The 50,960-nt window shown below is 63.8% G+C and carries 52 protein-coding genes and 1 pseudogene; 28 read left to right on the top strand and 25 right to left on the bottom strand.

Annotated features, from left to right (window positions below; genetic code table 11):
* From ACTS1Z_RS08795 to ACTS1Z_RS08785, 3 genes are all read right to left on the bottom strand, one after another.
* On the bottom strand, positions 1–381 hold a 381-nt coding region (locus ACTS1Z_RS08795; RefSeq protein WP_442624077.1), incomplete at its 3' end, for an AAA family ATPase.
* 48 nt (positions 382–429) lie between these two features.
* Complete coding sequence (locus tag ACTS1Z_RS08790; protein WP_442624076.1) at positions 430–1,170, bottom strand: thioredoxin domain-containing protein; 741 nt, start codon at positions 1,168–1,170, stop codon at positions 430–432.
* Positions 1,170–1,787 carry a DUF721 domain-containing protein gene (locus ACTS1Z_RS08785; RefSeq protein ID WP_442624075.1) on the bottom strand — a complete coding sequence of 206 codons (618 nt, stop codon included), beginning with the start codon at positions 1,785–1,787 and terminating at the stop codon, positions 1,170–1,172. Before ACTS1Z_RS08785 ends, ACTS1Z_RS08790 begins: the two co-directional genes overlap by 1 nt.
* Positions 1,788–1,876: 89 nt before the next feature.
* Here ACTS1Z_RS08785 and mutY point away from each other — a divergent pair, with 89 nt between their 5' ends.
* From mutY to ACTS1Z_RS08770, 3 genes are all read left to right on the top strand, one after another.
* A complete protein-coding gene (mutY, locus tag ACTS1Z_RS08780; protein ID WP_442624074.1) occupies positions 1,877–2,947 on the top strand; it encodes an A/G-specific adenine glycosylase in 1,071 nt (356 codons plus the stop codon).
* Positions 2,944–3,825, top strand: a complete 882-nt coding sequence (gene nudC, locus ACTS1Z_RS08775) for an NAD(+) diphosphatase (RefSeq protein ID WP_442624073.1) — start codon at positions 2,944–2,946, stop codon at positions 3,823–3,825. The genes mutY and nudC overlap by 4 nt, the downstream gene beginning before the upstream one ends.
* Before the next feature lie 75 nt (positions 3,826–3,900).
* Positions 3,901–4,542: a c-type cytochrome gene (locus ACTS1Z_RS08770; RefSeq protein WP_442624072.1), complete on the top strand. Its 642-nt coding sequence runs from the start codon at positions 3,901–3,903 to the stop codon at positions 4,540–4,542.
* Between the two features lie 3 nt (positions 4,543–4,545).
* Here the strand turns inward: ACTS1Z_RS08770 and ACTS1Z_RS08765 are convergent, their stop codons facing one another.
* Together ACTS1Z_RS08765 and ACTS1Z_RS08760 are read right to left on the bottom strand one after the other, a co-directional pair.
* Positions 4,546–5,445 carry a TIGR00730 family Rossman fold protein gene (locus tag ACTS1Z_RS08765; protein ID WP_442624071.1) on the bottom strand — a complete coding sequence of 300 codons (900 nt, stop codon included), beginning with the start codon at positions 5,443–5,445 and terminating at the stop codon, positions 4,546–4,548.
* Between the two features lie 275 nt (positions 5,446–5,720).
* Positions 5,721–6,371, bottom strand: coding sequence for an extensin-like domain-containing protein (locus ACTS1Z_RS08760; protein WP_442624070.1), 651 nt, complete (start codon positions 6,369–6,371; stop codon positions 5,721–5,723).
* A 372-nt stretch (positions 6,372–6,743) separates the two neighbouring features.
* Between ACTS1Z_RS08760 and ACTS1Z_RS08755 the strand changes: the two genes are divergently transcribed.
* From ACTS1Z_RS08755 to ACTS1Z_RS08730, 6 genes are all read left to right on the top strand, one after another.
* A complete protein-coding gene (locus ACTS1Z_RS08755; protein WP_442624069.1) occupies positions 6,744–7,103 on the top strand; it encodes a hypothetical protein in 360 nt (119 codons plus the stop codon).
* Positions 7,104–7,200: 97 nt separating this feature from the next.
* Positions 7,201–8,364: a phosphoserine transaminase gene (locus tag ACTS1Z_RS08750; RefSeq protein ID WP_442624068.1), complete on the top strand. Its 1,164-nt coding sequence runs from the start codon at positions 7,201–7,203 to the stop codon at positions 8,362–8,364.
* 99 nt (positions 8,365–8,463) lie between these two features.
* The gene (serA, locus tag ACTS1Z_RS08745) at positions 8,464–10,041 is read left to right on the top strand and encodes a phosphoglycerate dehydrogenase (protein WP_442624067.1); all 1,578 of its coding nucleotides are present in this window, start codon (positions 8,464–8,466) and stop codon (positions 10,039–10,041) included.
* Positions 10,042–10,090: 49 nt separating this feature from the next.
* Positions 10,091–10,486 carry an endonuclease domain-containing protein gene (locus tag ACTS1Z_RS08740; protein ID WP_442624066.1) on the top strand — a complete coding sequence of 132 codons (396 nt, stop codon included), beginning with the start codon at positions 10,091–10,093 and terminating at the stop codon, positions 10,484–10,486.
* Complete coding sequence (locus tag ACTS1Z_RS08735) at positions 10,483–11,601, top strand: ATP phosphoribosyltransferase regulatory subunit (RefSeq protein WP_442624080.1); 1,119 nt, start codon at positions 10,483–10,485, stop codon at positions 11,599–11,601. The genes ACTS1Z_RS08740 and ACTS1Z_RS08735 overlap by 4 nt, the downstream gene beginning before the upstream one ends.
* Before the next feature lie 102 nt (positions 11,602–11,703).
* Entirely contained in the window at positions 11,704–12,993 is a 1,290-nt protein-coding gene (locus ACTS1Z_RS08730; protein ID WP_442624065.1) for an adenylosuccinate synthase, read from the top strand.
* Positions 12,994–13,111: 118 nt separating this feature from the next.
* On the opposite strand, the gene ACTS1Z_RS08725 is transcribed toward ACTS1Z_RS08730, so the two are convergent.
* Positions 13,112–13,594, bottom strand: coding sequence for an energy transducer TonB (locus ACTS1Z_RS08725; RefSeq protein ID WP_442624064.1), 483 nt, complete (start codon positions 13,592–13,594; stop codon positions 13,112–13,114).
* A gap of 222 nt (positions 13,595–13,816) precedes the next feature.
* On the opposite strand from ACTS1Z_RS08725, the gene ACTS1Z_RS08720 reads away from it, so the two are divergent.
* The 3 genes from ACTS1Z_RS08720 to ACTS1Z_RS08710 are packed head-to-tail and all read left to right on the top strand — an operon-like array spanning position 13,817 to position 16,783.
* Positions 13,817–15,004 (top strand): parallel beta-helix domain-containing protein, encoded by a 1,188-nt coding sequence (locus tag ACTS1Z_RS08720; protein WP_442624063.1) that lies wholly within the window; start codon positions 13,817–13,819, stop codon positions 15,002–15,004.
* A complete protein-coding gene (locus tag ACTS1Z_RS08715; RefSeq protein ID WP_442624062.1) occupies positions 15,001–16,032 on the top strand; it encodes an SO2930 family diheme c-type cytochrome in 1,032 nt (343 codons plus the stop codon). Before ACTS1Z_RS08720 ends, ACTS1Z_RS08715 begins: the two co-directional genes overlap by 4 nt.
* A gap of 4 nt (positions 16,033–16,036) precedes the next feature.
* Positions 16,037–16,783, top strand: a complete 747-nt coding sequence (locus ACTS1Z_RS08710; protein ID WP_442624061.1) for a hypothetical protein — start codon at positions 16,037–16,039, stop codon at positions 16,781–16,783.
* 9 nt (positions 16,784–16,792) lie between these two features.
* Here the strand turns inward: ACTS1Z_RS08710 and ACTS1Z_RS08705 are convergent, their stop codons facing one another.
* The 7 genes from ACTS1Z_RS08705 to ACTS1Z_RS08675 form a co-directional block, all read right to left on the bottom strand.
* Positions 16,793–18,076 (bottom strand): dicarboxylate/amino acid:cation symporter, encoded by a 1,284-nt coding sequence (locus tag ACTS1Z_RS08705; RefSeq protein ID WP_442624060.1) that lies wholly within the window; start codon positions 18,074–18,076, stop codon positions 16,793–16,795.
* A gap of 62 nt (positions 18,077–18,138) precedes the next feature.
* Positions 18,139–19,926, bottom strand: coding sequence for an SLC13 family permease (locus ACTS1Z_RS08700; RefSeq protein ID WP_442624059.1), 1,788 nt, complete (start codon positions 19,924–19,926; stop codon positions 18,139–18,141).
* A gap of 25 nt (positions 19,927–19,951) precedes the next feature.
* Positions 19,952–21,022, bottom strand: coding sequence for a chorismate synthase (aroC, locus tag ACTS1Z_RS08695; RefSeq protein ID WP_442624058.1), 1,071 nt, complete (start codon positions 21,020–21,022; stop codon positions 19,952–19,954).
* The gene (fabI, locus tag ACTS1Z_RS08690; protein ID WP_442624057.1) at positions 21,019–21,825 is read right to left on the bottom strand and encodes an enoyl-ACP reductase FabI; all 807 of its coding nucleotides are present in this window, start codon (positions 21,823–21,825) and stop codon (positions 21,019–21,021) included. The genes aroC and fabI overlap by 4 nt, the downstream gene beginning before the upstream one ends.
* A complete protein-coding gene (locus ACTS1Z_RS08685) occupies positions 21,825–22,796 on the bottom strand; it encodes a YihY/virulence factor BrkB family protein (RefSeq protein WP_442624056.1) in 972 nt (323 codons plus the stop codon). Before ACTS1Z_RS08685 ends, fabI begins: the two co-directional genes overlap by 1 nt.
* Before the next feature lie 24 nt (positions 22,797–22,820).
* Positions 22,821–23,780 carry a DnaJ C-terminal domain-containing protein gene (locus ACTS1Z_RS08680; protein WP_442624055.1) on the bottom strand — a complete coding sequence of 320 codons (960 nt, stop codon included), beginning with the start codon at positions 23,778–23,780 and terminating at the stop codon, positions 22,821–22,823.
* A 61-nt stretch (positions 23,781–23,841) separates the two neighbouring features.
* Entirely contained in the window at positions 23,842–24,282 is a 441-nt protein-coding gene (locus ACTS1Z_RS08675) for an ABA4-like family protein (RefSeq protein ID WP_442624054.1), read from the bottom strand.
* Between the two features lie 83 nt (positions 24,283–24,365).
* On the opposite strand from ACTS1Z_RS08675, the gene pdxH reads away from it, so the two are divergent.
* Together pdxH and ACTS1Z_RS08665 are read left to right on the top strand one after the other, a co-directional pair.
* Complete coding sequence (gene pdxH / locus ACTS1Z_RS08670) at positions 24,366–24,944, top strand: pyridoxamine 5'-phosphate oxidase (RefSeq protein WP_442624053.1); 579 nt, start codon at positions 24,366–24,368, stop codon at positions 24,942–24,944.
* 65 nt (positions 24,945–25,009) lie between these two features.
* Positions 25,010–25,819 carry a PhzF family phenazine biosynthesis protein gene (locus ACTS1Z_RS08665; protein WP_442624052.1) on the top strand — a complete coding sequence of 270 codons (810 nt, stop codon included), beginning with the start codon at positions 25,010–25,012 and terminating at the stop codon, positions 25,817–25,819.
* A gap of 87 nt (positions 25,820–25,906) precedes the next feature.
* On the opposite strand, the gene ACTS1Z_RS08660 is transcribed toward ACTS1Z_RS08665, so the two are convergent.
* Together ACTS1Z_RS08660 and ACTS1Z_RS08655 are read right to left on the bottom strand one after the other, a co-directional pair.
* The gene (locus ACTS1Z_RS08660) at positions 25,907–27,853 is read right to left on the bottom strand and encodes a caspase family protein (protein WP_442624051.1); all 1,947 of its coding nucleotides are present in this window, start codon (positions 27,851–27,853) and stop codon (positions 25,907–25,909) included.
* Positions 27,854–28,007: 154 nt separating this feature from the next.
* Positions 28,008–29,138: a serine hydrolase domain-containing protein gene (locus tag ACTS1Z_RS08655; protein WP_442624050.1), complete on the bottom strand. Its 1,131-nt coding sequence runs from the start codon at positions 29,136–29,138 to the stop codon at positions 28,008–28,010.
* A gap of 24 nt (positions 29,139–29,162) precedes the next feature.
* Between ACTS1Z_RS08655 and ACTS1Z_RS08650 the strand changes: the two genes are divergently transcribed.
* Entirely contained in the window at positions 29,163–29,492 is a 330-nt protein-coding gene (locus ACTS1Z_RS08650) for a hypothetical protein (RefSeq protein WP_442624049.1), read from the top strand.
* 4 nt (positions 29,493–29,496) lie between these two features.
* On the opposite strand, the gene ACTS1Z_RS08645 is transcribed toward ACTS1Z_RS08650, so the two are convergent.
* Positions 29,497–29,877: a hypothetical protein gene (locus tag ACTS1Z_RS08645; RefSeq protein WP_442624048.1), complete on the bottom strand. Its 381-nt coding sequence runs from the start codon at positions 29,875–29,877 to the stop codon at positions 29,497–29,499.
* Positions 29,877–30,989 (bottom strand): tRNA 2-thiouridine(34) synthase MnmA, encoded by a 1,113-nt coding sequence (gene mnmA, locus ACTS1Z_RS08640; protein WP_442624047.1) that lies wholly within the window; start codon positions 30,987–30,989, stop codon positions 29,877–29,879. Before mnmA ends, ACTS1Z_RS08645 begins: the two co-directional genes overlap by 1 nt.
* A gap of 161 nt (positions 30,990–31,150) precedes the next feature.
* On the opposite strand from mnmA, the gene ACTS1Z_RS08635 reads away from it, so the two are divergent.
* The 3 genes from ACTS1Z_RS08635 (at position 31,151) to ACTS1Z_RS08625 (ending at position 32,374) form a co-directional block, all read left to right on the top strand.
* Positions 31,151–31,336, top strand: coding sequence for a hypothetical protein (locus ACTS1Z_RS08635; protein ID WP_442624046.1), 186 nt, complete (start codon positions 31,151–31,153; stop codon positions 31,334–31,336).
* Positions 31,337–31,578: 242 nt separating this feature from the next.
* Complete coding sequence (sciP, locus tag ACTS1Z_RS08630; RefSeq protein ID WP_299324554.1) at positions 31,579–31,878, top strand: CtrA inhibitor SciP; 300 nt, start codon at positions 31,579–31,581, stop codon at positions 31,876–31,878.
* Between the two features lie 220 nt (positions 31,879–32,098).
* Positions 32,099–32,374 (top strand): GlsB/YeaQ/YmgE family stress response membrane protein, encoded by a 276-nt coding sequence (locus tag ACTS1Z_RS08625; RefSeq protein ID WP_442624079.1) that lies wholly within the window; start codon positions 32,099–32,101, stop codon positions 32,372–32,374.
* 74 nt (positions 32,375–32,448) lie between these two features.
* Here ACTS1Z_RS08625 and ACTS1Z_RS08620 read toward each other — a convergent pair whose 3' ends face one another.
* A complete protein-coding gene (locus ACTS1Z_RS08620) occupies positions 32,449–33,177 on the bottom strand; it encodes an SIMPL domain-containing protein (protein WP_442624045.1) in 729 nt (242 codons plus the stop codon).
* 229 nt (positions 33,178–33,406) lie between these two features.
* Between ACTS1Z_RS08620 and ACTS1Z_RS08615 the strand changes: the two genes are divergently transcribed.
* The 3 genes from ACTS1Z_RS08615 to ACTS1Z_RS08605 are packed head-to-tail and all read left to right on the top strand — an operon-like array spanning position 33,407 to position 38,970.
* The gene (locus tag ACTS1Z_RS08615) at positions 33,407–34,612 is read left to right on the top strand and encodes an efflux RND transporter periplasmic adaptor subunit (RefSeq protein WP_442624078.1); all 1,206 of its coding nucleotides are present in this window, start codon (positions 33,407–33,409) and stop codon (positions 34,610–34,612) included.
* A gap of 9 nt (positions 34,613–34,621) precedes the next feature.
* Positions 34,622–37,702 carry an efflux RND transporter permease subunit gene (locus tag ACTS1Z_RS08610; RefSeq protein WP_442624044.1) on the top strand — a complete coding sequence of 1,027 codons (3,081 nt, stop codon included), beginning with the start codon at positions 34,622–34,624 and terminating at the stop codon, positions 37,700–37,702.
* A complete protein-coding gene (locus tag ACTS1Z_RS08605; RefSeq protein ID WP_442624043.1) occupies positions 37,699–38,970 on the top strand; it encodes a DUF445 domain-containing protein in 1,272 nt (423 codons plus the stop codon). The genes ACTS1Z_RS08610 and ACTS1Z_RS08605 overlap by 4 nt, the downstream gene beginning before the upstream one ends.
* 1 nt (position 38,971) lies before the next feature.
* On the opposite strand, the gene murA is transcribed toward ACTS1Z_RS08605, so the two are convergent.
* The 5 genes from murA to ACTS1Z_RS08580 form a co-directional block, all read right to left on the bottom strand.
* Positions 38,972–40,255: a UDP-N-acetylglucosamine 1-carboxyvinyltransferase gene (murA, locus tag ACTS1Z_RS08600; RefSeq protein ID WP_442624042.1), complete on the bottom strand. Its 1,284-nt coding sequence runs from the start codon at positions 40,253–40,255 to the stop codon at positions 38,972–38,974.
* 61 nt (positions 40,256–40,316) lie between these two features.
* Positions 40,317–40,673, bottom strand: a complete 357-nt coding sequence (clpS, locus tag ACTS1Z_RS08595) for an ATP-dependent Clp protease adapter ClpS (RefSeq protein WP_442624041.1) — start codon at positions 40,671–40,673, stop codon at positions 40,317–40,319.
* Between the two features lie 122 nt (positions 40,674–40,795).
* Positions 40,796–41,353 (bottom strand): phasin family protein, encoded by a 558-nt coding sequence (locus tag ACTS1Z_RS08590; protein WP_442624040.1) that lies wholly within the window; start codon positions 41,351–41,353, stop codon positions 40,796–40,798.
* Positions 41,354–41,567: 214 nt separating this feature from the next.
* Complete coding sequence (locus ACTS1Z_RS08585; RefSeq protein WP_442624039.1) at positions 41,568–43,373, bottom strand: PHA/PHB synthase family protein; 1,806 nt, start codon at positions 43,371–43,373, stop codon at positions 41,568–41,570.
* A 64-nt stretch (positions 43,374–43,437) separates the two neighbouring features.
* On the bottom strand, positions 43,438–43,800 hold the full coding sequence (locus tag ACTS1Z_RS08580; RefSeq protein WP_442624038.1) for a VOC family protein: 363 nt from the start codon (positions 43,798–43,800) through the stop codon (positions 43,438–43,440).
* Between the two features lie 63 nt (positions 43,801–43,863).
* Here ACTS1Z_RS08580 and ACTS1Z_RS08575 point away from each other — a divergent pair, with 63 nt between their 5' ends.
* The 6 genes from ACTS1Z_RS08575 (at position 43,864) to ACTS1Z_RS08550 (ending at position 48,765) form a co-directional block, all read left to right on the top strand.
* Entirely contained in the window at positions 43,864–45,072 is a 1,209-nt protein-coding gene (locus tag ACTS1Z_RS08575) for an LL-diaminopimelate aminotransferase (RefSeq protein WP_442624037.1), read from the top strand.
* Positions 45,073–45,204: 132 nt separating this feature from the next.
* A complete protein-coding gene (locus ACTS1Z_RS08570) occupies positions 45,205–45,615 on the top strand; it encodes an acyl-CoA thioesterase (protein ID WP_442624036.1) in 411 nt (136 codons plus the stop codon).
* 180 nt (positions 45,616–45,795) lie between these two features.
* Positions 45,796–46,491: a glutathione S-transferase C-terminal domain-containing protein gene (locus ACTS1Z_RS08565; protein WP_442624035.1), complete on the top strand. Its 696-nt coding sequence runs from the start codon at positions 45,796–45,798 to the stop codon at positions 46,489–46,491.
* 1 nt (position 46,492) lies between these two features.
* Positions 46,493–47,107 carry a 2-hydroxychromene-2-carboxylate isomerase gene (locus ACTS1Z_RS08560; protein WP_442624034.1) on the top strand — a complete coding sequence of 205 codons (615 nt, stop codon included), beginning with the start codon at positions 46,493–46,495 and terminating at the stop codon, positions 47,105–47,107.
* 86 nt (positions 47,108–47,193) lie between these two features.
* Positions 47,194–47,658, top strand: a complete 465-nt coding sequence (locus ACTS1Z_RS08555) for a hypothetical protein (protein ID WP_442624033.1) — start codon at positions 47,194–47,196, stop codon at positions 47,656–47,658.
* A gap of 51 nt (positions 47,659–47,709) precedes the next feature.
* The gene (locus tag ACTS1Z_RS08550) at positions 47,710–48,765 is read left to right on the top strand and encodes an alkane 1-monooxygenase (RefSeq protein ID WP_442624032.1); all 1,056 of its coding nucleotides are present in this window, start codon (positions 47,710–47,712) and stop codon (positions 48,763–48,765) included.
* A 130-nt stretch (positions 48,766–48,895) separates the two neighbouring features.
* On the opposite strand, the gene ACTS1Z_RS08545 is transcribed toward ACTS1Z_RS08550, so the two are convergent.
* Both ACTS1Z_RS08545 and ACTS1Z_RS08540 read right to left on the bottom strand, forming a co-directional pair.
* A complete protein-coding gene (locus ACTS1Z_RS08545) occupies positions 48,896–49,687 on the bottom strand; it encodes a nucleotidyltransferase family protein (protein ID WP_442624031.1) in 792 nt (263 codons plus the stop codon).
* A 2-nt stretch (positions 49,688–49,689) separates the two neighbouring features.
* Positions 49,690–50,481, bottom strand: a complete 792-nt coding sequence (locus ACTS1Z_RS08540; protein WP_442624030.1) for a nucleotidyltransferase family protein — start codon at positions 50,479–50,481, stop codon at positions 49,690–49,692.
* Positions 50,482–50,566: 85 nt separating this feature from the next.
* Here ACTS1Z_RS08540 and ACTS1Z_RS08535 point away from each other — a divergent pair.
* Positions 50,567–50,960: pseudogene (locus ACTS1Z_RS08535) on the top strand (homoserine dehydrogenase); the annotation flags it as partial.

Here is a 50,960-nt window from a genome sequence, read left to right as displayed (position 1 = left end):
CTTCGCGCGCACGTCGCGGCCGTTCACGCGATAGGCCGACCCCGCGCCGCGCTCGATCCGTCGGACGACCTCCACCTCGCTTTCGAGCGCGATCGTATCGTTATCGGGCCGGTCGCTTTCGTCGCGTTCGGCCAGGATGGATACTTCGGCGAAATCGCGGGCCGGCCGGGCATCCGTGCCCGCGAAGATCACATCCTCCATACCGCCGCCGCGCATCGACTTGGGCGAGCTTTCGCCCATCGTCCAGCGCAGCGCCTCGAGCAGGTTGGACTTGCCGCACCCGTTGGGCCCGACGACCCCGGTCAGCCCCGGTTCGATGCGCAGCTCGGTCGGATCGACAAAGCTTTTGAAGCCCGCAAGTTTCAGGCGCTTTATCCGCATCGGCGCTGCGCCTCTGTTTCGGTTTGCGGTGTCCCCAAGACCTTCAACCTACTGGACCATCTCCTGGAGCCGCGCGTCGAGCTGTGCCCAGCTCGAAACGCCGCTGACCAATTCGCCGTTGATGAGGAAGGAGGGCGTGCCCGTGATGTTGAGCTGGTTGAGCGCGCGGTTGCGCATCTCCTCAAGCTCCTCGATGGCCGCCGAATCGGTGAGGCACTGGCGCGCCTGCTGATCGGAAATGCCCATGCCGCCGACCAGTTCGATGAGGCCCGAAGCTTCGGCAAAGCCGATAAAGGTCTGGCCGCTCTGCAGGGCTTCCTGCGTGGTGAGCGCCTGGAGCTGCGCCTGGTCGGCTGTCTGGATCGTCTCGAACATATTGTTCTGGTTCATGAACAGCCGCTCGTTAAGCTGGAAGAACGGCCCTTCACCGTTGCAACGCGCGAGCAGCGCGGCGCTGAGGTCCAGCGGATCGCGCACGAAGTTGCGGATCTCGAAGCTCACAAGTCCCTGAGAAATATAATTTTCCGTCAGCGGCTCGTAGCTCTGCTCGGAGAAGGACGCACAGGCCGGGCAGGTCAGCGACGCATATTCGACGACCTTGATCGGTGCGTCCGGGTTACCCATCACAAAACCGCCATCTTCGGTCTTGCTCACGACTTCGACCCAGTTTTGCGACGTATCGACCTCGGCATCGCTCACCGCTGCGCCGCCATTGGCGCTGGTTTCGCCGCCACAGGCCGCCAGCGTCATGCCGAGGGCAATAGCGGAAATTTTCAGAACGCTTTTCATTACTCGCTCACTCCATTGTGTCCGCCGCGGCCAATATCGCGGAGACGCTTGATCTGCAATTGCCGGGGCGGCGCGCGGTCATCGACGAGCGGCGCGCCCTCCGTCGCCGCGACCGAGGCGGCCAGCCCTTCGAGACAGGCGCGCAATTCGGGATCGGCGATTTCGCGCAGCGATTCTCCCAGCGCCTCGGGCACGGGCCGCAGAGACGGTGGTGCGGGCGGGCGTTTCTCAGGGCGCACCGGGCGCCCCTGCTGGATCGCGACGCGCGCTACCGCCGCATAGCCGAAAAACCGGTTTACCCGTTCGATGATCGTGGGCTCGATATGCTGCATCATGGTCGCATGCGCGCCCGCGACATTGAGCCGCAACGTCCCGTCCGAGCGCTTGCCGGCCGGAAAGCGGATCGATTCCGGCGTCGAGACCTCGGCATAGCGTTCGCCGACGATTTCGCGCCAGCGGGTAACGACCGAACTCTGGACGAAACCGAAGCGCCGGAAGGAGGCGCGGCCGATTTCGGGGAGCATATCGCCGACCGCACGCGCGCGGCGGCTGCGCCCGGCTGGTTTGCCGCGTCCCTTGGCCGTTTCGCGCCCGGAAATATTACGGGTTTTCGCCATCCCGTCGCTCATGCCATAGGCCCCCAATGGCTGCCATAAAAACTTTGCGTGCGATGTGGATAATCGGCACACGCGTAAACCTTTCGTAAATGGCTGATTTGGCGGCTTCGCGCGCGATCGGCACGGCGCTGTTGCGCTGGTATGACGCCCATGCCCGGGCCCTGCCCTGGCGCGCGCCGCCCGGCGAACCTGCGCCCGATCCCTATCGCGTCTGGCTCTCCGAAGTCATGCTGCAGCAAACGACCGTTGCGGCAGTAAAACCCTATTTCGCGAAATTCGTCGAAACATGGCCGACGGTTAACGCGCTGGCAGCGGCGGACAGCGCCGATGTGATGGCCGCCTGGGCCGGGCTCGGCTATTATGCCCGGGCGCGCAATCTTCATGCCTGCGCCAAGGCCGTAGTCGCCGATCATGGCGGTCGATTTCCCGAGACCGAAGCCGAATTGCGGACCCTACCCGGTATCGGCGCCTATATCGGCGCGGCGGTCGCGGCGATCGCATTCGGCGAAGCGGCAACGGTCGTGGACGCCAATGTCGAACGGGTTATCGCCCGGCTGCGCGCCATCGAAACCCCGCTGCCCAAGGCCCGGCCGGAAATCCGGCGTATCGCCGAATCGCTGACGCCGGAGAAGCGCCCCGGCGATTTCGCGCAGGCGATGATGGATCTGGGTGCGACAATCTGCACCGCGCGCAATCCCGATTGTCCTGCATGTCCGCTGGAAGGCGATTGCGCGGCATCGCGCGCGGATGATCCCGCGCGCTTCCCCGTCAAGGCGGCGAAAAAGCCCAAGCCCGTGCGCCGCGGCACGGCTTTCTGGCTCGAGCGGCAGGAGCATGTCCTGCTCGTCCGGCGCCCTGACAAGGGCTTGCTGGGCGGGATGCGCGCCTTGCCGAGCGGCCCGTGGGAAGAGCGCCCTTCCAGCGATACGGATGCCCCCGCAGATATCGCGTGGTCGCCGCTCGGCACGGTCAGCCATGTTTTCACCCATTTCGCCCTCGAACTCGATGTGGTCGGTGGACGCGTCTTGACGCGGCCGGACCTGAGGGCCGATTGGGACGGCGAATGGTGGCCGCTCGGTGACATCGAGGATGCCGGCCTGCCGACGGTATTCGCCAAGGCCGCTACGCTGGCCCTTGCGCAGCGGGAGAATGAAACGTGATCACCCCTTTCAACCCCGGTCTTACGGATTCGCGTATCGACCGGGCGGACCAGATCCGGATCGACGAGGAAAGGCTGGCCGATGTCCAGTACAGCCTGCGCGCGCGGCTGCTGAAGCTCGACGATCTCGATCCCGAAATCGGGCCCGATGGTGCGCTGAGCTGGGGATCCATGGCGGACCGCCCGGACGGTGCGGAGCTGCTCTTCCTCGGCCTCGACGGCGAGACGCCATGCTTCGCGCCGCTGATCGAAGACGCCCCGCCGGCGGGTCAGCGCGCCTATGCCGTCTGGCGCTATCTCGACATCATGCCGCCTGAAGAGGCCGCAACCTATGCCGCTGCGCGCTCGCTCATCGAATGGCATCGCGGGCATCTGTTCTGCAGCCGCTGCGGCACGCGGTCCGAAGTCGCCAAGGCGGGCTGGGGCCGCAAATGTCCGAATTGCGGCGCCGACCATTTTCCGCGGGTCGATCCCGTCGTCATCATGCTGGCGACCTTCGAGGACAAGGCGCTGGTCGGCCGCCAGCCGCGCTTTCCGCCGGATCGTTATTCGGCGCTGGCCGGCTTCGTCGAGCCGGGCGAATCGCTGGAGGGCGCGGTTGCGCGCGAACTGTTCGAGGAAGCGGGCGTGCGTGCAACTTCAGTCCGCTATCTCTCCAGCCAGCCCTGGCCCTTTCCCAACACGTTGATGATGGCGTGCATCGCGCCGGTCGAGGACGATGCGCTGACGCTCGACAAGGAAGAGATCGAGGCGGCGAAATGGGTTACGCGCCAGCAGGTGCAGGACGCATTCGACGGCGCGGTCGATGCGCAGTTCATCGCGCCGCCGCATTTCGCCATCGCCCATACGCTGCTGCGCGCCTGGGTCGACGGCAAGTGATTGTGCGCTTGCGATAATGCGCGCCGCTCTTTAAAGCGCTGCGCAACCAATCCGACAGGCGGGAAGCAGAGAATTATGAGTCAGTTCAACACCATCGCCGGCTGGTCGCTGGCAGGCGGCATCGTCGCATTGGGCGCGTCGATCGTCACCAACGGCATGTTCCATGGCGAACGGCCGGAAACGATGGGTTATGTCGTCGAAGGCGTCGTCGAAGAAGGTGGCGACGAGGAAGCCGAAATGACGATGGCCGAAGCCTTCACGCAGGTTACCGTCGAACAGGGTGAGGCGGTCTATCGCCGCTGCGCCAGCTGCCACACGATAAACGAGGGCGGCGCCAACGGCATCGGCCCGAACCTGTGGGGCAAGCTTGGCCGCGATATCGCGTCGGTACCCGGTTTCAACTATTCGGATGCGCTGTCCGGGATCGAGGGCAGCTGGAATTTCGACAATATGTCGGCCTGGCTCGCCCGTCCCGCCGCTTTCGCGCAGGGCACGACGATGAGCTTCGCCGGCCTCTCCGATCCGCTCGATCGCGCGGCAGTCATTCTGTACATGAACGCCAATGGCTCCAACCTGCCGCTGCCCGAACCGCCGGCCGCCGATGAGGGCGATGCCGAGGCGGAAGGCGAAGAGGAGGCACCGCCCGAGGGCGACGCGGCCGATGTCGAAGGCGCCGTCGAGAATGAGGGCGACGCAGCCGGAGCGGTCGAAGAATAATCGCTAACCGCCGGTCAGGACGTTCGGCTCCGCCTTCCAGCCTTTCGGCTCCTCGTAAAAATCGGTGATCATCTTCCAGGCTTCGTCGGCCGTTTCGACGAAGCGGAAGATGTTGAGATTTTCGGGCGAAATCGTGCCCTCCTCGGCCAATGCCTGGAAATCGACGACCCGAGTCCAGAACTCCTTGCCGAACAGCAGGATCGGCACCGGTTTCATCTTGCCCGTCTGCACGAGCGTGAGCAGTTCAAACATCTCGTCGAACGTGCCGAACCCGCCGGGGAAGCAGGCGACGGCGCGCGCGCGGATCAGGAAATGCATCTTGCGCAGGGCGAAATAGTGGAACTGGAAGCTCAATGAGGGAGTCACATATTCGTTCGGCGCCTGCTCGTGCGGCAGCACGATATTGAGGCCGATCGACTCCACGCCGACATCGGCAGCGCCGCGATTGGCCGCCTCCATCATCGACGGGCCGCCGCCCGAGCAGACGACGAACTGGCGCTTGCCGTCCTCGTCGCAATCGCATTCGCCGGCGAGCCGCCCGAGCTTGCGGGCCTCGTCATAATATTTGGCCTTGGCGCGCAGCCGCTCGGCGATCTTTTTCTGTGTTTCGGTTTTTGCCGCAGCGACGACCGCGTCGGCCTTGCCGGGCTCGGGGATTCGTGCGGATCCGTAGATCACAAGCGTCGATCCGATATTGGCCTCGTCGAGCAGCAGCTTGGGTTTCAGCAGCTCGAGCTGAAACCGGATCGGGCGCAGATCCTCGCGCAGGAGGAAGTCGGTATCCTGAAAGGCCAGCCTATAGGTCGGGTGCTCGGTCTGCGGCGTTGAGGTGATATCGCGGGCATAGGCCGCGTCCTCGCCGGATGTGTAGAATATGTGATCGGGAATGGTTGGGTCGTTCATGCTTAGGCCGCAAACTCACATGCAGGGCGTTCGAGGCGCGCCAATGGCGAACCTATCGGGCCGAAAGGCGCGCCGCGAAGGCTGGTTGCCTTTGCAAGCGTCGTTCGGCCCGATAGGGAAGCCAGTGGCGCGTCCCTCCGGGATTTGACCGAAATGGCCCATTGCCGCGTCGAAAAGCCTTGAAATATTGACATATTACCGCGCCTTTCCTCCTTGCACTGGGCCATTTCGCTTCAAACCTCGAACGCCCTGCATGTGAGTTTGCGGCCTACTCTTTAGCGACAATATGGCCCGCGGCTACCCATATCGAAATGAAAATGATCGCGGTGCGCGGCGTTCGCCTCGGGGCCGAGTACGATCTCGAACCGTTCGCAGGCGCCGCGATGCAGGTCTCTCAGAAACGCCCGTTCGCGCCGGTCGCCATTGTTCCAGCCGCCAAGCACTGTGATGCGGCGGCCATCGGCGAGACGGAAGGCGGAAATATCGATGGCATTCGCCTTGCCATGTTCGGAAAGCCGCCCGGTGCCCGCGATATTACGGCATCCATAGGTCCCGAAAGTCTCGACGAGCGTGACCTGCTGCCCGAAATGCTCGCGCGCCGAAGGCTGGAGCACCTCGCGCGTCCAGCGGGCATAGCGTTCGGCGAGCGGGCAGGTCATCGCACCCAAGTTGCGTGTCGGTGTACCCACCTCGACAAGCTGGACCGCGCCGATCGCCCGGCATCCGTTCGAGAAGTGGCGGTCGGGCAGGCGGCGAAAGCGCACATCCTGCCGTTGAAGATTTGCGAGGCACTGGCGGGTATCGGCGCTCGGCGGCGAGAGCCGCTCGACATTTTGCGACGGACGAGGGCCATCGGTGCGGCCATCGATCATTCCGCACGCGGAAAGCAGGACGAAAACCGGAAGGATGAGAAGACGCGAACGCATGCTCGGAAGCCTATCCACACATAGTTAGCAGAAGGTTAACGCGAGCCCCGACGCCCGGGCTTGGACGGACGAAGAGACGGCCTTCAGCGACGGACGGAACTCCATCCCTTTCCTGTGGCTTCGGCCTTCCGACATCCGGAAAGTTTTCGACTGTCAATCAGCAGTTCTGTCGCCGCAGAGTTATCGGGTACCCCACATGGGGTATGACGCCGGGACCATCTCGACATTAGCGCTCTCGTAACCAGAATCGGTGGGGCATGCTCGCGGCGTCCTGATTCATGACAATACACAGTCGTACAATTATCGACTTTTCCTACAATAATGATTTGATAACGATATCTGAACACCAACGGGTCCAAAAGGAGAACAAAAATGGCGATCGAATTTGTCGATCCGGCGGCGCTGGATGAAAGCCGCGACTCGCAACCGATACGGCGGCCATTGGCCAAGCTGGAAAAGCCGCGAGAGGCCGACCACAGACCCGGCCGGTTGGTCGATATCGAGGTCCGGCTCAGCGAAGCAGTGGGTGAGATCGATGCCCAGCTGGAAACCCTGCGCGAACTGAATGCGCGCCTGTTCGGTGACGGGAAAACGAAAGCACAAGGCCAGAGAAATGGGACGTCCAGTCGCAGCGAAGGCATCGTCGCCACACTCGACATCCGGGTGGCCGACATCGAGGACCGTTTGGCCCAGCTCAAGGAACAGATCCGCGCGATCACAACTCTCGTCTGACATTTTTCTCCGTTGACATGCTGCGCCGCAAAACGCATGGCGGCTGCGGGCCACGCTGTCCCAACGCAGCGCGTGCTCTCTGCAAGGAGAGAATGACATGACTAACGAACCTACGGTCCGTCCGGGCCGCCCCTTCTTTTCATCCGGACCTACCTCCAAATTTCCCGGCTGGTCGCTCGACAAATTGAGCACCGAATCGCTCGGGCGCTCGCATCGCTCGAAGCTCGGCAAGGGCCGCCTGAAGTACGCGATCGATCTCAGCCGCGAGATCCTCGGCATCCCCGACGACTATCTGATCGGCATCGTGCCGGGCTCCGACACGGGCGCGGTCGAACTCGCCATGTGGAACATGTTGGGCGCGCGCCCCGCAACCGTCGCCGCCTGGGAAAGCTTCGGCAATGTCTGGATCCAGGACGCGGCCAAGGAGCTGAAGCCCGGCGGGCTGACCGTGCTCGAAGCCGATTATGGCGAAATTCCCGATCTGTGCCAGATCGATCCGGGCGACGATATCGTCTTCACCTGGAATGGCACGACCTCGGGCGCGAAGATCCCCGATACCGACTGGATCTCGGCCGAGCGCGAGGGTGTGACGATCAACGACGCGACCAGCGCCATCTTCGCGCAGGAGATGGACTGGCCCAAGCTCGATGCGACGACCTATAGCTGGCAAAAGGTGATGGGATCGGAAGCTGCACATGGCATGCTGATCCTTTCGCCCCGGGCCGTCGAGCGGATCGAAAGCTACGATCCGCCCTGGCCGCTCCCGAAAATCTTCCGCGTGAAGAAGAATGGCAAGCTCAACCGCGCCATTTTCGAGGGATCGACGATCAACACGCCGTCCATGCTGGCGACCGAAGACTATATCGCCGCGCTCGAATGGGCGCAGTCGATCGGCGGCCGCCAGGCGCTGATCTCGCGCGCCGACGCCAATGCCGCGGTCGTCCAGGAATGGATCGACGCGACGCCATGGGTCCGCAACATGGTCGCCGATCCGGCCAAGCGCACGAACACGGGCGTCTGCATGGTGTTCCAGGGCGACTGGTATGACGGTCTGTCCGAAGAGGACCGGGCAGCCGTGCCCAAGAAGATCGTCGCGATGCTCGAAGAGCGCGGCATCGGCTATGATTTCAACGGCTATCGCGCCGCGCCACCGAGCCTGCGTATCTGGTGCGGATCGACGGTGGAAACCGACGATGTCGCCGCGCTGCTGCCCTGGATCGAATGGGCCTACGCGCAAGTCCAGGCCGAACATTCCAACTAATCCCGTGCTCCTGCGCAAGGCAGGAGCCCAGGGCGGCAAACGCCATCGCTTGCGGCTCTGGATTCCTGCCCTCGCAGGAATACAGCAGGAGGTAATCCCATGCCCAAAGTACTGATTTCCGATAAGATGAACCCCCGCGCCGCCGAAATTTTCCGCGAGCGCGGCTGCGAGGTCGACGAGAAGGTCGGCCTTGATCCCGAAGAATTGAAAGCGATCATCGGCGAGTATGACGGCCTCGCCGTGCGCTCGGCGACCAAGGTGACGCCCGACATCCTTGAAGCGGCGACCAACCTCAAGGTGATCGGCCGGGCCGGCATCGGTGTCGATAATATCGACATTCCGGCGGCCAGCGCGAAAGGCGTCGTGGTGATGAACACGCCCTTCGGCAATTCGATTACGACGGCCGAACACGCGATCGCGATGATGTTCGCCCTCGCCCGCCAGATCCCGCAGGCCGACGCCTCGACCCAGGCCGGCAAATGGGAAAAGTCCAAATTCATGGGTGTAGAGCTGACCCACAAGACGCTCGGGCTCATCGGCTGCGGCAATATCGGATCGATCGTCGCCGAACGCGCGCTCGGCCTGCGCATGAAGGTGATCGCCTATGATCCCTTCCTTACCGAGGAACGCGCCATCGAGCTCGGCGTGGAAAAGGTCGATCTCGATACGCTGCTCGGCCGGGCGGATTTCATCACGCTGCACACGCCGCTGACCGATCAGACCCGCGGCATTCTCTCCGCTGACGCGCTGGCCAAGACGAAGCAGGGCGTGCGCATCATCAACTGCGCGCGCGGCGGCCTGATCGACGAGGCCGCGCTCAAGGACGCGCTCGAATCCGGCCATGTCGCGGGTGCGGCGCTCGACGTCTATGCCGAGGAACCGGCGAAGGAAAATGCGCTGTTCGGCACGCCGGGGCTGATCTCGACCCCGCATCTCGGCGCCTCGACGACCGAGGCGCAGGTCAATGTTGCGATTCAGGTCGCCGAGCAGATGGCGGATTATCTGGTCAATGGCGGCGTCACCAACGCGCTCAACATGCCCTCGCTGTCGGCCGAGGAAGCGCCGAAGCTCAAGCCCTATATGAAGCTTGCCGAAAAGCTCGGCTCGCTTGTCGGGCAGCTTGCGCATGACGCGGTCAAGGGCATTTCGATCGAAGTCGAGGGCGCGGCGGCACAACTCAACCAGAAGCCGATTACCGGCGCGGTGCTGGCCGGTTTCATGGGCGCCTATTCGGACACGGTGAACATGGTCAACGCGCCATATCTGGCGAAAGAGCGCGGTCTCGACGTGCGCGAAATCCGCCATGACCGCGAGCGCGTCTATCATACGCTGGTGCGCGTTGCGGTGATGACCGAAGAGGGCGAGAAATCGGTCGCCGGGACGCTGTTCGGCGAGGATGTGCCGCGGCTCGTCGAGCTATTCGGGATCAATATCGAGGCCGATCTCGACGGCGCGATGCTCTACGTCGTCAACCAGGATGCGCCCGGCTTTATCGGCCGCATCGGTACGACGCTCGGCGAAGCGGGCGTCAATATCGGCAACTTCCATCTCGGCCGGCGCGAGGGCGGCGGCGACGCTGTGCTGCTCCTGTCCGTCGACCAGCCGGTCGAAGAGCCGGTGATGTGGAACGTCTGCAACCTGGAAGGCGTGAAAACCGTCAAGGCGTTACGCTTCTAATAAATCCCCTCTCCCCACTGGGGAGAGGGTTAGGGAGAGGGGCGGACAAATGACGTACAGGAAAATCGATCCCGTGCTTCTCGCCCGGGCGAAGAAGATGCGGCGTGAACCGACGCCAGCGGAACGAACGCTCTGGCTGGCACTACGCGCCAAGCGGCTCGGCAACACCAAATTTTCCCGTCAGGTCGTTATCGAGCCCTTTATCGTCGACTTTGCTTCGCGCGCGCTCGGCTTGGTTATTGAGATCGATGGCGATACGCATGACATGACTGACGAGAATGAGCTCCAGCGTGCACGTTTTCTGGAGAAACAAGGTTATCGGATCATGCGCTTCACAAATTCGGATGTGCTGGACAATCTGGAAGGTGTGCTCACAGCTATCGAAGAGAAGCTCGGAGATACCCCTCTCCCTGGCCCTCTCCCCGGCGGGGAGAGGGAATGGTGAAGACGATACCGCCCGGATTGCTGCCCGAGGGGCTGCGTGACCGGCTTCCGCCCGAGGCGGAGGCCGCCGCACGGCTCCTGCGCGCTGTTACCGACAGCGTCGCATCCTATGGCTATGAGCGCGTGTCCCCGCCCCTCGCCGAGTTCGAGGAGGGGCTGGTCGGGCAGTTGAAGTCGGACGGCGCGCAGGACCTGCTGCGCATTATCGATCCCGTCTCGCGGCGGACGCTCGCGCTGCGACCGGACATCACCGCGCAGATCGGGCGGATCGCGTCGACACGGATGGCCGGCCGGCCGCGTCCGTTGCGGCTCGCCTATGGCGGCGAAATCCTCAAACTGCGCGCGACCCAGCTCCGCCCCGAACGGCAATTGATACAGGCCGGCGCGGAACTGATCGGCGCGGACAGTATCGCGGCCGCGAGCGAAATTCTGTCCGTGGCGGTGGATGCACTGAGCGAAGCAGGCGTTACCGACATAACGGTCGACCTTACCCTGCCGGACCTCGTACCGACGCTCGCGGACGGCCCTTTCCCGCTTGCGCCGGAACTCGTCGAACCCGTACGCGCGGAGCTCGACGAGAAGGATGCGGGCGCGATAGCGGCGCTCGGCGCCGACGCCTATCTGCCGCTGATCCATGCGGCCGGCCCCGTGGACCGCGCGCTTGAACGCATGCGGGCGATCGATGCGGGCGGCGCACTCAAATCGCGGCTCGATGGTGTCGAACAGATCGCGGCGGCGCTGGACGGCCGCGCCACGATCACGCTCGATCCGACCGAACGCCACGGCTTCGAATATCAGAGCTGGCTCGGCTTCTCGCTCTTCGGCGCGGGCATCGCCGGGGAGATCGGCCGCGGCGGCAGCTACACGATCTGCGGCCCCGATGACGGGGAGGAACCGGCGATGGGCTTTTCGCTCTATCTCGATCCGCTCGTCGATGCGGGGCTCGGCGCGAAAGACAAGCGCCGCCTGTTCCTCCCGCTCGGCACCGATGCCGCGCTCGCCCAGCGCTTGCGCGCCGATGGCTGGCGCACCGTTGCAGCGCTGACCGAGGCAGAGAGCGCGGAAAGCCTCGGCTGCACCCATCGGCTCGACGGCGAGGATCCGGTCCCCGTCTAATCTGCTCGCCGCTGACGCCCGGCCCGGTGAATAGCGGCGTGGACGCGCGCGCGCCGGGGAATTAGGAGCGGAGCGTAACCCCCAAGCGAAAGCGAAACTTCCATGGCCAATGTTACCGTGATCGGCGCCCAATGGGGCGATGAGGGCAAGGGCAAGATCGTCGACTGGCTGTCCGCGCGCGCCGATTGCGTCGTGCGCTTCCAGGGCGGCCACAATGCGGGCCACACCCTCGTCATCGGCAACACGACCTACAAGCTCTCCCTGCTCCCCTCGGGCATCGTCAGCGGCACGCCGAGCTTCATCGGCAATGGTGTGGTGCTCGATCCCTGGGCGCTACGCGACGAGGTCGAGAAACTGCGCGGCCAGAGCGTCGAAATCACCGCCGACGTCCTTCAGGTCGCCGAGAACTGCCCGCTGATCCTGCCGATCCACCGCGATCTCGACGCGCTGCGCGAGGATGCGAGCGGCAAGGGCAAGATCGGCACGACCCGGCGCGGCATCGGCCCGGCCTACGAGGATAAAGTCGGCCGCCGGGCGATACGCGTCTGCGATCTTGCGCATCTCGACGAACTCGGGCCGCAGCTCGACCGGCTCTGCGCGCACCACGATGCGCTGCGCGCGGGGTTCAACGAAGCGCCGATCGACCGCGAGCGGCTGCTAAACGATCTTTCCGAGATCGCCGATTTCGTGCTCGAATTCGCCCGCCCCGTCTGGCGCTCGCTCAACGAGGCGCGCGAACAGGGCCAGCGTATCCTGTTCGAAGGCGCGCAGGGCGTGCTGCTCGATATCGATCACGGCACCTATCCCTTCGTCACCAGCTCGAACACGATCGCCGGCACGGCGGCGGGCGGCTCGGGCCTCGGCCCGAGTGCCGCGGGCTTCGTACTCGGCATCGTCAAGGCGTACACGACCCGCGTCGGCGCGGGCCCCTTCCCGACCGAACTGGACGATGAGAATGGCCAGCGCCTCGGTGAACGCGGCCATGAATTCGGCACGGTGACGGGGCGGCAGCGCCGCTGCGGCTGGTTCGACGCGACGCTGGTGCGCCAGACCTGCGCCGTCTCCGGCGTCAGCGGCATCGCGCTCACCAAGCTCGACGTGCTCGACGGATTCGCGGAACTGAAGATCGGCATCGGCTACGATGTCGACGGCGTCCATTACGATTATCTCCCGCCGAACGCTCGCGAACAGGCCCGCGCGACGCCGGTCTATGAGACGATGGAAGGCTGGAGCGAATCCACCGCCGGCGCCCGCACCTGGAGCGAACTCCCGGCCCAGGCGATCAAATATGTGCGGCGTGTGGAAGAGTTGATCGGTTGCCCCGTGGCGCTGGTGAGCACCAGCCCGGAAAGAGAGGACACGATTTTGGTGCGCGATCCTTTTGCGGATTGAGTGTTCGTATTCCTGCGAAGGCAGGAATCCAGACCCGGGAGTAATGTGGCTGAACGAAGCCGCTAACCGACAGTGCGGAACTGGGCTCCTGCCTACGCAGGAGCACAGACCTTAAGCTTTAATCGGTGCGGCGCTCGTCTGCAGGCGGGCCAAGCCTTGGACAAATCTCTTCGCGAGCGCCAGGCACCGAAGGTAGCCGAGAGATAGATTCTGCAAACCGATCTTGTTCAGCTTCACGGCGCGACAGCGCTTGTTCGGGCGACATCCAAAAGCATGTCGTGATGAACACAACGCCAGTGGTCGGATCGCCTTGTAAATCGGAGGCAGGAACGAAACGCCCGCGACGGTTGACATATCTGCACACCGTCTCGTCAAGTCGAGCATACCCTGAAGTCGCGGTAACGTAACAGCTCTCCACGCTACCAGTTTGTCCGATGAAAAGTCGGGCTTCCACCTCTCCCAACATGCCCAACCTGAGCCCTGAAGTTGGATAATCATGTGGGACGATTACTCGGGACGCCGGCGTTGTGATTGAGACGGCCCGGCTATGATCTTCGCTTTGATGCACTCGAAGTTCCGAATGTATCGACCCCAAGGGCATTAGAATCGCGTCACCAAGCGCCCAGCCAGAGATCTGGAGCGGTGCAGGTGGCGTAGCACACGCCATTGAACTCCACATGGCGCACCAAACAACTACTGCTCGCGACTTCAAGATAGGAAACCTCGTTCAAAATCAGTTTCGTGCAATTCGTAGCTCTCTATATTGCCCCCTCCCCCACACCTGCGCTAGTTTCCGCACACGTCAAAGGGAGAGGACGTCGCCATGAAATATATCGCCGCCGCTGCGATGCTGCTGGCATCGACCAGCGCATTCGCCGCCACCCATACCGTCGAAGCCGGGCCGGACGCGCAGGAGCGCCTTCAGGAAGCGCTGATCATCGCCGAGCCAGGCGATACCGTGGAAATCGGCCCGGGCCGGTTCGAGCTGACCGACGGGCTGTCGCTCGACGTCGCCAATGTCACCGTGCGCGGCGCGGGGCCGGACGCCTCGATCCTCGATTTCAGCAACCAGGTCGGGTCTGGCGAAGGGCTGCTTGTCACGTCGGATGACGTGGTGCTGCGCGATTTCGCCGTGGAAAATACGCGCGGCGACGGGATCAAATCCAAGGAAGCCGACCGGATCGTCTATCACAATATCCGCGTCGAATGGACGCGCGGGCCGCATCCGGACAATGGCGCCTATGGCATCTATCCGGTCGAATCGACGCATGTGCTGGTCGATGGCTCGACGGTGATCGGATCGTCGGACGCCGGCATCTATGTCGGCCAGTCCCAGCAGATCGTCGTGCGCAACAACAACGTCCACTATAACGTCGCGGGTATCGAGATTGAGAACAGCTTCTACGCGGACGTCTACGACAATGTCGCGACCCACAATACGGGCGGCATCCTCGTCTTCGACCTGCCAAGCATCCCGCAGGTCGGCGGCCATTCTGTGCGCGTGTTCCGCAACTTCATCCATGACAACAACACCGCCAACTTCGCGCATGAGGGCAATATCGTCGCGACCGTGCCGGCGGGCATGGGCGTGATGGTGATGGCGCATCGCAATGTCGAAGTGTTCAACAACATCATGGCCGATCACGGATCGGGAAACATCCTGCTGGTCGCCTATCCGAACGATTATGACGATGAGCGCTACAATCCCTATCCGCTGAACGTCACGATCCGAGACAATCTCTATGGCCCGGCCGGCTATAATCCCGATTTCGACGGCGGTGCGGAGTTGCAGGCGGCACTGGGCGGCGACCTGCCGCCGATCATCTGGGACGGCCAGGGCGAAGGCATCCGCGTGTCGGACGATATCGGTGTGCTGTCGCTCGGACTGACGCGGCTGCGCCAGCCTTTCCAGGAAGCGCAACCCGCGCCCGCCGATCTGAGCGATGGCGCGGGATCGGCCGAGCTGCAGGCGGTCGTGCTGCCGGACAGCATGGAGGCCGCGCTCCGGTGATCCGCGCGCTGGCGGCCATGGCCGGCTGGCTGGCGCTCGTCAGCGCCAGCGCGCCCGCGCCCGTGGCACAGGACCTGATCACCGGCGATACGCTACCGCGGAACCTCTCCGAATTTCATTTCTTCACCGACGGCATCGGCCATACGCCGAACGACCGGGTCGTCGGCTATGAACTCAACACGGCGCTTTTCAGCGATTATGCGGTGAAGAACCGCTTCGTCTATGTGCCGGAAGGCCAGACGGCGACCTATAATGCCGATGGTGTGTTCGAATTCCCGGTCGGCAGCGCGCTGATCAAAAGTTTCGGCTATCCGGCCGATTTCCGCGATGCGGACAGCCCGGTCCGCTGGCTCGAAACCCGCGTGCTGCTGCGCCGTGCCGATGGCTGGGTGGCGCTGCCCTATGTCTGGAACGAGGACGGGACGGATGCCGTGCTGCGCCGCGCCGGGCGGCGTATCCCGGTGACGTGGATCGACGCACAGGGCGAACAGCAATCGCTCGACTATCGCGTGCCCAACCAGAATCAGTGCAAGACCTGCCATTCGAGCAATGACGAGATCGCGCTGATCGGGCCGAACGCGCGCAACCTCAACGATGGCCGGCGGCTCGCCCAATGGGTCGACTGGTCGATCCTCGATCGCGCGCCGGACGATGCGCCGCGCGTGCCCGTATGGGACGATGAGAGCGACGGCACGCTCGACGAACGCGCCCGCGCCTATATCGATATCAATTGCGCCCATTGTCACAGCCGCACGGGCAGCGCGAGCAACTCCGGCCTCTTCCTCGGCTATAACGAGATGGACGAGGTCGCGCGTGGTATCCTCAAGCGCCCAGTCGCCGCAGGGCGCGGCAGCGGCGGGCGCGATTACGATATCGAGCCCGGCCATCCCGAACGCTCCATCTTCGTCTATCGCATGCGCTCGCGCGATCCCGGGGTCGCCATGCCCGAACTCGGCCGCGGCATGCTGCACGAAGAGGGCATCGCGCTGATCGAGCGCTATATCGCCGCGATGGACGAGCGGAGCTGAACGCATGACCTCGCGCGAGTCCACCCAGTTCCTGCCGCGCGCGCATGCCGACGAGGCGGCGTTCGACCGGAAACCGGCCGACTGGGCGGCGCTGCTTGGCATCGGCGCGATCCAATGGCCATGGCTGTTGCGCTCGCTGCGCGGGGGGAGCCAGACGGACAAGCAGGAATTGCTGGCGCGGCTCGAGCTGCCGCCCGACGCACTGCCCAATCTTGGGAGCTGGAAGGCCGATGTCGCGCTGCTGGGCAAGATCGCCGACCGGATATTGACGACCAAACCGCAGACGGTCGTCGAGTTCGGCGCGGGCGCGTCCACCCTGATCGCCGCGCGTGCGTTGCAGATGGCGGGCCATGGCGGGCGTCTGATCAGCTTCGACCAGCATGCAGACTTTGTCGACGCGACACGCCAATGGCTAGCCGAGCATGACCTGTCGGCCGAGATGCACGCCGTGCCGCTGACCGCGCCGCCCGATCCGTGGGACGGGCTGTGGTACGATCATGGCGCGCTGCCCGACGATATCGATCTCATGCTGATCGACGGGCCGTGCTGGACCATCCACCCGTTCACGCGCGGCGGCGCCGCCCAGGCCTTCAACAAGATCGCGGTCGGCGGGATGGTGATGCTCGACGATGGCGCACGGCCGGGCGAACGCATCCTGCGCCGGCGCTGGGCCAAGGCCTATCCGGATTTCGATTTCGAGCTGGTCAAGGACGGCACCAAGGGCACGGTGATCGGCGTCCGGCGCGCTTAGGGTCAGGGCCTAAATATCGTCGGCGCTCCGCAATTCTTCCGTGTCGAGCTCACCAAGCATGCTCGCCGTCGTCACCGTCACCGTGGCATCGCCGGTCACATTGGTCGCGGTGCGCATCATGTCCATGATCCGGTCGACCCCGGCGATGAAGGCGATCGCTTCGAGCGGTACGCCGACCGCCGCGAAGACCGCGCCCATCATCACCAGCCCCGCGCCCGGAATGCCCGCGGCCCCGATCGAACCGACCGTCGCCAGGATCGCGATGGTCACATAGTCGGTCATGCTCAGATCGACGCCGAACATCTGCGCGCCGAACAGGGTGGCGAGGCCCAGATACATCGCGGTGCCGTCCATGTTGATGGTCGAACCCAATGAGACGACGAAGCTCGACGTTGGCCGGCTGACGCCGAGATTGCGCTGGGTGCAGCGCAAGGTCACCGGCAGGGTCGCGGAAGAACTCGCGGTCGAATAGGCGACCGCGATCGCATCGATCATGCCGCGGAAGAAGCCGATGATCGAAACCCGCGCGAGAAAGGCGAGGATGCCGACATACATGACGCCGATGATCAGCAGGCAGCCGAGATAGTTCATGCCCACCAGCTTCGCGAGCGCGTAGACCGCTTCGAGGCCCAGCGTGCCGACCACCCAGGCGATCAGCGCAAAGACGCCGAACGGGGTCAGTTCCATCACCAGGATCGTGATCTTCTGGAAGATCAGTGCGCCGCCATCGAAGATCTTGGCGATCATGGCGGCGCCTTGTACGCCCGCGTCGGTCTCCGCCTCGTCGTCATCCTCGACATCACCGCGCGCGAGCAGGATGCCGATCCCGACCAGCAGCGAGAAGACGATCAGCGGCAGTACCTGCACCTTGGCCATCACGTCGACCGGGCTGACGGGTATCATCGAGCGGATCATCTCCTGCCAGGTCGGCTGGTCCGGGTCGGGGACCTCACCCATCTGCAGGTTGGCGGTGTCGACGCCGATACCCGGCTCGAACCAGGTGCCGAGCGCAAGGCCCAGCCATACCGCGACCTGCCCGGTCACCACGAACAGCAGGATCGCGCGCCAGCCTACGCTGCCCAGCCGCCCGATATTGCCGATCGACGCGACGCCGGCGACGACGCTGAAGAAGATCAGCGGCACGATCAGCATCTTGATGAAATCGATGAAGATATCGCCGATAATCTTGATGCTTTCGGCGCCGGGGCCCCAGATATAGCCGGTAATGCCACCGAGGATCAGCGCCGCGACGACGCGCTGCCAGAGCGGGATTTCAAACCATTTCCTGAGCACGCAACATCTCCCCCGCCCTATGGCGCGTCTTTGCTACCGGCCGATCAGCGGCACCGCAACTGCTAGGCAAACAGGAAGGCGATCGTGCAGCAGGTCGTGAAACCCACGGCCGCGGTCAGCGGCAGACCGGCCTTTACGAAATCGAGGAAGCGATAATTGCCGGCCGCGTAGACGAGCGTGTTGGTCTGATAGCCGATCGGCGTTGCGAAGCTCGCCGACGCCGCGAACATCACCGCGATCACGAGCGGTCGCGGATCGACGCCGAGCTGGTTTGCGAGGCCGATCACGATAGGCGTAACGATGACGGCCACCGCGTTGTTCGTGACGATCTCGGTCAGCAGCACCGAAAGGATATAGACGACGAAGATCAGCGACCAGGTCGGCACCGTTTCGAGGATCGGCACGATCGCTCCGACGATCAGCCCGACACTGCCCGCCTGTTGGAGCCCCACGCCGACCGCCAGCATCGCGAAAATCAGGATCAGCACGTTGCCGTCGATGGATCCCCAGGCCTCTTCCGCGTCGATGCAGCGCGCCGCGAGGATCGCGCCCATGCCGAGGATCGCGGCGACGGCCAGCGAAACGATATTGAGCGCGGCGAGCGTGACGACGGCCGCCAGCGCGAGGATCGCGATCGGCGCGCGGTCGCGCCGAAACTCGCGCGTCCGCGTCTGGCCGACGCCGAGCAGGTTCGGGTTCTCGTACATGCGCCGGATCGCGTCTTCCGATCCCGTCACCAGCAGATGGTCGGCGGCGCGCATGCGCGCATTGGCCATATCCGGCCCGGGCAGCTGGCGGTGGCGCGTGATGCCGATGATGCGCACCCGCAGCCGGCTGAGAAACGGAATGTCGGCCAGCCGCCGCCCGAGGCTCGGATGGGTCGGCGCGATCGTCGCCTCGACCAGCGCTTCGCTGTTCGCGCTCGGGCCGTTCTTGCCGGCGATCCCCATTTCGAACTGGCGGGTGCGGCGCAGCGACAGCAATTCGGTCATGTCGGTGCGGATGATCACATGATCCCCGGCCATGGCGACTTCTTCGGCGAGGTTCTGCCGGATGAATTCGTCTCCGCGCTTGATCGAAAGCACTTTCAGCCGCGTAGGCCGGAGCGCCGCGAGTTCGCTATATCTGCGGCCGATAACGTCGCCATCGTCGGGCACGATCAGCTCGGTCAGAAAGTCCGTGTCTTCGGTACTGCGATAGAGCGATGTAGGATCGCCCTTGGGCAGCAATATCGGCCCCAGTATGGCCAGCGTCACCGCGCCCGCGAGCGCGGCCATGAGGCCGTAGGGCGAAATTTCGAAAATCCCGAACGCTTCCATGCCTTCCTGCCGGGCGACAGCGTCGACGATCAGGTTGGTGGACGTGCCGATCAGCGTCATCGTGCCGCCGAGGATGCAGATATAGGAAAGCGGTATCAGCAGCCGCTTGACCGACATGCCGGTCGCCTCGGCGAGCCGCGCCATGATCGGAATGAGCACGAGCACGACCGGCGTATTGTTCATGAAGGCCGAGGCGACGAACGCACCGATGAACAGTTCGAACAGCGCGAGCTTCGGCCGTTTCGCCGCGCGCGCGACGATGCCGGAGGCCAGCGCGTCGATCGTACCGGTCCGCAGAAGCGCGCCGGACAGCACGAACATCGCCCCGATCGTTATCGGCGCCGGGTTGGAAAAAACGGAAAGCAGCCCGTCGGAATCGAGTATGCCAAGGAACAGAAACGTGCAGGCGCCGAACAGCGCGATGACCGCTGCGGGGAAGCGTTCGAACAGAAAGGCGACGAACATGATGCCCAGGATCGCGAGGCCGATAACCGCCTGATTGGCATCGATAAAGGCTTGTATGGATTCCAACTCTACCCCCAAACGAGTTGGTTTATCACCCGCATTGCGCCCGGTGAAGCAACATTTGATCGGCGAGAACAAGCGCCATCATCGCCTCGACCACCGGGACGCCGCGAATGCCGACGCACGGATCGTGCCGGCCTTTCGTGGAAATCTCCGTCGCTTCGCCATCGCGCGTGACCGTTTTGAGCGGCGTCAGGATCGAACTGGTCGGCTTGAAGGCCGTCCGGCACACAATCGTATCGCCGTTCGAGATCCCGCCGAGAATGCCGCCCGCATTGTTCGAAAGGAAACGGGGGCCTTCGTTGCCGGGTGCCATCTGGTCGGCATTGTCGCGCCCCGTGATCCGCGCGGCTTCGAAACCGTTGCCGATCTCCACGCCCTTCGTGGCGTTGATCGACATCATCGCCGCCGCCAGCTCGCCGTCGAGCTTCGCATAGACGGGCGCGCCCCAACCGGCGGGAACGCCCGTCGCCACGCATTCGGCAACGGCACCCAGCGAATTGCCGTCCTTGCGCGCCGCATCGACGGCCGCTTCCCATTCTTCCGCCGCAATGGAATCGGGCGAGAAGAAGCTGTTGGTATCGATCGCGGCATCATCGAACCGCGACCGGTCGATCGGAATGCCGCCAAGTTCAGTCAGGTAGCCGCGGATCCTGACATCCTCGCCAAGCACTTTGCGCGCAACCGCCCCGGCCGCCACCCGCGCCGCCGTTTCGCGCGCCGAAGACCGCCCGCCGCCGCGCGGGTCGCGGAAACCGTATTTCGCGTCATAAGTATAGTCCGCATGGCCGGGCCGGTACTTCGCCGCGATTTCCGAATAGTCTTTCGATCGCTGGTCGACATTCTCGATCATCAGATGGATCGGCGTGCCCGTCGTGCGGCCCTCATAGACGCCCGACATGATCTTCACCGCATCGGGTTCGCGGCGCTGCGTCGTGTGGCGCGACTGGCCCGGACGGCGCTTGTCCATCCAGGGCTGGATATCGCTTTCGTCAAGCGCGATCCCCGGCGGGCAGCCGTCGATGACAACGCCGAGCCCCGGCCCGTGGCTTTCACCCCAGGTCGTGAAGCGGAACACATGGCCGAAGCTGTTGACGCTCATTTCTCGAGCGCGATATCGGGCGCATCCTCGGCTTTCATGCCGATCACATTATAGCCGCTATCGACATGGTGGATCTCGCCGGTAACGCCCGCAGACAGATCGCTGAGCAGGTAGAGCCCCGCACCGCCGACATCCTCGATCGTGACATTGCGGCGCAATGGCGAATTGAGCTCGTTCCATTTGAGAATGTAGCGGAAATCGCCGATGCCGCTCGCGGCCAGCGTCTTGATCGGCCCGGCGGAAATCGCGTTCACGCGGATATTGTCGGGGCCCAGATCCATGGCGAGATATTGAACGCTCGTCTCGAGCGCCGACTTCGCCGGCCCCATAACGTTATAATGCGGGACGACCTTTTCCGCGCCGTAATAGGTGAGCGTCAAAATCGAGCCCCCGTCGGGCATCATATCGGCCGCGCGCTTGGTGACCGCCACCATCGAATAGACCGAGATGTTCATCGTCATCAGGAAATTGTCGAGGCTGGTATCGACATATTTGCCGCGCAATTCGTTCTTGTCGGAAAAGCCGATGGCGTGGACGACGAAATCGATCGTCTCCCAGCGCTCTTTCAGCGTCGCGAATGCCGCATCGAGCGCGTCCATGTCGGACACGTCGCATTCGATCAGAAAATCCGAACCCAGGCTTTCGGCGAGCGGGCGTACGCGTTTTTTGAGCGCTTCGCCCTGATAGCTGAACGCCATCTGCGCGCCCTGGCCAGCAAGCTGCTGCGCGATGCCCCATGCCAGCGACTTGTTGTTGGCGAGCCCCATGATCAGCCCGCGTTTCCCTTCCATCAATCCCGCCATTACGGTTCCTCGATCTGAATTTCAGGCGCAGCTTCGCCTAACCGCTCCCTTAGCTCGCTTTCGGGCACTTCCGCCAGTGCCGCGTTGAAATGCGCACCGACGACAACGCCATAGCCGATCACGAAGAAGAACATCATCGAGAGCATGAAGCCGGCAAGGCTGCCATAGGTAAGGTCGTAGCTGATGAGGTTGGACAGCACGATCGGCATCAGCGCGGTCGTACCCAGCCACCACACCGTCACGAGCAACGCGCCCGGCCATTTCGGGTAGCGCCGCGCCCGGTATTCGCGCGGCGTCAGCGTCCAGAAGACGAGATAGAAGGCGAGGAAAATGGCCAAAGCGGGCACGACGCGGGAGATGGTGACGAGCACGCGATACTCTTCGAGTACGGGCAGCACGTCATAAATGAACTGTTCGAGACCCGTGATCAGGAACTGGAGCGCGAAGGCGAGCAAGGCGAGCGCAACGGCGATTATGACCAGCCCGATCGAGAAAAGGCGGTACTCGTAAAAGGGCCGGCCATAGGAGGTCCCATAGGCACGGCGCAGGATTTCGCGAATGGTCTCGATAAAACTGGTGGTGGTCCAGAGGCCGATCGCCGCGCCGATCCACAAGAGATTGCCGGTCCGTGCCGAAAGCACGCTCGCAATCGGGTCCTCCAGCGCCGATGCGACGGTAGGCGGCACGCTTTGCAGGAACACCGAAACGGCCTGCAGGCCATCCTCCGTCCGCCCGACGATCTGCGCGATCGCCGCGAGCACGATGAAAAAAGGAAAAAGCGCGAGCAGCGCCATGAAGGCCAGATTGCCCGCATGGACGAAGCCCTCGGCATAGACGCCCTCCGCCATGCGCTTCAGCGTCGTCCAGCCCCAGGTGCGCGGCTCGGGTCGTTCGAGCGGCCGCCCCTCGCGTATCCGAAGCTCGTCGAGCCTGCGGCGCGCCTCAGGCGATTGCGAAGCTTCGTGCGTCAAAAGCCAAACCGCATGTGCATGGATTTAGACACCGAATTCGGAGCGCGGATTCTGCGGCTTGCCGGGTTTCCAGCTCTTCACGAACTCGGCGAGATCCTTGTCGTCTTCGGGCAGATCGATTTCGAGCTTCACGAGCTGATCGCCCCGGCCGCCGCCCTTCTTGTGGAAACCCTTGCCCTTGAGCCGCAGCGTTTTGCCGGACGCCGCATTTTTCGGCACGGTCAGCATGACAGGGCCGTCGACGGTCGGCACCTTGATCTTCGCACCGAGCACCGCCTCGTCGAGACCGATGGGAATGTCGAGCCGGATATTGTCGCCGTCGCGCTCGAAGAATTTATGGTCCTGGACGAGGATCGTGACGATCGCATCGCCCGCGCCGCCAGGGCCTTCCTGCCCCTGTCCAGAGAGACGCATCTGCGTACCGGTCTCCACGCCGGGTTTCAGCTTGAGATCGATGGTCTTGCCGCTCGACAGGGTAATACGCTGGTCGTCGAGGCGCGCGGCCGCCTCGAACGGCACGGCGAGCTTGTAGCCCATGTCCGCGCCCTTGCGCGGCGGCGCCTGGCGCCGGCCGAAACCGCCGAACGGCCCGCGCGACGAACTCGTACTCCGGCCCCCGCCGCCGAACAGGCCTTCGAAGATATCGCCGATATCGCCGGCTTCGGAGAATTCGAAATGCGTGCCCTCGCGCCCCGGACGGCCGCCGCCGAAGCCGCCGCCGGCAAACGGATGCGTCGGATTGCCGTCGGCATCGATCTCGCCGCGGTCGAACTGGGCGCGCTTGTCCTTGTCGCTCAACAGGTCATAGGCATTGGTGGCCGCGGAGAATTTCTCGGCCGCCTGCGGATTGTCCTTGTTGCGATCCGGATGCAGTTCCTTCGCGAGCTTGCGATAGGCGGACTTGATCTCCGCTTCGCTCGCGCCGCGCGACACTCCCAGAGTAGCGTAAGGATCTGCTGCCATAGTGTCCGTGTCGTACATCATGTCCCATTAGCCAACTGTTGCAAAAATACAACAATCGAAATGGGGGAGAGTTCCCTCTTTTTCAAGCGGTTTTCGGCAAGCCGTGGATGCGGCGGACGATCAGATAGATGCACAGCCCGAGCGGCCCGAAAAGGAAGGTCGCGAGCAGGATCGGCGCCTGCACGATACGGGACAGGGATATCGCATCGGCGTTGCGCGCAACCCACAGGCCGACGAACAGATCGAACGCCAGATAATGGACCCAGCCGAGCGTTAGCCCCGCATCGTTCGCAAAGATCGTGCGTACACCCTCGATGGTGGAGAAATCCGGTGCCTCGCCGCCCGGCGCCGGCGCGAAGACCATCAGATAGATCAGCAGCGTCGCGTAGAAGAGACTGAGCAGGCCGACCGCGCCCTCGCGCAGGATCGTGAAGACGATCTCTCGCCGCGGTCCGAAGATCAGCGCCACCCAGGCAAGCAGCGCGAACAGGTTCGCCATGCTGAATATCGTCGGCCAATCCATATCGTTCCCCCCGAACGCTTGCCGTTCATCGAATTGATTTCCGGCGTTGATAGACGATGCCCGGCTGCCCTAGAAGCCCCGGCATGACCGACGATCCACACGCCATATTCACCGCATGGGCCGCCGAAGCGCGGGCCAGCGAGATCAACGATTCGAATGCGATGGCGCTCGCCACGACCACGCCGGACCATCAGCCCTCGGTCCGCATGGTGCTGCTCAAGGGGCATGATGAACGCGGCTTCGTCTGGTACACCAATCTCGAAAGCCGCAAGGCCGAGGAGCTGCTAGCCACCGAAAAGGCGGCCTTGCTTTTCCACTGGAAATCGCTGCGCCGCCAGGTGCGGATCGAAGGCCCGGTGAGCCGCGTGTCCGACGAAGAAGGCGACGCCTATTTCGCCACGCGCAGCCGGGATTCGCAGCTCGGCGCCTGGGCCTCCGACCAGTCGCGCCCGCTCGACAGCCGCGAGACGTTCGAGAAGCGCTACGAAGAGATGCGCGAGCGGTTCGAGGGACAGGACGTGCCGCGCCCGCCGCACTGGTCGGGCTTCCGCCTCGATCCGCAGCGCATCGAATTCTGGGAAGATCGCGAACACCGCCTCCACCATCGCCGCGTGTTCACGCGCACGGCGGACGGCTGGGACGAAGGTCTGCTTTACCCCTGACGAGATAATCGGGCTTTCGGCTCGCTTCCCGCGCGCCTATGCGCCGTGGCGAAGGGAGACAGGCCATGCCCACGCTGCGCCTCGTGCAGATCGACGCTTTTTCAAAGACCGCATTCGGCGGCAATCCCGCCGCCGTGATGCCGCTGGAAAACTGGCTGGAAGACGATGTCCTCCAAGCCATCGCTGTCGAGAATAATCTCAGCGAGACGGCCTATTATCTGCCCGCCACGGACGATCGCGATGCCGATTTCGAGCTGCGCTGGTTCACGCCGGGCGCCGAAGTTGCGATGTGCGGCCATGCGACACTCGCCACCGGTCATCTGCTGCTGAGCGAGAATCCGGATATGGACGCGGCGCGCTTCCGTACGCGCAAGGCCGGCGTGTTGGAAGTGCGGCGATCGGACGGCGGCTACGAACTCGACCTGCCCATTACGCCCGTCGAACCGGCCGAGCGACGCGACCTGCTCGATGCACTGGGCACGCCCGATGGCGAAGTGTTCCTCTCGGTCGCAGACTCGGCCGAGGACACGGCGATCATCCGGCTCTCCGACGAGGCCGCCGTGCGCGGCTGCAGCCCCGACTTCAAGGCGCTTGCCGATATCCATCTGATGGCAATCGTCACCGCCGAAGGCAGCGATACGGATGTCGTCAGCCGTGTCTTCGTTCCCGCCTGGGGGATCGACGAGGATCCGGTGACCGGTTCCGCCCATGCCGCGCTCACGCCCTTCTGGGCCGAACGGCTGAGCCGCGACAGTTTCACGGCGTTTCAGGCCAGCGCGCGCGGCGGCCATCTCGGATGCCGCCTCGACGGAAACCGCGCCGTGCTGTCCGGCCATTGCGCAACCGTTATCGAAGGCGAGTTTTTCTTACCCTAGAACCGTTAGTCCTGAGCCTGTCGACGGGCGCCTCTCCGACCGAGAATCGGGCTTCGACTGGCTCAGACCTAGCGGTGTGGGTAGGCCCTAGCGCGCGCCGCCCATCACGCCGAACTGTTCGGGCAGGGTGACGAGGATATCGTCGACCTGCACGCTGCCGCGCTGCACGACCAGTTCCTGGTGATTGCGCTGCGCATCGCCGGTTTCGGCCTCGATACAGTTGCGCCCGTCGCACTGTTCGCGGAAGCGATAGCGGAGATAGGAGACGAGCTCGCCGGCCGTGATGTTGCCGTCGGCATTATCGTCCGCCTGGCCGCCCACGCCGTCCGAGAAGAAGCGCGACAGATAGCCGCCCGCGTTGAATTCCGACGCGACGAGGCTCGTCAGATCCTCTTCCGAGCTGAACAGCCCCATCATGTTGGGCCGCGTTATCAGGTCGCGTTCGAACCCGCCCGAGAAGCAGGCGTCCAGCACGATCATCGTCGTGCCCGCATTGATGTTCGCGAACATCGCGGCGAGATCGTCGTCCGTCAGTTCCTCGCCATCGCCGAAGACGAGCGTCTCGTCGCGCCCGTCCAGTTCGCCGCGATCGTTGGGATCGTCGACCTGATTGCCATGGCCGGAGAAGAAGAAGAGGAAGATATCGTCCGGCCCGGCCTGCGCCGCGACCCGCTGGAACGCGCTGCGGAATGCTGGCAGCGTCGCATCCTGGTTGGTCAGCAGGATGCTCTCCTGCCGCAACATGCCGAGTTCCTCGAACTTCTGATACAGTTTCGCCGCATCGCTGTCGGTGAAGCTGAGATCGGACGTGTTACCGCCATAATCGGCGATGCCGACCGAGATTGCGAAGACCTGGCGCTGTTCCGGATTGGCCGGAATGCGCGTCGTGCCCTCGCTCAGCGCGAGCCGGAAGGTGCCGGTTTCGCCCGGCGCATAGCTGGTCGCGATCAGCGTGTAGATGCCGTCTTCCTCCAGCACGCGCTCGAACCGGCTGTTCAGCGAATCTCCGGTATCGTCGATATCGACCTGCTCGCCGGACGGAGATTGCAGGATCAGATAGGTGTCGAACTCGTCCGAGCTCAGATCGATCGTCACGGGCTGGCCGCGCCGGCCTTCGAAGCTGTAGCGTTCCAGATATTCGCCGCTGCCCAGCGTTTCGTCGTCCTTGCCGAGTTCGCTCGTCAATGTCCGTCCGAAGCTGAGCGGCGCGGCATTGCCGGCGACCGTGGCGGTGTCGGCCACGCCGTTACGGTTCAGGCCGGTCGCGAGCTCATAGTCTCCCGTCGAACCGCGCCCATAGCTGGTCACCGCGATCGTATACTGGCCGTCCGCCGGCAGCGTCGCGAGCACGCGGCTGTTGAGCGTCGGCTCGCGCGCCGTGCTGTCATCGTCGTTGCGCACGCGGAAATTGTCCGGGCCCATCAGCGTCAGCATCGTGTCGAAATCGCCCGATGCGCGCAGGTCGATGCGCTGTCCCCGCGTACCGTTGAACACGTAGCGGTCGGTGTAGCGGCCGGCGACCTCTGCATCGCCGTCCGAAGAGAGGCTGCCGTTGCGCGTCTGGCCGATCGCGATCGATTGCGGCGGGATGACGGCCTCCGCCACCTGCAGCGATTCGGTGGACACGAGGCGGATCGTATAGGCCCCGGTGTCCGAAGGGCGGAAAGACTGGGCGCGCACCGCGAGTTCCCCGGATGCGGGCATCACGAAGTCCAACCGGCTGTTCGTCGTCTCCGGAACCCAGTGATTATCATCGTTCACGAGCCGCGTGCCATCCGGCAGCCGCGCCTCGAGCTTGGTATCGAACGCCTCGGATTCGAGGATCACGGAGACGCGCTGGCCGGCGGCCGCGCGTACCGTCCATTCGTCATAATATTGGTCCTTGCCGCCGGACACCTGATCGCCGGCCGCGAGCTCGCCCTGCGCGGTCTGCCCCAAGCGCAATGCGCCGTCCTGCGCCTGGCCCATCACCGGCGGGCTCAGCGCAATCGCCATCAGCGCGACGCCGCAACTTGCCAAGATCTTCGATTTCATGTCCGTGCCTTCCCCAATGCGCCGACCCATGACCCCCATGGCATGGCTGCGGTGAAGCGGGGCTGAACAGCGGCAAGCCGTTTTGCGGCCGCTTCCCGCGTGTCTCTAACGGCCAAATGGCGCGAGCGCTATGACCTGAAACACAGCTTTCGAACTAACCGAACGCCTCGAAAATCCGGGCCAGCCGCATCACGACCGCCTCCCGCAACTCGCCGTCCGGCGTGTTGCCGAGCCGCACGACCGTGAGCCCCTGTTCCGGCGAGACCATGATATATTGGCCCAGATGTCCGTTGAACGCGAACAGCGTGTTCGGCGCGCGCTCCGGGAACAGCACCGGCGTATCGTACACGCCGCCGGGCCGGTTCAGCCATGTCTGCCCGCCATATTCGCCGTTGAGCGGCGACGGGGTCAGCATGAAGGAGCGCCATTCGGGCGAGATAATTTGCGTGCCGTCCGGCCCCTGCCCGGTGCGCATGACTTCGCCGAGCCGCGCCCAGTCCCGCGCCGTCGCGTGGATCAGGCTGCCGCCGATTTGCGTGCCGCTCGCGTCGAACTCGAAAAAGACGCTCGATATACCCGCGGGTCCGAGCAGCCGCTGTTCGGCAAAACGGCGATAGGCGGCGGCGCGCTCGCCGGGATCCTCGGAGTCGGTCAGCGCATCGGCGATGATGCGCGACAGGATAACGGTCGTCGCGCTTGAATATTCGAACTTTTCGCCCGGATCGGCTTCGAGCGGCTGCGACACGGCATAGCCCGCCATATCGTCGGTCCCGCTCGTGAAGAGCATCCGGTTGGTATCCGAATCCCAGATCGGATCGTTGACCTCGGTATGTTCGAGCCCGGACGCCATATGCAGCAGGTGACGGAGCGTGATCGCCCCGCGCCGATCGTCTTCGCCCTGCCATTCGGGTATCGGCGCGGGCGCATCCAGTTCCAGCACGCCATCCTCGACGAGAAAGCCGACAAGCATCGCCGTGAGCGTCTTCGCCATCGACCAGGAGATGTAGCGCATATCGGCCGTGTATCCGGGCGCGTAGCGTTCCGCGACGATCTCGCCCTCATGCATGACGAGCACGACGCGCGTTTCGCCGACGACATCCGCGCTGAACAGATCGTCGACGAGGGGCGTAATATCGGGGCGCGCGACGGTCGATGTTTCGGTGGCGGCCGGTTCATCGGCGGACAGCCCATCATCCGCCGGATCGGTATCGAGGACGGGCGCGGCGGCTATCGCTACCAAAGCGGCGCCGGCGGCCATCGGGACGAGCCATCTTTGCTTCACCATCGCATCACGCTACGGCTGCCGGCCATGAAAGTGAAGCGGCCAATCCTCACCGGCACGATCATCGTGCTGCTGGTCCTGCTGATCGCCGTGATCGTCTATGCGATGCGGATGCGGCCGACGGTGGAGCTCGGTGTCGGCTATGGCGCGCATGTCGTCTGCTCCTGCCGCTATATCGGCGGGCGCGACATGGAGAGCTGCTACAATGATTACGAGCCCGGCATGGAGATGATCTCGATGACCGAGGACGAGGCGGAAAGACGCATCACGGCGAGCGTGCCGCTGCTCGCGAGCCGCTCGGCGCAGTTCCGCGAAGGTTTGGGCTGCGTGCTGGAGCCATTGCCCGGCGCCGACTAGACCGTTAGCCGCGGCGCGCCATGCCGCCGGTTTTCACCCATGCCAGACAGAATAGCAGCGCCAGCAGCAGGTCCGGCGCCGTCGTGGTGACGAGCGCGGCTTCGACGCGCCCTTGCAGATAGAGCATGGTGCAGGCCCCGAAGAAGGAGAGCTTGCCGAGCGCGCCGATCAGCATGATCGGGCGGTAACGAACGGGATCGATCGCGATGAGCGCATAGACGAACTGCCATGCGAGGACGACGCCGACAAATCCGTAATAGAGTTCGGGGCGGGCGACCGGCGGCGGGAAATCGGCCGCGATCCGGCTTTCGAGGAAATAGAGCGGAGCGATAATCGCGATGCCCCAAACCGCGGCGATGCCGAAGGTCCAGCGCGCGAACCGCATCAGGCCGCCAGCGCTTCTTCCGCGGCCACCGTCTCCGCGATCCAGCCGCCGCCCATCACGCGGTCGCCCTGATACAGCACCGCCGCCTGACCGGGCGCGACGCCGTATTCGCTGCGGTCGAACGTCACCATCTCGCCATCGAAGCGCGCAGGCCCGGGCTTGGCGAGCGAGCGAACCTTGGCGGTCATCGTGCCGTCATAGCTCTCACCCAGCCAGTTCAGATCCTCGATCCGCGCCGCGCTGACCGCCAATGCCGATTTCGGACCGACGACGACGCGCCGCGTCTCCGGCTCCAGCTTCACGACGTAAAGCGGTTCGGGCTGGCCGCCGATCTCGAGGCCGCGCCGCTGTCCGACCGTATAATGGATGAGCCCCTTATGCTCGCCAAGCACCTCGCCCGAACGCGTGACGATCTCGCCGCCCTCGCCCGCTTCGGGCCGCACCTTCTTGACGATACGGGCATAATCCCCGTCGGGCACGAAACAGATATCCTGGCTGTCGGGCTTCAGCGCCACCGCGAGCCCGAGCTCCTGCGCAATCTCGCGGACCTCGGCCTTGGGCATGCCGCCCAGCGGGAAGCGCAGATAGTCGAGCTGGTCGCGCGTCGTTGCGAACAGGAAATAGCTCTGGTCGCGCGCCGGATCATGGGCGCGATGCAATTCGGGTCCGCCTTCGCCGATCACGCGGCGGACATAATGGCCGGTCGCCAGGCAATCCGCACCGAGATCGCGCGCCATGCCGAGCAGGTCGTGAAACTTCACGCTCTGGTTGCAGCGGATACACGGGATCGGCGTGCGCCCGGCCATATATTCGTCGGCGAAATCGTCGATCACCGATTCCCGGAAGCGGCTCTCATAGTCGAATACATAATGCGCGATGCCGAGCTTTTCGGCGACGGCGCGTGCGTCCCGGATATCCTGCCCCGCGCAGCAACTGCCGGTGCGGCCTGTCGCTTCGCCATGATCGTAGAGCTGCAAGGTAATGCCGATCACCTCCGCGCCGGTCTTCGCGGCGAGCGCGGCCACGACCGAGCTGTCGACGCCGCCCGACATGGCGACGACGATCCGGCTCTCGCCCGCCGGGCGGTCCAACTGGAAATCGGTCTCGGTCATGGCGCGCTATTTAGGGTTTCGGAACGCCGCACGCAAAGGGCAATCCATCCCGCCATTTCTGCTTTGCTAACCAAAATACGCGGATTCCGCCGCAATTCCTCACCAAAGCGTTGCCGGCGCCTTTACCACGTTTTCAGCCTTGCTGCGTAATAGCGGCGGTCATGGAGATGAACTTCACCCCATTTGGCGGCCGCATGGATGCTGCCGGCAGGATCAAGCCGGACTTCCGGGCGCTCGTCGCGCTGCACGCTGCGGCGCAGGCTGCGCAGCCGAGCGCTCGGCTCGCGACGCGGCTGGCGATGGGGAACGATAGTGAGATGAAGATCGCTGAATCGCTGAATCGCTGATCGCGCTGTTCGCGCCATCGGCGCCTGGCGAGGATTCTCGGTTCATTGGGCAGGGGCAGGTTCTGAAGGGGTGTTTTAACCCTTCCGTGCCGAATTCGCACATCCCATTAACCCTAATGAAAGCTTGGTAAAATGGCTGTTTACCTTGGCATTTTAGGCTTCTTTCAACGGCCTTTGCTTATAAGGCGTTCATCGTAATGCTGCGTACCAAGCCCGGATCGGCTGATCCTATCGAGGAAAGAATGATCGAGAACCAGAAGATACGCCCGGCGCAAGTTATCGGCCCCTTGGGGGAGCCGTTGACCTTGGAGACGCTGCCGCCGCCGTCGACCCGCCGCTGGGTCGTGCGCCGCAAGGCAGAGGTCGTCGCCGCGGTCAATGGCGGTCTCCTGACGGTCGACGAAGCGTGCGAACGCTATGACCTTACGGTCGAGGAATTCGCCAGCTGGCAGCGGGCGATCGACCGGTCGGGCATGCCGGGCCTGCGCGTGACGCGGCTCCAGCATTACAAGTCGCTCTACGAGCGCCAGCAGAAATATTAGGACAGGTTTGTCGCACGGCCGAGCAGCGGCCGCCAGCGAGCAACGGATTCCCCGGTCGCCCTCTCCGTCGGCGGCCGGGGAATTTGTTTTTGGCCCATAACCGGCTAGCTACGCCCGTAACGAAAATCGCCCAAGGGGAACCCATGGCAATCGCCATGCGTAAACCGGGCATGTTCGGAAGCGCCGCCACAACGGGGCGCACTAACGGGAGGAACGCATGTTGGACTTCATTCTCGCGCTCGTGATGGGCGGCATTATCGGCTGGCTCGCCAGCATCGTCATGAAGCGCGACGCATCGATGGGCATCTTCTGGAATATCGTCGTCGGCTGTATCGGTTCGATCCTCGGCCGCTTTCTCTACGGCATGTTCATGGGCGGCGCGTCGGAACGGATGCGCGACAATCCGTTCAATCTCGAAACGCTGGCGGTGGCCTTTGCCGGGGCCGTCGTGCTGCTGCTGATTATGAACCTGATTCAGCGCGGCCGCGTCCGCTAGGGCCCGGCGCGCAGACGAAAAGGGGCCGGCCGTATTTTCGGCCGACCCCTTTTTTGCGTCCGTCTCCGGCGCGCCTATTGCAGCTCGAACGTCACCGAGACACGGGCCGTTAGCCGCTGTTCGCCCGGCGCCAGCTGCAGCGGCGCAGATTCTTCGGCCACATCCATCGCCATCGCGCGGCCGGTCACCACGATCGGCGGCCGCGACGCGCCCGCCTCGCTGATGGCGACGATCCGCACGACCTGCATGCCGGCCGCAGCCGCATAGAGTTCGGCCCGCTCGCGCGCGGTCTGGATCGCATCCCGGCGGGCTTCGTTCAGTGCCTCTTCGGGCGAATCGACCTCCAGGCTGGGGCCGTTGATCTGGTTCACGCCCTGCGCGACCAGCGCGTCGATGATCGATCCCGCCTGCTCGATCTCGCGGAACCGGATGGTGAGCTGGTTCGACGCCGTATAGCCGACCAGGCGGCGTTCGCTGCGGTCCGAATAGTCGTACCGCGGATTGAGGCTGATCGAGGCGGTCTGGATGTCGCGCTCGGCGATCCCGGCCGCTTCCAGCGCACGGAAAACCTGACGCATCTGGCGATTATTCGCTTGCAACGCGGCCGATGCGGTCGGCGCCTCCGTCACCACGCCCGCATTGATCACCGCCACGTCCGGCGTCCGGCGCGATTCGCCCGTCGCGACAATGTCGAGCCGGGTACCGTCGATCACCGAAACGGGCCCGGCGACCTGGGCCGTGGCGGCAGGCGGAACGGCTATCGCCAGCGCGGCAAGGGCGAGCGGTAGAACAAGGTATCTCATGATGGCACTCCCGATATGATATGAAGCGTTGAGGCTATGTACCGGACAGTCCGAGCAGATTCGTGGTTGCCGTTCGATGAACGGTCGAATCCGTCCGTTGGGACACCTTGATTTCGCACTGCAAAAACCGCAAACGGACCGCGAAAACACATACCGCTTGAGCCTCGTGTTTTATTATTGTAATACAGCACGACAGTGAGACATGCGGAGTAGGGCCAAGGTGGCAGATATGAACGTCGAACAGCGCTTCGAAGGCGAAGGGGCAGCGCCGATGAGCGAATTTGAGGAAGAAGAACGGCGGCGCGACCGGCGGCGGCGATTTATCATCATCGGCGTCGTCGTCGCGGCGCTGGTAATCGTTGCCGCCTATTTCATGTTCGCTGGCGGCGCGGGTGAGAATGCCGGTGCAGCGGCTGGCGAAAATGGCCCCGCGCGCGATCTGCCGACGGTCACCGTCATCGTGCCCGGTTCGCAGTCCATCTCCAATACGATCAGCGCCAGCGGTACGCTCGCCGCGCGGCGCCCGATGCCCGTCGGCGTTGCCGGCGAGGGCGGCCAGATCGCCCGCGTGTTCGTGGACGCCGGAGACTGGGTCGGCGCCGGGCAGGTGCTGGCGACGATCGAGAGCTCGGTCCAGACGCAGCAGGTCGGCGGCGCGTCCGCACAGCTTGAGGTCGCGCGCGCCAATCTGGCGCTGGCGCAGGCCAATCTCGATCGCTCGCTCCAGCTCGTCGAACGCGGCTTTATCAGCCAGGCCGATATCGACCGGCTGACGGCGACGCGCGATGCCGAACGCGCGCGCGTCAATGTCGCGGCGGCCCAGCTCAACGAGTTGCGCGCACGGGCCGGACGCCTCGCGATCCGCGCGCCGTCCGCCGGGCTCGTCCTGCAGCGGAACGCCGAGCCCGGCCAGGTCGTGAGCGCGGGCAGCGGCGCGCTGTTCACGCTCGCCCAGGGCGGCGAGATGGAAATGAACGCACAGGTGTCCGAATCCGATCTCAGCCGGATGTCGGTCGGCCAGCAGGCAACGATCATTCCGGTCGGTACCACCGATCGCTTCACTGGCCAGATCTGGCAGCTCTCGCCGACCATCGATCCGACGAGCCGGCAGGGGCGCGCCCGGATCGCGCTGCCCTATCAGGAGGGTCTGCGCCCGGGCGGCTTTGCCAGCGCCGAGATCGTCAGCGGTTCGGTCGATGCGCCGATGCTGCCCGAGTCGGCTGTGCAGAGCGACAATGACGGCAATTTTGTGTATATTATCAACGAGGATAACATCGTCGAACGCCGCGACGTGACGATCGGTACGGTCAGCACGGCGGGCATCACGATCCGGGAAGGCCTGCGCGGCAATGAGCGGGTCGTGCGGTCGGCGGGCGCGTTCCTCAATCCGGGCGACGAAGTGATCCCCCGGCGCATGTCCCAGGAAGAGAGCTAGGAGCTACTCATGAGTTTCCGGACAGTATCGACCTGGGCCATCAAGAACCCGACACCGCCGCTCGTGCTGTTTCTCGGGCTGATGCTGGCCGGCATCGTCAGCTTCATCCGGCTCGACGTCAACGACAGTCCGGAGGTCGATTTTCCTGCCGTTCAGGTGATCATCGCCCAGCCGGGCGCGGCGCCGACGGAGCTTGAAAACCAGGTCACCCAGCGCGTCGAGGCGGCCGTCCGCAATATCAGCGGCGTAAGCACGCTCTCCTCCTTCGTCAACGAGGGCAATTCGCGCACCTTTATCGAGTTCGACATCGGCACGCCGGTCGACCGAGCGGTCAACGATGTGCGCAACGCCATCGCCCAGATACGCGGCGACCTGCCGGAAGGCATATTGGAGCCGCAGATCGTCCGCGTCGAAATAAACGGCGGCGGCACGATCGCCTATTTCGCGGTCGAGAATGTCGACATGACGCTCGAGGAATTGAGCTGGTTCGTCGACAACACGGTCGCGCGCGAACTGCTCTCCATCGACGGCATGGCCGCGGTCGATCGCGGCGGCGGGGTGAGCCGCGAAATCCGCGTCATCCTCGATCCGGCCCGCCTGCAATCGCTCGGTATTACGGCAAGCCAGGTCAATGCGCAGCTGCGCGCGGTCAATCTCAACGCCGCCGGCGGACGTGCCGAAGTCGCGGGGTCCGAACAGTCGGTCCGCGTGCTCGGCAACGCGGAAACGGCCTATGAGCTCGGCCAGACGGATATCGCGCTCGGCGGCGGGCGCACCGTCAAGCTCGCCGATATCGCCGAGGTCCGCGATCTCTACGGCGAACAGCGGTCGCTATCGAAGATGAACAACCGCCAGGTGCTGAGTTTCGGCATCGAGCGCGCCAAGGGCGCATCGGACGTGACCGTCTATGACGAGGCCGAACGCGTTCTCGCGCAGATCGAGGCGGACAATCCGGGCATGGAGTTCACCCGGCTGTTCACGACGGTCGAATATACGCGTGAAAACTACCAGTCCGCGATGATGGCGCTGATCGAGGGCGCGATTCTCGCGGTTATCGTCGTCTGGTTCTTCCTGCGCGACTGGCGCGCGACGCTGATCGCCGCGATCGCTATCCCGCTGTCCGCCATTCCGACCTTCTGGTTCATGGACATCTTCGGCTTCTCGCTCAATTTCATCAGCCTGCTCGCGCTGAGTCTGGTGGCCGGTGTCCTTGTCGACGACGCGATCGTGGAGATCGAGAATATCGTCAGACATATGCGGATGGGCAAATCCAGCTATCAGGCGTCGATCGACGCCGCCGAGGAAATCAGCCTCGCCGTGCTCGCGACGACGATGGCGATCGTCGCGGTGTTCATGCCCGTCGCCCTGATGCCCGGCATATCCGGCCAGTTCTTCATCCAGTTCGGCGTGACGACGGTCGTCGCCGTGTTGATGAGCCTCGCCGTCGCGCGATTGATAACGCCATTGGTCGCCGCCTATTTCCTCCGTGCCGAAGGCGTCCGCGAGCATGGCGAAGGCCCGGCCATGGACCGCTATATGGCGATCCTCAAATGGTCGCTCGTGCATCGCTGGAAGACAGCGCTGATCGGCGGCGGCGGCGCGCTCGTCGCGACCGTGTTCGCCTTTTATACGCTCCCGATCACCTTCCAGCCCGAAACCGACGACGATTTCAGCCGCGTCAATATCGAGATGGTCCCGGGCACGACGCTCGAGGAAACCGAGCGTGTGTCCGATCAGGTCGCCGCGATCCTGCGCGAGCAGCCCGAAGTCCGTACGGCCTTCCAGCGGATCGACCCGGGCAGCGGCCGCATCTTCATGACGTTGCGCGACGATCGCGAGCGCAAGAGCACCGAATTCGAACGCGAGACCGCGCCGCTGCTGCGCGCCATTCCCGATGCGCGCGTGACGTTCATGTCGCAGCAGGGCGGGTTCAGCGGCCGCGATATCTCGATGGTGATCGGCGGCGACGATCCCGACGTGCTGCAGGAAGCGGCCGACGAGCTGGTCCGCCAGATGAGCGAACTCGACACGATCATCGCGCCGCGCATCGACGGCGACCTGCGCCGGCCGGAAATTGTTGTTACGCCACGGCTAGACCTTGCCGCCGATCTCGGCGTGACGACGGCCGAACTCAGCCGCGCGATCCGCATCGCGACCCAGGGCGAGATCGACCAGAATGCCGCGCGCTTCTCGCTGAGCGACCGCCAGATCCCGATCCGCGTCGCGCTCGCCGAGGAATCGCGCCGCGATCTTTCGACGATCGAGAATCTGCCCGTGACGACGGCCAATGGCGGCTCCGTCCCGCTGCGTCTCGTCGCCGATATCGGCTTCGGTTCGGGCCCGACGGAAATCCGCCGCTACGACCAGCGCCGCCGGATCGTGGTCGGCGCCGATCTCGCGCCGGGTCTTGTGACGGGCGACGCCATGTCGGAAATCAACGCCCTGCCCTTCTGGGACAATCTGCCGCCGGGCGTCGACCGCGTGATAGCCGGCCCCGAAGAATGGCAGGCCGAAATGCTGTTCAACTTCATGGTGGCCGTCTTGTCCGGCGTGCTGCTGGTTTTCGCGGTGCTCGTATTGCTCTACCGCCGGATCATGGCGCCGCTCGTCAATATGGGCTCGCTGCTGCTTGCGCCGCTCGGCAGCGCCATCGCGCTCCATATCGTCGGGCAGCCGCTGTCGATGCCGGTCTTTATCGGCCTGCTTATGCTGCTCGGTATCGTCGCGAAAAACTCGATCCTGCTCGTCGACTTCGCGATCGAGGAGATGGACAAGGGCGTCGACAAGGATACGGCGATCATCGATGCGGGCCATAAGCGCGCCCAGCCGATCGTGATGACGACCGTCGCCATGACGGCCGGCATGATCCCGACCGCGCTGGCGCTGACCGGCGATGGCGCATGGCGCGCGCCGATGGGCTGGACGGTGATCGGCGGTCTGTTGCTCTCGACCGTGCTCACGCTGGTGATCGTCCCGGCCTGTTTCAGCCTCGCGGACAGCACCGAGAAGCGCCTCCGCCGTTTCTTCGGCCGGGCCATCACCTACAAGCCCGGTGACGAAGAGAAGGGCACTATCCAGCCGGCCGAATGACGTCGCACGATCCCACCCGGCCGATCAGCCGGTTCAATTCGACCGAAGATCGCGGGCGCGCGATGCGGCGCACCGCGACGGCGATGCTTTTCCTGATGGCTGGGATTTTCGTCCTCGCCCATAATATGGAGGAAGCGCATCCGGCCTGGGGCTTCGTGCGCGCCTTTGCCGAGGCGGCCATGGTCGGCGGGCTCGCAGACTGGTTCGCCGTGACCGCGCTGTTCCGCCACCCTATGGGCATCCCGATCCCGCACACCGCGATCGTCCCGCGCAAGAAGGACCAGATCGGCGAACAACTCGCCTGGTTCCTGCGCGACAATTTCCTTACCCCCGCCGTCGTCGCGCGGCGCATGAAGCGGTTCGACGTCGCGGGCGCGATCGGCAATTTCCTGACCAATCCGGAAGGTGGCGGCGGCCGGATGCGCGAGGGCGCGGCCAAGCTCGTCGCCATGATCCTCGAGAATCTCGACGATGAGCGGCTCGGCGGCACGACAAAGACGATGATCGCCAACCGGCTGCGCGAGCTCGATGTCGCACCGCTGCTCGGCCAGTCGATGGTCGCGGCGATGCGCGAGGACCGGCACGTGCCCATCGTCGACGGGCTCGTACGCTGGGCGGCCAATATCCTCGATTCCAACGAAGAGATCGTCCGGGCGATGGTCTATGAGCGCGCGAACAATTTCATGCGCTGGCTGGCGATCGACGACCGGCTGTCCGACGCGATCATCAACGGCCTCCGCCGATTGCTCGTGCAGATGGAAGGCGATCCGCACCATCCTTTGCGGGATCAGGCCAATGAAGGCTTTGTCCGCCTCGCCTTCGATCTCCAGCATGACGAGGAGACCCGCGCGCGGGTCGAGCAGTTCAAGCTGGAGATGATCGACAATCCGGCGGTGACGGAATGGCTGGACGGACTGTGGGAGCAGGCGCGCGAGGCATTGCTGCGCGCCGCCCGTGATCCGGACCGGGCGATGGAAGGCCGGTTCGGCGAGGCCCTGCAGGAACTTGGCCAGACGCTGCAGAACGACCCGGAGATCAAGCGCGCGGTCAACAGTTTCGCGCGCCGGGCCACCGTGGGCGCGGTCGCCGATTATGGCGACAGCATCGTCCGGCTGGTGTCCGAAACCGTGAAAAGCTGGGACGCGGACACCATAACCGAGCGCGTCGAAAACGCCGTCAGCCGCGATCTCCAATATATCCGGATGAACGGCACGCTGGTCGGCGGGCTGGTCGGCCTGACCATCCACACGATCATCACGATTTTCTAACTTATCCCTCGCTGACGCGCTCGATATCGGCACCGACGCCACTGAGTTTTTCCTCGAGCCGCTCATAGCCGCGATCGAGGTGATAGACGCGCAGCACTTTCGTCTCGCCCTTGGCGGCGAGCCCGGCGAGCACGAGGCTCATCGAGGCGCGCAGGTCGGTCGCCATGACGTTCGCGCCGACCAGTTCCTCGACGCCCTTCACGACCGCCGTGCGCCCGCGGACATCGATATCGGCGCCCATGCGCGCAAGCTCGGGCACATGCATATAGCGGTTTTCGAAGATCGTTTCGGTGAGCGTGCTCGTGCCGTCGGCCAGGGCCAGCATCGCCATGAATTGCGCCTGCATATCGGTCGGGAAGCCCGGGAATGGCGCGGTCGAAATCGTTGCGGGACCGAGCCGGCCATTGGCCGTCACCTGCACGCCATCGTCCTGTTCCTCGACCGCAAGGCCGACATCGCGCAGCCCCGCGATGATCGATGGCATGTCCGCCGCGCGCGCGCCCTTCAGCAACAGCTCGCCGCCGGTGATCGCCGCTGCGCAGGCATAGCTGCCCGCCTCGATCCGGTCGGGCATCACGCTGTAGGTCGCGCCGTGCAGGCGATCCTTGCCGTGGATGACCAGACGGTCCGTCCCGATATTCTCGATCTCCGCGCCCATCGCCACCAGGCAATTGCACAGGTCCACGATTTCCGGCTCGCGCGCGGCATTCTCGATCACCGTCTCGCCCCTGGCTAGCACCGCCGCCATCACCGCATTCTCGGTGGCGCCGACCGAAACGACCGGGAAGGATATCGTGCCGCCCCGGAGCCCGCCGTCCGGCGCGCTGGCCTTCACATAGCCGGCCGCCAGTTCGATATCGGCGCCCAGCGCCTCCAGCGCCTTGAGATGGAGGTCGATCGGGCGGTTGCCGATCGCGCAGCCGCCCGGCATCGAGACCGTCGCCTCGCCCGCGCGCGCGACCAGCGGGCCGAGCACGAGGATCGACGCGCGCATCTTGCGGACGAAATCATAGGGCGCGACCGTCGATGCGATCGTCTTCGCCTTGATCGTCATCGCCCGGCCATAGCCGCCATTATGCGCGCCCTTGAGCATCGTCGACGCGCCATGCTGGTTCAGCAAATGCATGAAGCTGTCGACATCGGCGAGGCGCGGCAGGTTCTCGAGCGTGAGGATTTCGTCGGTCAGCAATGCGCAGGGCATGAGCGTGAGCACGGCATTCTTCGCGCCGGAGATCTGCAATGTCCCGGAAAGGCGGTTGCCGCCGCGGATGAGGATACTGTCCATGCGCGGCTTCTAGCGAAAGATGCGCCCCGCGCAATCCCGCGGGCCGGTCAGCAGGCCGCGCTCAGGCTTTTTCGAGCGTGCACTGCAGCGGATGCTGGTTCTCGCGCGCGAAATCGATGACCTGATTGACCTTGGTCTCGGCGACTTCGTAGCTGAACACGCCGCACACGCCCACGCCGCGCTGATGCACGTGCAGCATCACGCGAGTCGCATCGTCCATATTCATGCCGAAGAAGCGCTGCAGCACGAGCACGACGAACTCCATCGGCGTGAAGTCGTCGTTGAGCATCAGCACCTTGTAGGGCGAGGGCTTCTTCGTCTTGGTGCGCGTCTGGGTCGCGACGCCGACATTGCCGTCGCCGGCATCATCGTCCTCGTCGCGGTCGTCCGCTGCGGAGATCTCGAAGCTGTTGAGCATGATGGGATAAATATCGTGAAGCGCGGCCCGGACGCAAGGGGTCGATTCGACGAACGTCCAAAGAAAAAGGCCGCCCCGATGCCGGAGCGGCCTTTTCCTGTCTTCGCAAAAGCGCCTGAAAGTTAGGCAGCCTTGCGGAAGTTTTCCATCGCCGCAGCGAAGCGGTCGGAGATCGGCTGGAAGGCTTCGCCGGCCAGCTTGATCATCGCTTCGGTGTTGTGCGACGCCTGCGACACCAGCGTGTCGAAGCCGGCACGGGCGCGCTCGTTCTGCATTTCGATCAGATCGCGGGGCGACTTGACCGACGCATAGCCCTGCATCGCGTTGCTGGCGTTTTCCAGGTTCTCGCGCGCATATTCGGCGTTCTGCTTGGCAATGTCCTGCATGCCCTTGGCGGTGATCTTGCCGCTTTCGATCATGGCTTCGACGTTCGCCTTCTGGAACTCGACCATGTCCGAACCCATCGTGGACAGCTTTTCAGCCGTTTCCTTGGCACGATCCTGCGCCTGCGCAACGAATTCCTCGACGCGCTCGCGGGTCTTTTCAGCGGTTTCCTTCACGCGCTCGCTCGCGGTTTCCATCGCTTCTTCGACGCGGTTGGCGGTCTTCGTGTTCGTCGCCTTGGCGTTCTTCGCAACCTTGTCGGCGGTCGCTTTCGTCTTCTTAGCACTCGTAGCCATCGTTCTTCATCCTTTATCTGCGGCCGCATAATACCGGCCTGGTTTCGCCGGACCCTTCAACAAGCGGTCCTTTGATCTCTTATGTTGCATTGCACAATATAGGATGATTCGCCGAATTGCAAGCAGTTTTTTGTGCACTGCAACAAAAAGGCTAACTATATGACATATATGTGTAATAATGTGGGAAACAGCGAGATACTAGCGGAAATTTCGCTTATCGCGAACGGACATAGCTCCCCGGCGCGTCCTCCAGCGCCTTGAGCTTGCCTTTTCCGGGCTTTCGCGCGCCTTTGGCGGCGATTTTCTCGCCCGAATGGCCTTCGAGCCATTTCAGCCAGTCGGGCCACCAGCTGCCGGGCGTTTCCTTGGCGCCGGCGATAAAATCCTCGAGCGTGTCCACACGCTTCTTGTTCGTCCAATACTGATATTTCTTGGCGTCCGGCGGGTTGACGACGCCGGCGATATGGCCGGAGCCCGCCAGCACGAATTTGAGCGGGCCCTTGAAGTGATCCGTGATCTTCCAGACGCTCTCGGGCGGCGCGATATGGTCTTCGCGCCCGGCCTGCACATAGGATGGCGTTTTCACCGTGCCGAGATCGATCGGCGTGCCGTCCACCGAAAGACCTCCGGGCTGGGCCAGCTTGTTGTCGCGATAGAAGTCCTGCAGATAATGTTTGTGCCATTTGGCCGGCAGGTTCGTCGTGTCGCCGTTCCAGTGCAAGAGATCGAACGCCGGATATTCCTCGCCCATCAGATAATTGTTGACGACATAGTTCCAGATGAGGTCGCGTCCGCGCAGCAGGTTGAAGGTCGCGGCCATGTAGCGGCCGTCGAGATAGCCCTCCCCTTCGCCGAGCTGTTCGATCAGCTTGGTCTGCATATCGTCTATGAACAGCTGCAGATCGCCAGCCTCGGTGAAGTCGACCTGGGCGGTGAAGAAGGTCGCGCTTTCGACCTTGTCCGCTTCGCCCTGTGCCTTGAGGTAAGCGAGCGTCATCGCGAGCGTCGTCCCGGCGACGCAATAGCCGATCGCGTTGACGCTCTCGACGTCGAGCAGCTCGCGCACCGTATCGATCGCGTCGACCTGGCCGCGCACGACATAATCGTCCTGCGTGACATCGACCATGCTCTCGTCCGCCGATTTCCAGGAGACGACGAACACCGTGATCCCCTGCGCCACCGCCCAGCGGATGAAGCTCTTCTTCTCGTTGAGATCGAGAATGTAGAAACGGTTGATCCAGGGCGGGAAGATGATGAGCGGCGTCTCGAATACGGTCTTCGTCGTGGGTTCGTACTGGATAAGCTGGTAGAGCGGCGTTTCCTTGATCACCTTGCCGGGCGTCGTTGCGATATTCTCGCCGAGCGTGAAGGCGTCGGGATCGGTATGGGTGAGCTGGCCCTTGTCGAGATCGGCCAGCATATGTTCGAGGCCCTTCAAAAAGCTCTGCCCCTTTGTTTCGATCGCTTTTTCCAGCACCTGCGGGTTGGTCAGCGCGAAATTGCTCGGGCTCATCGCATCGACGAACTGCTGCGTCGCGAAGCGGATCTGCTCCTTCTGCTTCGGATCGGCGCCGTCGATCGCATCGACGCTGCGCAGCATGTGATCGGCGATGACCAGATAGCTCTGCCGGATCATGTCGAAGATCGGATTGTCCTGCCATTGCGGCGCGGAGAAGCGGCGATCCGGGCGCCTGGGGGCCTCGTCCTCCCCCTCCGCATCGCCATCGCCGGGGTTCAGGAACCGCGCCCAGAGCTTGAGGCTGTCCTCCCAGAAATCGCTCTGTGCCTGGGCGAGCTTTTCCGGGTCGAACGCCATGGACGGGAGGCCGGGAAACATGGCGGGCAGAGGATTGGGCGCCGCGAGCTTTTCCGCCCCGGCCGCCTGCGCCTGCTGCATCTGCCGCGCGCCATATTCGAGCATCATCTGCTGCGCCCGGCCGAGCACGCCCGTCCAGTGCTGCATGTCTTCGAGCGTCGGGATCGCCATGTCCGTCACCCGGTCATCCGTATCGTCTGTCATCAGCGCCGTCCTCTACTGTGGGCCAGCCTATCCGAACGCGTGCCGCATACAAGCGGCCATTCGCTCACAATCCACCTTCATAGACGATGATCGCAATCCCGTTCGGGTCGGTCAGATAGAGATAATGCGAACCCCAGGGCCGGGCCACCGGACCCCGCCGTTCGATATCGGGATCGAGCGACGCGACGAAAGCATCGAGATCGCCGGTCTTGAACTGCAGGCTCAGGCCGGAAAAATCGAACGAGTCAGGTCCATTGTAGATTTCGAGATAGGCGTCTTCCCGGCTGTTCTTGAAAACAAGGATGACGCCCTTGTCGTCAGCCTCGTCCCATTCCTCGGCCACCGTCATGCCGAAGACGCGGACATAGAAATCGCGGGTCTCGGCCAAGCGGGGCGTCGTCACCTTGGTCTTGAGCGAAAAATCCATGCGCAGGCTCCATGAAGAGATTAGCCATGACAATGCCGATTCGTCGCGTATAGGGAAAGCGTCATGAACACCGATTTCTACCGTATCCGCCGCCTGCCGCCCTATGTCTTCGCCGAAGTCAACGCGATGAAAGCCGAAGCGCGCGCGCGGGGCGAGGACATTATCGATCTCGGCATGGGCAATCCGGATACACCGCCGGCCCAACATGTGATCGACAAGCTGTCGGAAGTCGCCAACGACCCGACGGCGCACCGCTATTCGGCGTCCAAGGGTATCCCGGGGCTCCGCAAGGCGCAGGCAGCCTATTACAAGCGCCGCTTCGACGTGGAACTCGATCCCGACAGCGAAGTCATCGTCACGCTCGGCTCGAAGGAAGGCCTCGCCAATCTCGCCCAGGCGATCACCGCGCCCGGCGATGTCGTGCTCGCGCCCAATCCGTCATACCCGATCCACACCTTCGGCTTCATCATCGCCGGCGCCGCGATCCGCTCGATCCCCGCATCGCCCGGGCCACAGTTTTTTGACCGCCTGCGCTATTCGATGGCCTACAGCGTGCCCAAGCCTTCGGTGCTCGTCATGGGCTATCCGTCCAACCCGACCGCCTATGTGGCCGATCTCGATTTCTACGCGAAGGTCGTCGAATTCGCGAAGGAGCATGAGCTCTGGATCATCAGCGACCTCGCCTATGCCGAGCTCTATTATGGCGACACGCCGACGCCCTCCCTGCTCCAGGTGCCGGGCGCGAAGGAGGTCGCGGTCGAGTTCACCAGCATGTCGAAGACATACAGCATGGCCGGCTGGCGTATGGGCTTCGCGGTTGGCAACCAGCACCTCATCAGCGCGCTGACCCGGGTCAAATCCTATCTCGACTATGGCGCCTTTACGCCGATCCAGGTCGCCGCCGTCGCCGCGCTCAACGGCCCGCAGGACATTATCGAGCATAACCGCACCATGTATCGCAACCGCCGCGACGTGATGGTCGAAAGCTTCGGCCGCGCGGGCTGGGACGTCCCCTCCCCCGAAGCCAGCATGTTCGCCTGGGCCCCGATCCCCGAGCAATGCGCGCATATGGGCGCGATGGAATTTTCTAAGGACCTGCTGCGCCATGCGGGCGTGGCGGTCAGCCCCGGCGTCGGCTTCGGCGAGGAAGGCGAAGGCTTTGTCCGGATCGCGCTCGTCGAGAATGAACAGCGCATCCGGCAGGCGGCGCGGGGCATCAAGAAATATCTCGAAGGCTACCGGTCGAACAGCGCGGGCACCCAGACCGGCTGATGTTTTTTCGTCATTCCAGCGAAAGCTGGAATCTCTGGCTGCCAGCGACGTTCCCATCCGCCGGAGATCCGAGCTTTCGCCGGGATGACGAATGTTTCGACAAGTGCGAACCGAACGATTAGGGGCGGATCGATGTCGAAAACCACCCCCTTCACCCACCGTTTCCGCGTCCGTTATGCCGAGGTCGATCCGCAATCGGTCGTCTTCAATTCGCGCTATCTCGAATATGCGGACCTGATCATCACCGAATATTGGCGTTCGCTCGACATACATTTTTCAGGCGAGCAAGCGCTCGAATTCCATGTCGTGAAAGCCGTGGTCGAGTTCAAACAGCCGATCCGCGCCGACGAAGAGATCGACGGCAAGGCGGTCACCGGGCGGGTCGGGAGCAGCAGCGTTACGACGGAAATCGGGCTCTACGGCCTCGAAGGCGCGGACGATCTGCGCGCGACCATCGAGCTCGTCCATGTCCATGTCGATCTCGAAACCGGCGCGCCGATCCCGATTCCGGACGGGGCCAGAGCACGCCTGCTTGCAAAATAGGCTGCGGGCTGGGAGACTCCTCGCCAGAACACAAGGGTCGCAACACCGGAGAAGGACGCTGAGACAATCCGGCGGAAGGTCACACACGCAATCGCTTAATTGCTGTATTTCAAAGACTTGGCTAGGCGGAATCACCCCGGCCCGTGTCAACGAGTGTCAAGCGAACGGCAGGCCCGCCGCATGATCGATCTCTATTTCGCGCCGACGCCGAACGGCTGGAAAATCAGCATCATGCTCGAAGAATGCGGCCTGCCCTACACCGTCAAATGGGTGAATATCGGCGCCGGCGAGCAATTCGAGGAAGATTTCCTGAAAATCAGTCCGAACGGCCGTATCCCGGCCATCGTCGATCATGAACCGCTGGGCGGCGGCGGGCCGCATTCGGTGTTCGAGACCGGCGCGATCCTCGTCTATCTCGCCGAGAAAACCGGGCAATTCCTGCCCTTCGACCCGGTCGGCCGCTCGACCGTGCGGCAATGGCTGATGTGGCAGATGGGCGGATTGGGGCCGATGCTCGGTCAGCACGGCCATTTCAAACTCTATGCGCCCGAAAAACTCCCCTATGCGATCGAGCGCTATAGGCGCGAGGCCGAGCGGCTCTACGGCGTGCTCGACCGGCAACTGGCCGAAAACGACCATGTCGCCGGCGCCGAATACAGCATCGCCGACATGGCCTGTTTCCCATGGGTGCAAACCTATAAGCGCCAGGAGATCGACCTCGCGCAATTCCCGAACGTCCGCCGCTGGTACGACCAGCTCAAGCAGCGCGAGGGCCTGCGCCGCGGGATGGATCTCGGCCGCGACCGGATCAACCGCAATCCGCAGAATGATACCGAGGCCGCGAAGGTCTTGTTCGGAATAGAGAAAGAGAGCTGACATGCCCGCCAAAATCGAATTCTTCTTCGATCTCTCCAGCCCATGGACCTATCTCGCCTTCCACAATATCCGCCCGATCCTCGATGAGACCGGGGCGGACATCACATGGCGGCCATTCCTCGTCGGCGGCGTGTTCAATGCGGTCAACAAATCCGTCTATGCGGCGCGCGAGGACAGCAAGGGACCCAAGGCGCGCTTCTTCATGAAGAGCCTGCGCGATTGGGCCGCCTGGTCAAACCTGCCGCTCAACTTCCCCGCGCCCTGGCATCCGGTGCGCAGCGTCCATGCGATGCGGGCCTGTTGCGCGCTGGAGGATGACCAGGACGCGCTCGTCCGCTTCGCCGAGGCCGCCTTCGCCGCCTATTTCGACCGGCAGGAGAATCTCGACGAACCGGACGTGCTGGCGGCGATCGCGGACGGCATCGGCATGGACGGCACGGCGCTCGTCGCGCAGACGCAGGACGATGCCGTCAAGGCCAGGCTGCGCGCCAATACCGACGAGGTGATAGACCGCGGCGGCTTTGGCAGCCCGAGCATCTTCGTGAACGGCAGCGACATGTATTTCGGCAACGACCAACTGCCGCTCGTCAAGCGCGCCATCGAACGCGCGGACTGACAAAGGGGCTGTATTAGTCGACAAACACAGCTTCCGTTTGTCCGAGACGCGCGGTAAGGTGCGCACAAAGAATCAGGGACATTATCGTGACTTCCGACCGTACACCCGAACCCGATCCGCGGCGAAAACGCGCGCTCTATATCGGCGGCGCCATCGCGCTGGCCGCAGTCGCCTGGAATTTCGACGGCTGGCGCGACGACCCGGTCGAAGTGACCGTAATCGGCGACAGCGAGGATATCCGCGAGGCGCGCGATGCGATCCGCGAAGCCGTCCGCGACGAGATCCGCGACGAAGTGCGCGGTGGTTTCCGGGGTGATCGGGACGGCGACGCGGCGGCCGAAGACGCAGACAATGCCGAAATCGCCGACGCATCCGAAGAAGAGACGACAGTAGATGCCGAAACCGCTAGCGAAGAGGTGGTCGCGGAAACGCGCGACGGGAACCAGCGGGTCGTCGAGACCGCATCGGGCGAAAACCAGCGCAGTTTCCGGATCGAGGGCGATGACGGCCGGGGCGTGACGATCAGCGTGGATACCGGCTCGGAAGAATAGGCATCGGCGGCGGAAATTGCGTCCGCACGCGCCCGAACTTATATTGGAGTGATGCGCTATCAACTGGCCTATACGGTCGGGCTGTTCACGGCTCTGATCATCGTCGCCGGCTTCTATGCGGGCGGGCCTTGGCTCGCGGCGCTCGTGCTCCTGCTCTATCTCGCGCTGCCCGCCGCAGAGCATCTGATGGGCGAATCGCGCTGGCCGTCCGACGCCCGGATCGCGCAGCTCGACGCGCAAAAGATCGCCCGGTACGACCTGATCGTCGGCCTGACCGCGCTGTCCTTCATCCTGCTCGTCGGCTGGGCGCTATGGGCGGTATCGGTGACCGACCTCGCCTGGTGGGAATTTGCCGCCTTCGCCGTGCTGATGGGCGAATATGGCGGTTTCGTCGGCATCGTCACCGCGCACGAACTCATGCACCGCAACCGCGCGAACAAGCGGCAGCTCTCCTTCCTGCTGCTCTCGCTGGTCAGCTATCCGCATTTCGCGATCGAACATGTGCGCGGCCATCATGTCCGCGTGGCGACTCCCGAAGACCCGGCGACCGCGCGGCGCGGCGAGACGCTCTATGCTTTCCTGCCGCGCACGATCATCGGCGGTTTCAGAAGCGCCTGGGGCCTCGAGAAAGAGCGGCTGGCGCGCAAGGGCATCGGTCCCTGGTCGCTTCAGAACAATATGCTCGTCTGGTGGGCCTTTACGCTGGCCCTGATGGCGGGAATCTTCTTCCTGCTCGGCCCGGCCAGCCTGTTACTGTTCGCGATCCAGAGCGCCATCGCGATTATCGCGCTCGAGACGATCAATTACACCGAGCATTACGGCATGGTGCGGGAGCGCAAGCCCGATGGCAGCTATGCCCGCGTCAAACCCGAACATAGCTGGAATTCCAGCCACATCCTCTCGAACATCAACATGTTCAATCTGGGGCGCCATTCGGACCATCATTACCAGTCCAACCGGCCCTATTATAAGCTCCGCCACTATGACGACGTACCGCAATTCCCCTATGGATTGGCGGGCATGATCACGATGGCGACGATCCCGCCGCTCTGGTTCCGCGTGATGGACCGGGAGCTCGATAAATTCGAGAAGCGGGCCAAAGCCTAGCGCTTTTCCGTGATGTTCAGTCAAACCGTGCTCCTGCGAAGGCAGGAGCCCAGAGCCGGAAGCAATTCTTTTGGCCGCCCTAGGCTCCTGCCTTCGCAGGAGCACCGAGCCGAATAGCCTCAAGAAGGGCCTAGCGCTGCGCGTCCTCCGCCATCAGCGCCTCGGTCGCCTCCAGGCTCTCCTGATTATCGACATCGATCGCCAGTTTTCCGTCGGCGAACAGATGCGCGACGGTGCGGGTGCCGAAGCGCCGCGATAGCCGCTCCATCGCCCCGTCCAGCGTATCCATGCGGAACCGAAAGCGAATGAGGTTGATCAGCCCGAAGGCGCGGCGCAGCTCGCCCTTGCGCTTGGCGAACTGCCCGCCGCGGCGAAACGGCTCGGCTGCAGCCAGCGCACTCGCATCGCGCAGCCAGAACAGGTTGCAGTTCGAGATCGCGACATCCTTGAACTCGTAAAAGCCTTTTCGCTTATAGGGATAGGCTTGCTGGATCGCCTCGCTGCTCACGACGCCGATCACCGCATCCGCGTCCCGCTCCTCGCCGACCATGGCGATCTTGTGCAACGCCTCGACGGTCGTCAGTGCATTGTCGCCCGTCGTGATCAGCAGCGGCCATCGCGCGGTCTGCGCCGCCGCGTACACGCTCTCTACCAGCCCGGCCTCGGCAGCCACGACTTCAAGCCGTCCCGCCTCGCGTAACCGGCGCACGGCAGCCACATGCTCGAGAACGGCAGGATCGTGGATCGACACGAGTATTTTCGCATCGTCCCACGCCTCTTCGAGCCGTTCGAGCACGTGCGAAATCAACGGTTTGCCGGCGACCGGAATCACCGCCTTATGGCTCACCCCGGCCCGCTCGGCCAAAGGATCGAGCGCGCCATCGCGCTTTCCGGCCAGCACCAATATGGTCGGCACACTCATATTCAGGCCTCCAGCAGCTCCTCGGTGACCCGATAGGTGCGCTCATTGTCGACATCGATGGCAAGACGGCCGTCCGTAAAGCGATGCGCGATGACCTTGACCCCGAAGCGTTGGGACAAGCGCATCATCGCGCCGTCCACGGTCTCGGTCTTCAACACGAAGCGGATCAGGTTCATCAGGCCGAACGCCTTGATGATCCGGCTGCGATTCTTGAAGAACTGCCCGCCGCTGCGAAAGGCTTCGACCGCCGAGAAAGCGCGGGGATTGCCGAGCCAGAACAGGTTGCAGTTCGAGATCGCGATATCCTTGAACTGGTAGAAGCCATACTGGCCGTCCGGATGCGCAGCCTGGATATCCTCGCGCTTGGCAAGACCGAGCACGACATCGGCCTGCTGCGCGATGCCGCTGGCATGGATCGCGCGCAGCGCCTCGGCCGTAGTCAGCGCATTGTCCCCGGTGGTGATCAGCAGCGGCCATTCTATGCCCTCGGCCGCCGTCTCGACGCTCTCGACGATCCCGTCCTGCGCAGGCCGCATTTCCAGCCGCCCGGCCGCCTGCAGCCGCCGCACCTCCTCGACATCGGCAAGCACGGACGGATCGTGGATCGAGACGAGTATTTTCGCGTCGTCCCATGCTCGTTCCAGCGTCGCCAGAACATGGCCGATCAGCGGCTTTCCGCGGATGGGAATGATGGCCTTGTGGCTGACGCCGGCCCGTTCGGCCAGCGGATCGAGTTTGCCGTCGCGCTTGCCCGCAAGCACGAGAATGGTCGGCGGCGCATGGTCGGTCGTCATATTTTGCCCGGTAGCATTTGAACCGGGACACAATTAAGGCCGGGCCTGCCGAACTTAAAGGGCGCCAGATAGAGGGTAAACGAAGATGGCCGAATCTCTGCGCGTGGCACTGGCGGGCTTGGGAACCGTAGGCGCCGGCGTCATCAAGCTTCTCGAGGAGAATCGCGAGCTGATCGAACGGCGCGCGGGCCGCCCGATCGCGATTACCGCCGTGTCGGCGCGCGACCGCAACCGGAAGCGCGGCGTCGACCTCTCGCCCTTCGCCTGGGAGGACGATGCCGATGCGCTGGCCGCACGCGACGATGTCGATGTCGTCGCCGAGCTGATCGGCGGATCGGACGGCCCGGCGCTCAACCTCGCGCGCGGCACGCTCAATGCCGGGAAATCCTTCGTCACGGCCAACAAGGCGATGATCGCCCATCACGGACTCGAACTGGCGGCGATTGCGGAAAAGGCGAAGGTGACGCTGAAATACGAGG

The sequence above is a fragment of the Parasphingopyxis sp. genome, from assembly GCF_052168295.1.
GTDB lineage: Bacteria > Pseudomonadota > Alphaproteobacteria > Sphingomonadales > Sphingomonadaceae > Parasphingopyxis.
Note: the sequence above shows the minus strand (reverse complement) of the source record. Positions and strands in the feature narration are given on the sequence as shown.

Bases quoted from the DNA above. Each gene is read 5' to 3' on its own strand.
- ACTS1Z_RS08790 (WP_442624076.1), bottom strand. From the start codon at position 1,170: ATGAAAAGCGTTCTGAAAATTTCCGCTATTGCCCTCGGCATGACGCTG.
- ACTS1Z_RS08785 (WP_442624075.1), bottom strand. From the start codon at position 1,787: ATGGCGAAAACCCGTAATATTTCCGGGCGCGAAACGGCCAAGGGACGC.
- mutY (WP_442624074.1), top strand. From the start codon at position 1,877: ATGGCTGATTTGGCGGCTTCGCGCGCGATCGGCACGGCGCTGTTGCGC.
- ACTS1Z_RS08770 (WP_442624072.1), top strand. From the start codon at position 3,901: ATGAGTCAGTTCAACACCATCGCCGGCTGGTCGCTGGCAGGCGGCATC.
- ACTS1Z_RS08765 (WP_442624071.1), bottom strand. From the start codon at position 5,445: ATGAACGACCCAACCATTCCCGATCACATATTCTACACATCCGGCGAG.
- ACTS1Z_RS08760 (WP_442624070.1), bottom strand. From the start codon at position 6,371: ATGCGTTCGCGTCTTCTCATCCTTCCGGTTTTCGTCCTGCTTTCCGCG.
- ACTS1Z_RS08755 (WP_442624069.1), top strand. From the start codon at position 6,744: ATGGCGATCGAATTTGTCGATCCGGCGGCGCTGGATGAAAGCCGCGAC.
- ACTS1Z_RS08750 (WP_442624068.1), top strand. From the start codon at position 7,201: ATGACTAACGAACCTACGGTCCGTCCGGGCCGCCCCTTCTTTTCATCC.
- serA (WP_442624067.1), top strand. From the start codon at position 8,464: ATGCCCAAAGTACTGATTTCCGATAAGATGAACCCCCGCGCCGCCGAA.
- ACTS1Z_RS08740 (WP_442624066.1), top strand. From the start codon at position 10,091: ATGACGTACAGGAAAATCGATCCCGTGCTTCTCGCCCGGGCGAAGAAG.
- ACTS1Z_RS08730 (WP_442624065.1), top strand. From the start codon at position 11,704: ATGGCCAATGTTACCGTGATCGGCGCCCAATGGGGCGATGAGGGCAAG.
- ACTS1Z_RS08725 (WP_442624064.1), bottom strand. From the start codon at position 13,594: ATGCCCTTGGGGTCGATACATTCGGAACTTCGAGTGCATCAAAGCGAA.
- ACTS1Z_RS08720 (WP_442624063.1), top strand. From the start codon at position 13,817: ATGAAATATATCGCCGCCGCTGCGATGCTGCTGGCATCGACCAGCGCA.
- ACTS1Z_RS08710 (WP_442624061.1), top strand. From the start codon at position 16,037: ATGACCTCGCGCGAGTCCACCCAGTTCCTGCCGCGCGCGCATGCCGAC.
- aroC (WP_442624058.1), bottom strand. From the start codon at position 21,022: ATGAGCGTCAACAGCTTCGGCCATGTGTTCCGCTTCACGACCTGGGGT.
- fabI (WP_442624057.1), bottom strand. From the start codon at position 21,825: ATGGCGGGATTGATGGAAGGGAAACGCGGGCTGATCATGGGGCTCGCC.
- ACTS1Z_RS08680 (WP_442624055.1), bottom strand. From the start codon at position 23,780: ATGATGTACGACACGGACACTATGGCAGCAGATCCTTACGCTACTCTG.
- ACTS1Z_RS08675 (WP_442624054.1), bottom strand. From the start codon at position 24,282: ATGGATTGGCCGACGATATTCAGCATGGCGAACCTGTTCGCGCTGCTT.
- pdxH (WP_442624053.1), top strand. From the start codon at position 24,366: ATGACCGACGATCCACACGCCATATTCACCGCATGGGCCGCCGAAGCG.
- ACTS1Z_RS08665 (WP_442624052.1), top strand. From the start codon at position 25,010: ATGCCCACGCTGCGCCTCGTGCAGATCGACGCTTTTTCAAAGACCGCA.
- ACTS1Z_RS08660 (WP_442624051.1), bottom strand. From the start codon at position 27,853: ATGAAATCGAAGATCTTGGCAAGTTGCGGCGTCGCGCTGATGGCGATT.
- ACTS1Z_RS08655 (WP_442624050.1), bottom strand. From the start codon at position 29,138: ATGGTGAAGCAAAGATGGCTCGTCCCGATGGCCGCCGGCGCCGCTTTG.
- ACTS1Z_RS08650 (WP_442624049.1), top strand. From the start codon at position 29,163: ATGAAAGTGAAGCGGCCAATCCTCACCGGCACGATCATCGTGCTGCTG.
- ACTS1Z_RS08645 (WP_442624048.1), bottom strand. From the start codon at position 29,877: ATGCGGTTCGCGCGCTGGACCTTCGGCATCGCCGCGGTTTGGGGCATC.
- mnmA (WP_442624047.1), bottom strand. From the start codon at position 30,989: ATGACCGAGACCGATTTCCAGTTGGACCGCCCGGCGGGCGAGAGCCGG.
- ACTS1Z_RS08635 (WP_442624046.1), top strand. From the start codon at position 31,151: ATGGAGATGAACTTCACCCCATTTGGCGGCCGCATGGATGCTGCCGGC.
- sciP (WP_299324554.1), top strand. From the start codon at position 31,579: ATGATCGAGAACCAGAAGATACGCCCGGCGCAAGTTATCGGCCCCTTG.
- ACTS1Z_RS08620 (WP_442624045.1), bottom strand. From the start codon at position 33,177: ATGAGATACCTTGTTCTACCGCTCGCCCTTGCCGCGCTGGCGATAGCC.
- ACTS1Z_RS08615 (WP_442624078.1), top strand. From the start codon at position 33,407: ATGAACGTCGAACAGCGCTTCGAAGGCGAAGGGGCAGCGCCGATGAGC.
- ACTS1Z_RS08610 (WP_442624044.1), top strand. From the start codon at position 34,622: ATGAGTTTCCGGACAGTATCGACCTGGGCCATCAAGAACCCGACACCG.
- ACTS1Z_RS08605 (WP_442624043.1), top strand. From the start codon at position 37,699: ATGACGTCGCACGATCCCACCCGGCCGATCAGCCGGTTCAATTCGACC.
- murA (WP_442624042.1), bottom strand. From the start codon at position 40,255: ATGGACAGTATCCTCATCCGCGGCGGCAACCGCCTTTCCGGGACATTG.
- clpS (WP_442624041.1), bottom strand. From the start codon at position 40,673: ATGCTCAACAGCTTCGAGATCTCCGCAGCGGACGACCGCGACGAGGAC.
- ACTS1Z_RS08590 (WP_442624040.1), bottom strand. From the start codon at position 41,353: ATGGCTACGAGTGCTAAGAAGACGAAAGCGACCGCCGACAAGGTTGCG.
- ACTS1Z_RS08585 (WP_442624039.1), bottom strand. From the start codon at position 43,373: ATGACAGACGATACGGATGACCGGGTGACGGACATGGCGATCCCGACG.
- ACTS1Z_RS08580 (WP_442624038.1), bottom strand. From the start codon at position 43,800: ATGGATTTTTCGCTCAAGACCAAGGTGACGACGCCCCGCTTGGCCGAG.
- ACTS1Z_RS08575 (WP_442624037.1), top strand. From the start codon at position 43,864: ATGAACACCGATTTCTACCGTATCCGCCGCCTGCCGCCCTATGTCTTC.
- ACTS1Z_RS08570 (WP_442624036.1), top strand. From the start codon at position 45,205: ATGTCGAAAACCACCCCCTTCACCCACCGTTTCCGCGTCCGTTATGCC.
- ACTS1Z_RS08565 (WP_442624035.1), top strand. From the start codon at position 45,796: ATGATCGATCTCTATTTCGCGCCGACGCCGAACGGCTGGAAAATCAGC.
- ACTS1Z_RS08560 (WP_442624034.1), top strand. From the start codon at position 46,493: ATGCCCGCCAAAATCGAATTCTTCTTCGATCTCTCCAGCCCATGGACC.
- ACTS1Z_RS08550 (WP_442624032.1), top strand. From the start codon at position 47,710: ATGCGCTATCAACTGGCCTATACGGTCGGGCTGTTCACGGCTCTGATC.
- ACTS1Z_RS08545 (WP_442624031.1), bottom strand. From the start codon at position 49,687: ATGAGTGTGCCGACCATATTGGTGCTGGCCGGAAAGCGCGATGGCGCG.
- ACTS1Z_RS08540 (WP_442624030.1), bottom strand. From the start codon at position 50,481: ATGACGACCGACCATGCGCCGCCGACCATTCTCGTGCTTGCGGGCAAG.